General features: G+C 38.7%; 51 protein-coding genes and 2 other annotated features (2 of these 53 running past the window's edge). Of the genes, 34 read left to right on the top strand and 17 right to left on the bottom strand.

Features of this window, described 5'->3' with window-relative positions:
* The 10 genes from ltrA to ccpA all read left to right on the top strand — a co-directional run.
* Positions 1-1,063: the 3' portion of a group II intron reverse transcriptase/maturase gene (ltrA, locus tag BN997_RS21795; RefSeq protein WP_042535512.1), read on the top strand. It extends 266 nt beyond the left edge of the window; the window shows 1,063 of its 1,329 coding nt (coding positions 267-1,329); its start codon lies off the left edge, out of view; the stop codon is at positions 1,061-1,063.
* 424 nt (positions 1,064-1,487) lie between these two features.
* Positions 1,488-1,814, top strand: a complete 327-nt coding sequence (locus BN997_RS21790) for a thioredoxin family protein (protein ID WP_332093802.1) — start codon at positions 1,488-1,490, stop codon at positions 1,812-1,814.
* A gap of 16 nt (positions 1,815-1,830) precedes the next feature.
* Positions 1,831-2,646 carry a DUF1444 domain-containing protein gene (locus BN997_RS21785; protein ID WP_042535510.1) on the top strand — a complete coding sequence of 272 codons (816 nt, stop codon included), beginning with the start codon at positions 1,831-1,833 and terminating at the stop codon, positions 2,644-2,646.
* 5 nt (positions 2,647-2,651) lie between these two features.
* Positions 2,652-3,257, top strand: coding sequence for a YtpR family tRNA-binding protein (gene ytpR / locus BN997_RS21780; RefSeq protein ID WP_042535508.1), 606 nt, complete (start codon positions 2,652-2,654; stop codon positions 3,255-3,257).
* Between the two features lie 132 nt (positions 3,258-3,389).
* A complete protein-coding gene (locus BN997_RS21775) occupies positions 3,390-5,981 on the top strand; it encodes a DNA translocase FtsK (protein WP_244882409.1) in 2,592 nt (863 codons plus the stop codon).
* Between the two features lie 590 nt (positions 5,982-6,571).
* A complete protein-coding gene (murC, locus tag BN997_RS21770) occupies positions 6,572-7,867 on the top strand; it encodes a UDP-N-acetylmuramate--L-alanine ligase (protein WP_042535506.1) in 1,296 nt (431 codons plus the stop codon).
* 646 nt (positions 7,868-8,513) lie between these two features.
* Entirely contained in the window at positions 8,514-8,927 is a 414-nt protein-coding gene (locus BN997_RS21765) for a DUF948 domain-containing protein (protein WP_042535504.1), read from the top strand.
* 19 nt (positions 8,928-8,946) lie between these two features.
* Positions 8,947-9,543, top strand: a complete 597-nt coding sequence (locus BN997_RS21760) for a YtxH domain-containing protein (RefSeq protein ID WP_042535502.1) — start codon at positions 8,947-8,949, stop codon at positions 9,541-9,543.
* Between the two features lie 357 nt (positions 9,544-9,900).
* Entirely contained in the window at positions 9,901-10,977 is a 1,077-nt protein-coding gene (locus tag BN997_RS21755; protein ID WP_042535500.1) for a bifunctional 3-deoxy-7-phosphoheptulonate synthase/chorismate mutase, read from the top strand.
* Positions 10,978-11,523: 546 nt separating this feature from the next.
* The gene (gene ccpA / locus BN997_RS21750; protein WP_042535498.1) at positions 11,524-12,519 is read left to right on the top strand and encodes a catabolite control protein A; all 996 of its coding nucleotides are present in this window, start codon (positions 11,524-11,526) and stop codon (positions 12,517-12,519) included.
* A 112-nt stretch (positions 12,520-12,631) separates the two neighbouring features.
* Here the strand turns inward: ccpA and BN997_RS21745 are convergent, their stop codons facing one another.
* From BN997_RS21745 to BN997_RS21730, 4 genes are all read right to left on the bottom strand, one after another.
* Entirely contained in the window at positions 12,632-13,786 is a 1,155-nt protein-coding gene (locus tag BN997_RS21745; RefSeq protein ID WP_042535496.1) for an acetoin utilization protein AcuC, read from the bottom strand.
* A complete protein-coding gene (locus tag BN997_RS21740) occupies positions 13,783-14,430 on the bottom strand; it encodes an acetoin utilization AcuB family protein (RefSeq protein WP_042535495.1) in 648 nt (215 codons plus the stop codon). Before BN997_RS21740 ends, BN997_RS21745 begins: the two co-directional genes overlap by 4 nt.
* A 29-nt stretch (positions 14,431-14,459) precedes the next feature.
* Positions 14,460-15,092, bottom strand: coding sequence for a GNAT family N-acetyltransferase (locus BN997_RS21735; RefSeq protein ID WP_042535494.1), 633 nt, complete (start codon positions 15,090-15,092; stop codon positions 14,460-14,462).
* 184 nt (positions 15,093-15,276) lie between these two features.
* Complete coding sequence (locus tag BN997_RS21730; protein WP_052485099.1) at positions 15,277-17,793, bottom strand: transglycosylase domain-containing protein; 2,517 nt, start codon at positions 17,791-17,793, stop codon at positions 15,277-15,279.
* 126 nt (positions 17,794-17,919) lie between these two features.
* Positions 17,920-18,153, top strand: a binding site (T-box leader).
* Between the two features lie 112 nt (positions 18,154-18,265).
* Between BN997_RS21730 and tyrS the strand changes: the two genes are divergently transcribed.
* On the top strand, positions 18,266-19,543 hold the full coding sequence (gene tyrS, locus BN997_RS21725) for a tyrosine--tRNA ligase (RefSeq protein WP_042535493.1): 1,278 nt from the start codon (positions 18,266-18,268) through the stop codon (positions 19,541-19,543).
* A gap of 84 nt (positions 19,544-19,627) precedes the next feature.
* Here tyrS and BN997_RS21720 read toward each other — a convergent pair whose 3' ends face one another.
* Complete coding sequence (locus BN997_RS21720; protein WP_042535492.1) at positions 19,628-20,485, bottom strand: DegV family protein; 858 nt, start codon at positions 20,483-20,485, stop codon at positions 19,628-19,630.
* A 94-nt stretch (positions 20,486-20,579) separates the two neighbouring features.
* Here BN997_RS21720 and BN997_RS21715 point away from each other — a divergent pair, with 94 nt between their 5' ends.
* On the top strand, positions 20,580-21,422 hold the full coding sequence (locus tag BN997_RS21715) for a YitT family protein (RefSeq protein ID WP_042535490.1): 843 nt from the start codon (positions 20,580-20,582) through the stop codon (positions 21,420-21,422).
* 16 nt (positions 21,423-21,438) lie between these two features.
* Complete coding sequence (locus BN997_RS21710) at positions 21,439-21,858, top strand: hypothetical protein (protein WP_052485098.1); 420 nt, start codon at positions 21,439-21,441, stop codon at positions 21,856-21,858.
* 109 nt (positions 21,859-21,967) lie between these two features.
* On the opposite strand, the gene BN997_RS21705 is transcribed toward BN997_RS21710, so the two are convergent.
* Both BN997_RS21705 and BN997_RS21700 read right to left on the bottom strand, forming a co-directional pair.
* Positions 21,968-22,231 (bottom strand): NifU N-terminal domain-containing protein, encoded by a 264-nt coding sequence (locus BN997_RS21705; protein ID WP_042535487.1) that lies wholly within the window; start codon positions 22,229-22,231, stop codon positions 21,968-21,970.
* 114 nt (positions 22,232-22,345) lie between these two features.
* Positions 22,346-23,188, bottom strand: a complete 843-nt coding sequence (locus BN997_RS21700) for a Cof-type HAD-IIB family hydrolase (protein ID WP_042535485.1) — start codon at positions 23,186-23,188, stop codon at positions 22,346-22,348.
* Positions 23,189-23,341: 153 nt separating this feature from the next.
* On the opposite strand from BN997_RS21700, the gene yjfP reads away from it, so the two are divergent.
* The gene (gene yjfP / locus BN997_RS21695; protein ID WP_042535483.1) at positions 23,342-24,106 is read left to right on the top strand and encodes an esterase; all 765 of its coding nucleotides are present in this window, start codon (positions 23,342-23,344) and stop codon (positions 24,104-24,106) included.
* Between the two features lie 62 nt (positions 24,107-24,168).
* Positions 24,169-24,480 carry a metal-sulfur cluster assembly factor gene (locus tag BN997_RS21690; RefSeq protein WP_040979684.1) on the top strand — a complete coding sequence of 104 codons (312 nt, stop codon included), beginning with the start codon at positions 24,169-24,171 and terminating at the stop codon, positions 24,478-24,480.
* Positions 24,481-24,553: 73 nt separating this feature from the next.
* On the opposite strand, the gene BN997_RS21685 is transcribed toward BN997_RS21690, so the two are convergent.
* Complete coding sequence (locus BN997_RS21685) at positions 24,554-25,375, bottom strand: undecaprenyl-diphosphate phosphatase (RefSeq protein WP_042535481.1); 822 nt, start codon at positions 25,373-25,375, stop codon at positions 24,554-24,556.
* 218 nt (positions 25,376-25,593) lie between these two features.
* Complete coding sequence (locus tag BN997_RS22805; RefSeq protein ID WP_084613006.1) at positions 25,594-25,770, bottom strand: DUF2929 family protein; 177 nt, start codon at positions 25,768-25,770, stop codon at positions 25,594-25,596.
* A 145-nt stretch (positions 25,771-25,915) separates the two neighbouring features.
* Between BN997_RS22805 and BN997_RS21680 the strand changes: the two genes are divergently transcribed.
* The 5 genes from BN997_RS21680 to BN997_RS21655 all read left to right on the top strand — a co-directional run bounded on the left by BN997_RS21680 (position 25,916) and on the right by BN997_RS21655 (position 31,368).
* Complete coding sequence (locus BN997_RS21680; protein ID WP_042535479.1) at positions 25,916-26,521, top strand: hypothetical protein; 606 nt, start codon at positions 25,916-25,918, stop codon at positions 26,519-26,521.
* A gap of 18 nt (positions 26,522-26,539) precedes the next feature.
* Positions 26,540-27,496 (top strand): BMP family ABC transporter substrate-binding protein, encoded by a 957-nt coding sequence (locus BN997_RS21675; protein ID WP_042535477.1) that lies wholly within the window; start codon positions 26,540-26,542, stop codon positions 27,494-27,496.
* 169 nt (positions 27,497-27,665) lie between these two features.
* Positions 27,666-28,604, top strand: coding sequence for a beta-ketoacyl-ACP synthase III (locus tag BN997_RS21670; protein WP_042535475.1), 939 nt, complete (start codon positions 27,666-27,668; stop codon positions 28,602-28,604).
* A 27-nt stretch (positions 28,605-28,631) separates the two neighbouring features.
* Entirely contained in the window at positions 28,632-29,873 is a 1,242-nt protein-coding gene (fabF, locus tag BN997_RS21665; RefSeq protein ID WP_042535473.1) for a beta-ketoacyl-ACP synthase II, read from the top strand.
* A 733-nt stretch (positions 29,874-30,606) separates the two neighbouring features.
* Positions 30,607-31,368 (top strand): YjbA family protein, encoded by a 762-nt coding sequence (locus BN997_RS21655; RefSeq protein WP_042535469.1) that lies wholly within the window; start codon positions 30,607-30,609, stop codon positions 31,366-31,368.
* A gap of 45 nt (positions 31,369-31,413) precedes the next feature.
* Here the strand turns inward: BN997_RS21655 and trpS are convergent, their stop codons facing one another.
* Positions 31,414-32,403 (bottom strand): tryptophan--tRNA ligase, encoded by a 990-nt coding sequence (trpS, locus tag BN997_RS21650; protein WP_042535465.1) that lies wholly within the window; start codon positions 32,401-32,403, stop codon positions 31,414-31,416.
* Positions 32,404-32,522: 119 nt separating this feature from the next.
* Positions 32,523-32,696, bottom strand: a binding site (T-box leader).
* A 211-nt stretch (positions 32,697-32,907) separates the two neighbouring features.
* Here trpS and BN997_RS21645 point away from each other — a divergent pair.
* Positions 32,908-34,134, top strand: coding sequence for a putative glycoside hydrolase (locus BN997_RS21645; RefSeq protein ID WP_042535463.1), 1,227 nt, complete (start codon positions 32,908-32,910; stop codon positions 34,132-34,134).
* A gap of 737 nt (positions 34,135-34,871) precedes the next feature.
* Positions 34,872-36,218 (top strand): gluconate:H+ symporter, encoded by a 1,347-nt coding sequence (locus BN997_RS21640; protein ID WP_042535461.1) that lies wholly within the window; start codon positions 34,872-34,874, stop codon positions 36,216-36,218.
* Positions 36,219-36,472: 254 nt separating this feature from the next.
* Here BN997_RS21640 and BN997_RS21635 read toward each other — a convergent pair whose 3' ends face one another.
* Positions 36,473-37,846, bottom strand: a complete 1,374-nt coding sequence (locus tag BN997_RS21635; protein ID WP_042535459.1) for a GntP family permease — start codon at positions 37,844-37,846, stop codon at positions 36,473-36,475.
* A 952-nt stretch (positions 37,847-38,798) separates the two neighbouring features.
* Between BN997_RS21635 and BN997_RS21630 the strand changes: the two genes are divergently transcribed.
* The 6 genes from BN997_RS21630 (at position 38,799) to BN997_RS21605 (ending at position 46,653) form a co-directional block, all read left to right on the top strand.
* Positions 38,799-40,568, top strand: coding sequence for a sigma-54-dependent Fis family transcriptional regulator (locus BN997_RS21630; protein WP_042535457.1), 1,770 nt, complete (start codon positions 38,799-38,801; stop codon positions 40,566-40,568).
* 241 nt (positions 40,569-40,809) lie between these two features.
* Positions 40,810-42,132 (top strand): four-carbon acid sugar kinase family protein, encoded by a 1,323-nt coding sequence (locus tag BN997_RS21625; RefSeq protein ID WP_042535455.1) that lies wholly within the window; start codon positions 40,810-40,812, stop codon positions 42,130-42,132.
* 78 nt (positions 42,133-42,210) lie between these two features.
* Entirely contained in the window at positions 42,211-43,215 is a 1,005-nt protein-coding gene (gene pdxA, locus BN997_RS21620; RefSeq protein WP_042535453.1) for a 4-hydroxythreonine-4-phosphate dehydrogenase PdxA, read from the top strand.
* A 154-nt stretch (positions 43,216-43,369) separates the two neighbouring features.
* Entirely contained in the window at positions 43,370-44,620 is a 1,251-nt protein-coding gene (locus tag BN997_RS21615) for a nickel pincer cofactor-dependent isomerase, group 22 (RefSeq protein ID WP_042535451.1), read from the top strand.
* Between the two features lie 205 nt (positions 44,621-44,825).
* Positions 44,826-45,665, top strand: a complete 840-nt coding sequence (gene larE, locus BN997_RS21610; RefSeq protein ID WP_042535449.1) for an ATP-dependent sacrificial sulfur transferase LarE — start codon at positions 44,826-44,828, stop codon at positions 45,663-45,665.
* Positions 45,666-46,056: 391 nt separating this feature from the next.
* Positions 46,057-46,653: a GNAT family N-acetyltransferase gene (locus BN997_RS21605; protein ID WP_042535447.1), complete on the top strand. Its 597-nt coding sequence runs from the start codon at positions 46,057-46,059 to the stop codon at positions 46,651-46,653.
* Positions 46,654-46,736: 83 nt separating this feature from the next.
* Here BN997_RS21605 and BN997_RS21600 read toward each other — a convergent pair whose 3' ends face one another.
* Together BN997_RS21600 and BN997_RS21595 are read right to left on the bottom strand one after the other, a co-directional pair.
* Complete coding sequence (locus BN997_RS21600; RefSeq protein WP_042535445.1) at positions 46,737-48,104, bottom strand: ammonium transporter; 1,368 nt, start codon at positions 48,102-48,104, stop codon at positions 46,737-46,739.
* An 18-nt stretch (positions 48,105-48,122) separates the two neighbouring features.
* Positions 48,123-48,464, bottom strand: coding sequence for a P-II family nitrogen regulator (locus BN997_RS21595; protein WP_042535443.1), 342 nt, complete (start codon positions 48,462-48,464; stop codon positions 48,123-48,125).
* Positions 48,465-48,890: 426 nt separating this feature from the next.
* Between BN997_RS21595 and spxA the strand changes: the two genes are divergently transcribed.
* The 4 genes from spxA (at position 48,891) to pepF (ending at position 53,645) form a co-directional block, all read left to right on the top strand.
* The gene (gene spxA / locus BN997_RS21590) at positions 48,891-49,286 is read left to right on the top strand and encodes a transcriptional regulator SpxA (protein WP_040979700.1); all 396 of its coding nucleotides are present in this window, start codon (positions 48,891-48,893) and stop codon (positions 49,284-49,286) included.
* A 380-nt stretch (positions 49,287-49,666) separates the two neighbouring features.
* A complete protein-coding gene (gene mecA / locus BN997_RS21585) occupies positions 49,667-50,359 on the top strand; it encodes an adaptor protein MecA (protein ID WP_042535441.1) in 693 nt (230 codons plus the stop codon).
* 180 nt (positions 50,360-50,539) lie between these two features.
* Positions 50,540-51,736: a competence protein CoiA family protein gene (locus BN997_RS21580; RefSeq protein ID WP_052485097.1), complete on the top strand. Its 1,197-nt coding sequence runs from the start codon at positions 50,540-50,542 to the stop codon at positions 51,734-51,736.
* Between the two features lie 97 nt (positions 51,737-51,833).
* A complete protein-coding gene (pepF, locus tag BN997_RS21575; RefSeq protein WP_042535439.1) occupies positions 51,834-53,645 on the top strand; it encodes an oligoendopeptidase F in 1,812 nt (603 codons plus the stop codon).
* Positions 53,646-53,711: 66 nt separating this feature from the next.
* Here pepF and BN997_RS23020 read toward each other — a convergent pair whose 3' ends face one another.
* The 4 genes from BN997_RS23020 to BN997_RS21560 form a co-directional block, all read right to left on the bottom strand.
* Positions 53,712-53,891: a hypothetical protein gene (locus tag BN997_RS23020; RefSeq protein WP_139089162.1), complete on the bottom strand. Its 180-nt coding sequence runs from the start codon at positions 53,889-53,891 to the stop codon at positions 53,712-53,714.
* A gap of 646 nt (positions 53,892-54,537) precedes the next feature.
* Positions 54,538-55,401, bottom strand: a complete 864-nt coding sequence (locus BN997_RS21570) for a ClpXP adapter SpxH family protein (RefSeq protein WP_042535437.1) — start codon at positions 55,399-55,401, stop codon at positions 54,538-54,540.
* A 15-nt stretch (positions 55,402-55,416) separates the two neighbouring features.
* On the bottom strand, positions 55,417-55,806 hold the full coding sequence (locus BN997_RS21565) for a globin domain-containing protein (protein ID WP_042535435.1): 390 nt from the start codon (positions 55,804-55,806) through the stop codon (positions 55,417-55,419).
* A 143-nt stretch (positions 55,807-55,949) separates the two neighbouring features.
* Positions 55,950-56,519: a CYTH domain-containing protein gene (locus BN997_RS21560; RefSeq protein ID WP_042535433.1), complete on the bottom strand. Its 570-nt coding sequence runs from the start codon at positions 56,517-56,519 to the stop codon at positions 55,950-55,952.
* A 265-nt stretch (positions 56,520-56,784) separates the two neighbouring features.
* Between BN997_RS21560 and BN997_RS21555 the strand changes: the two genes are divergently transcribed.
* Entirely contained in the window at positions 56,785-57,393 is a 609-nt protein-coding gene (locus BN997_RS21555) for a GTP diphosphokinase (protein ID WP_042535431.1), read from the top strand.
* A 20-nt stretch (positions 57,394-57,413) separates the two neighbouring features.
* Positions 57,414-57,671, top strand: the 5' end (the start) of a protein-coding gene (locus BN997_RS21550) for an NAD kinase (RefSeq protein WP_042535429.1). 546 nt of this gene lie beyond the right edge of the window; only the first 258 of its 804 coding nucleotides appear in the window; it begins with the start codon at positions 57,414-57,416; the stop codon falls past the right edge of the window.

Below are 57,671 nucleotides of genomic sequence, written 5' to 3'. Positions count from 1 at the left end.
CACAAAGAAGAAAAGACCCTTAGGCATACCAGAACATGAAGACAAAATTGTTCAAAGAGGCATAGCCAAAATATTAAATGCCATCTACGAGAATGATTTTCTGGATAGTTCATTTGGGTTTCGTCCGAAAAGAAACTGTCACGACGCACTAAAGATATTAAATCTGTATATAGAAAAACGACATACAAATTATATCGTAGATGTGGATATTAGAGGATTTTTTGACAATATAGACCACAAATGGATGATGACATTTCTGGCGCATCGCATTAATGACCCAAGCTTACTTCGAATTATCGGCCGTTTTCTAAAAGGCGGTTACATGGAGGAAGGGAAATATTATCGGACAGAAGGCGGTACTCCTCAAGGTGGCATCATATCGCCAATTATTGGGAATATATACCTGCATTATGTACTTGACCTGTGGTTTGAGAAGAAAATTCGCAAAGAAAGTAGAGGGCAAGCTTACATGGTTCGATATGCGGACGATTTTGTGTGCTGTTTTCAATACAAGAGCGATGCACAAACCTTTTATCGTAGGCTTAAGGAGCGACTAAACAAGTTTCACTTGGAAATGGCAGAAGAGAAAACAAATATCCTTCCATTTGGTAGCTACGCCTGGAAAGACAACGAGTGTAAAAAGAAAGGGAAGCCACCTACTTTTGACTTTTTAGGATTTACACACTACTGCAGCAGAAGTCGAAACGGAAGGTTTCGAGTCAAGCGCAAAAGCAGCAGCAAGAAAGTCAAAGAAAAGTTAAAAAGTCAGAAGAAATGGCTTCAAATGCATCGGACGACGGATATTCGTTTAATCATGGAGCGCCTCAATCTAGCGCTTCAAGGCTATTACAATTACTATTGTATCACGGACAATGCATATGAAGTGAAGAACTTTTGGGATAAAGTGAAACAACTTTTATTCAAGTGGATGAATCGAAGAAGTCAAAAGAAATCATTCAGCTGGGAGAAGTTTCAACGGTTCTTACAAAAGTATCCACTCATTAGTCCAAGAATCAAAGTAAATATATATAGTCTTCGAAAGCATCTTAGCTATATTCTGTAAATATTGATAGGAGGAGCCGTGTGCGGTAATACCGCTCGCACGGTTCTGGGAGGAGTAGAGGAATTCAGCAAGCAATTATCGAACTGAATTCCCGCTTACTCGACTGGGAAAGCGCGTAGGGAAGACCCCGCAGAAAAAAGCGAACTTCTTTTTTTGAGGAGGCTGAGCTCAAGCCCACGGAAAGCGTAGTGTTTTTCTGCAGCGGCCGCATTAACCTGACAACATTGGTGATTACTCCCCCCGCCATAACCCGTCGCAGGGGGTATCACTCTGGCAAAAACACCGATATTTAAAGACCAAGTGATGTTATTGTTTTATCTTATTTGAAAAATGAACGATAAAAATCAAAATTCAAATAATATGGAAACAAGGTAACATAATTGAAAGAATATGTGTGGCAAGCTATGATAGGAGTAAAGAAAGGATGTATAAAATGAAAGAATTACAAAATACAGAGGAATTTAATACGTATATTCAAGAAGGCCCGGTTGTCTTTTTATTTACGGCAGGATGGTGCCCGGATTGCCGCGTGATTGAACCGATTTTGCCTGAAATAGAAGAGGCTTATTCACAATTTCAATTTGTAGAAGTAAATCGGGATAACTTTATCGAGCTCTGTCAGGAATATGATGTCTATGGTATTCCTAGCTTTCTGGCGTTTGAAAAAGGGGAAGAACTGGGCAGATTTGTAAGTAAAGACCGGAAAACACAAGAAGAAATCGAATCCTTTTTAGACGGGCTTGCTAAATAGGTAGGGAGGCATTTGTATGGCAAAAATGACAAGCATTAAGATGAAACGCCTGTTGGAGGATGAACTGAAGAACCCTGATTATCGAGTGACCTACAAGCGTGATGACGATGCTGTACGAATTGAATGGAAGGACTCGAACGAAGGCATGACGGTATCATTGCCTAATTTAATTGCTAAATATAATGACCGGGGGAAGGAAGCCCTTGATGAAATCGTGGAGCATGTTAATGAAGCGTTAAAAATTATGAATCAGACGCAGCATTTAAAAGGAATGGAAAAGCAGATTTTTCCTGTGCTCCGTTCCCCTTCCTTCCCGACAGAAACAAAGGCAAAGAAGAAGTTGATTTATAAAGATCATACTGCAGAAACCCGGGTTTTCTATGCACTTGATTTAGGAAAGTCTTACCGTTTGATTGATGAGGATTTATTGGAGGAAGAGGGCTGGTCTAAGGAAAGATTAGATGAAATAGCATCTTTCAATATCCGCTCTTTATCTTATCAGCCGAAAGCAGATCAGGTTGCAGGCAATGATTTTTATTTCTTGGCAACACAGGATGGTTATGATGCAAGCCGTATTCTGAACGAAGCCTTTTTAGAAGAGATGCGTGCCAATGCAAAAGGAGAATTAACTGTTGCTGTACCGCATCAGGATGTGCTTATTTTAGGAGATATCCAAAATAAATCTGGATATGATATTTTAGCGCAAATGACAATGAAATTTTTTGCGGATGGCAGAATACCGATTACTTCTTTGCCGTTTGTTTATGAAAATAAAAAATTAGAGCCGGTATTTATACTGGCAAAAAATCGACCTGAGAAAAATGAGGAGTGAAAGAAATGGATGTTTTTTATAACCGTCAAGGAATTGGAGATGTATTGATTCTTCCTATTAAGGAAGGGAACCGCTATGAATTAAAGCAAGAAACGAATGGGGATATCACTAAAATAACATCAGCTGATGGAGAAGTGCTTGGCTACAATATTTTTCATGCTTCCACCTACTTTCAATTAGATGAAAAAAACGGTGCGATTCCTCTAGAAGAAAGCTTATTAGCGGAAATTCGTACACTTTTCCAAAGAAAAGGAATAGATGACCCCCTTGAATTTGATTTGAGTCCGAAATTTGTAGTAGGATTTGTAAAGTCAAAACAGGCCCATGAAAATGCGGACAAATTAAGTGTATGTCAAATTGATGTTGGGGAAGAAACCTTGCAAATTGTTTGCGGCGCTCCAAATATCGATGAAGGTCAAAAGGTCGTTGTAGCGAAAGTAGGAGCAACGATGCCGTCCGGAATGAAAATTAAAGCATCTGAATTAAGAGGTGTACCTTCTCACGGAATGGTTTGTTCTCAAAAAGAACTGGGCTTGCCTGATGCGCCGAAGGAAAAAGGCATTTATGTACTGGATGATACGTATCAAATTGGCGAAGAATTTACATTTTAACTTTCAAATCCCTTGTGTGAGCAGGGGATTTTTTAACAGGAAAGGAAACCGAAAAAATTATCGCAGTAATCATGTAAATCCCCTTGAAAAACTGCTAAAATGAACAGTATGAACAATTAAGGAAATGAGTGAATGCATATGTGGTGGGAGCAATGGAAAGAACGGCTCAAAAACATATTTACAAAAGAAGTGGAAATAGAAGTAGAGGAATTTGTTGAGGTTGAACAGGAAGAATCTGATAAACAACCAAATATACAGACAAAAATGACATACCATTATCCTTCCGGGCGATCATTTAAGTTTCCGGTGATTCCAGATACTGTTGATCAAAAAAAAGAAACGAATGTTGACAAGCAACCTAGTTATAAAAGAAGAAATCAAGATATTGTACAAGAAAGAAGAGAGAGACGGACACACAGAGAAAATAATCAAAGAAAAGAAACAACTGCGGACAAAAAGCCGGACAATCATCGCCCGCTGCCGAACCGAAGCAGAAAAGAAGCTTCGTATCCTGCACGTAATGCGCGCAGTACTCCGCAAGCGGAAAATAACCCGGGAAGAAAAGTATATAAGAAAAATCCGGATGTTCCTTTTCAGCCGACAGAGGTGCCTTCTCCGATTTATGGCTTTCAGTCGAGAGAATCTAAGCTGATTCATGAAATACCAGCGTATCAGAGAAAGGAATCCAAACTTCAAAAAGAGGATGAAGCAGCGAGCAGCTTAGAAGATACGATGATGTCAACTGAATCATTGTTAAGGAAAAAGGAAGAATTGCCGACAATAGATACAGGACACCACTCGGATAGAAAAGAAGCTGATATCTTTGAAACAGCGGATCCGTCAGATAAGCAGCAAGATACTTTTTCAGAAGATATGATATTAGAACAAACGCATGAAGTTCAGCAGGAAGTCAGCAGTACGGCGGAGATGCTGGAGACGGAGGAAGATGAGGTTCAAGAAACACCTCCGGAGCCGGAAGAGCCTAAAACCGAAACTGAAAATGATGTTACTTCCCAAAAAAGAAACCCGATTCATACAACAAACCAGATGCCAAGCCAGAATAAGGAAAGGTCAAGTCAGGCTTCAACTGCTTTTAATGTAATGATGACTCCGCGGGATAAGAAAAATTTGCAGGAGCAGCGAAAACGGGAGGAAACTTTTCAGCGATTGCAGCAGGCACATGAAAGACGCGAGGACGAGCTGCGCAAGGCAGAGGAAAAATTAGCCGAAACCCATGCAACGAATCAAGATTCCGAAAGCATGGCTTCGACTGTGAATATAGTACCTGCACCTGTACCTTCACGGAGCGAACCTGAACCGAGAGAGGTTCCTTTGCACTTGTTAAACGATCCAGCAGCCAAATCAACCGAAGAGGATGAAGAATGGCTGATAGAACAGCAAGATTTACTGGAAGAGACATTGAAGCATTTTCAAGTCAAAGCAAAAGTTGTAAAGGCAACACAGGGGCCGTCTGTTACACGTTTTGAGGTGCATCCTGAGATGGGCGTCAAGGTAAGCAAGATTAAAAACTTAGCTGACGATTTAAAACTAAATATGTCAGCGAAGGATATTCGTATTGAGGCACCTATTCCAGGTAAAAATACAGTAGGCATCGAGGTTCCTAATCTTCACCCGGAAATGGTGGGGATCCAGCGGATAATTGAATCGGATGATTTTAAAGATAATAAGTCTCCTTTAAGTGTGGCGCTGGGACTGACTATTGAAGGAATGCCCAAAGTAATTGATATTAATAAAATGCCGCATGGTTTGATTGCCGGAGCTACCGGTTCGGGGAAAAGTGTCTGTATCAACACCATTCTTGTCAGCTTAATTTATAACGCCAGTCATGAGGATGTGCGGATTCTGTTAATCGATCCTAAAATGGTTGAACTTGCTCCATATAATGGTATCCCGCACCTTGTTTCTCCTGTCATCACAGATGTTAAAGCTGCTACACAGAGTCTGAAATGGGCTGTGGCAGAGATGGAGGATCGCTATGATCGTTTTGTAAATGAAGGGGTCCGGGATATAAGCAGGTATAATCAAAAAATGCTGCGAGAAGGAAAAGCAGATCAAAAGATGCCGTTTATCGTGATTGTTATTGATGAATTAGCTGATTTAATGATGATGTCTCCGCAGGATGTGGAGGATGCCATCAGCAGAATTGCGCAAAAAGCAAGAGCATGCGGTATTCATCTTCTGCTTGCAACGCAGCGTCCATCTGTGGATGTTATTACAGGTCTGATCAAAGCAAATATTCCTACAAGAATTGCTTTTAGTGTATCTTCCCAAGTGGATTCACGGACAATTATTGATTCCAGCGGTGCGGAAAAGTTACTTGGAAAAGGGGATATGCTCCTGATTGAGAACGGCGCCGGGAAAAGTGTTCGTTTACAAGGGCCATTTGTGTCTGATGAGGAAATTGAACGAGTAGCAAATTATGCAAAATCAATGGCTGAACCGAAATATCTGTTTGAACAGGAAGATTTATTAGAACAAGTACAGATAGATGAAGAGGAAGATGATCTCTTGGAAGATGCGATTGAATTTGTATTAAATCAAAATAGTGCAAGCACATCTTCCCTGCAAAGGCATTTTAAAATAGGATATAACCGTGCTGCGAGATTAATTGATTCTCTGGAGCAGCGGGGAATTATCTCAGGGCAAAATGGCAGCCGTGCGCGAGAGGTCTTGATTACAAAAGCGCAGAGAGACAGTATGTAAACTGTCTCTCATTTTTTGGCGGTGAAAATACGGTTACTTTATAATAAACTAGCTCACACTTTGTTTGTTAAGAAAGGCTTGCCCGATGCTGTTTCTCCGCATATCAAAAATAAGGACAACTAAAAAAGTTGCTATAATTCCGGAAAGTTACTAAAATATAAAAGAAGCTTTTCAAAAAAGAAAGAAAATATAAGGCAAAAGCACATATTATTCATTATCTGTATAGAATGAGATATAGGCTCTCTATCTGTACAGAAAATGGTGTTTCTTTTTTACGTGTTAAGAAAGGATAATAGGGACTTGAGATGATTCGTCCCCACCGGCCAGCATTTGCAAAAATGCAAAAGGAAGTACATTTTTATGTAAATAAATGGGCGGACAAACGCTTTCGTTTAAAAAAAATATGTTTAAAATGCTTGAATTTACTTTTAAAAGCTTTGAAATAATAAATTTTGCTTTAAAATAAGTTATTTATTTGTTATAATCCATTGAATGGGATTGCGGTTATATAATATCTTGACACAGAGCCGCTGATAACAAATAAAATGACATGAAAATGAATGGATGAAAAAACGTTGGAGGTTCGTTTTATGACAACTTACCATTTTATAGGTATTAAAGGAACAGGGATGAGTGCATTAGCACAAATTCTTCATGACTCAGGTGAGAAAGTACAGGGTTCAGATATTGACAGCCGTATTTTCACACAGCTGGCATTAGAAGAAAAACATATTCCTATTCTGTCTTTTTCAAAAGATAATATTCAATCAGATTATACGATTATAGCAGGAAATGCTTTTCCTGAAGACCATGTTGAAATAAAACAAGCGAGAGAGCTTGGTTGTAAATTTTATTGGTATCATGAGTTTTTAGGCGAATGGTTGAAGCAGTATACAAGTATTGCTGTTACAGGTGCACACGGGAAAACGACAACGACAGGATTATTATCACATGTTTTGGAAAGTGCTTATCCAATCTCTTATTTAATTGGAGACGGGACAGGGCGTGGGCATGTTGACAGTAAATATTTTGCTTTTGAAGCTTGTGAATATCGCAGACACTTTTTAAGCTATGAGCCGGACTATGCGATTATGACAAATATTGATTTTGATCATCCGGATTATTTTACAAGCTTAGATGATGTAGTGGATGCTTTTCAATCCATGTCTGATCGCGTGAAAAAAGGTATTGTTGCATGCGGTGATGATGAAGAACTTCAAGGCATTCATACGAAAGTGCCGATTATTTATTATGGTTTTAATGAGACAAATGATTTCCAAGCGAAAAATGTGGTAGAGACAGAGCAGGGAACAGAATTCGATGTATATGTTCGAAGCACCTATTATGAGCATTTCTTCATTCCTACATTTGGAAATCATACGATTTTAAATTCACTAGCAGTGATAGCGATTTGTCACTACGAAGGAATTCCAGTTGAATTTATGAAGGAATTAAGCTCTTTTAAAGGGGTTAAAAGACGCTTTACAGAAAAGACAATTGATTCTCAGGTAATTGTAGATGATTATGCACATCATCCTAAGGAGATTGCAGTAACAATTGAATCAGCTCGTAAAAAGTATCCAAATAAAGAAGTGGTTGCTATTTTTCAGCCGCATACCTTTACACGTACAAAAACATTTTTACAAGAATTTGCAGATAGTTTAAACCAAGCAGATAAAGTCTATTTATGTGATATTTTTGGGTCGGCTCGAGAGCAGTCAGGTCAATTAACTATTGAGGATTTGCAAAATTTGATTCCTGAAAGTGATATTTTAGATTTAGAGCATACCAATGTGCTACAAGAATATAAAGATAGTGTGTTGATTTTCATGGGTGCAGGAGATATTCAAAAATTCCAGAAATCCTATGAAGAGACACTAGCCTAAATGAAAAAGCAGTGAAGCGGTTCACTGCTTTTTTCTATTTGCCGTGGGTGTGCAGGCAATCTCTTTTATCCTGAGAGGCTAAAGAGCTGTCTATAGATTGCTTAGAGAATTTCCGGGGCTCACTGGCTCTCGTTGCTAAACAGCGACACAGGGGCAGATATAAGCCATTCTTGCAGTGCTATTGATGAAAGCAATGTATCTTAAATACAGTAAAGACAGCTGTTCGAAAATACCTGCTGAATGAAATTTCATTCGATGTAAGGGCGGTTAGCTGCAGCATTCTATACTGGATATAGATTGATGTTGTATTTTAACGGAAAAATAAGATACAATAAGTATATGGATTAAATCTTTTAAGGGAAAATGTAGTTTATTCTTTAGCTATGCAGGGTAAGAATAAATTATGGTGCCAGCTCTCCCGGTATGGAATGGGCTAAAAGTGATACGGATAAGTATGCCGTTTACTTCACCGCAGATGTTAAAGAGCCAAATAATCGTGTTTTCCTGCAGAAAGGATAAAGCAATGTTTTATCCAATACATTTTTACCGGGTTATTTGGACAACCTCTTTATGAAGTACATACTATCCCTTAAAACGTATTTAATCAATATGGATGAATCAAGAAATAAAGGAGTGATATAAGTTTATGGGAGTTATCCTCTATAGTGCACTGGCAATTGCCATAATAGCCTTGCTCATATTAATGATTTATGCGGTTATTTTAGTGTTCAACACAAAGAAAACAATGGAAGAAGTTCGGGAAACATTAGGGAAAATCAATCACCAGGTAAACGGAGTCACAGAAGATGCAAGAGAGGTTGTTCAGGATTCTAAAGGGCTGGTAGCTGATTTAACTCAAAAATCAACTCAGCTTGATGGTTTAATCCAGGGAGCAAAGGGAATAGGTGATACAGTAGAAGACTTTAATAAGTCATTACAGCAATTATCTAATATTATTTCAAAGCACTCAAAAGAGGACCAGGAAAAAGCTGCTCAAGCAGTAAAATGGGGTGCTTCCATTTTTGAGTATTGGAATAATCGGAAACACAAGTCTAATTAAATCTTAGGAGGTTATACGGATGGCAGACAATCAGATTAACACGAAGGATTTTATTATCGGAACACTTGTAGGAAGTTTTGTAGGAGCTGCGACAGCATTGTTGCTTGCACCAAAATCAGGTAAAGAACTGCGCAGTGATTTAAACGATAGTGCGGTTCAAGTGAAAAATCGTGCAACAGAATTAGCAGGAACAGCTCAGGAAAAAGGTGTGGAATGGAAAGATAAAGCTTATTCTACAACTTCCGATTTAACGAAGAAAGCAGTGGATGTAACTTCTGATTTGTCCAAGACAGTTGCAGATAAATCTCAGGAGCTTACAGAAAGCGTAAAACAAAAAACGGCTGATTTGAAGGATGTCGTAGAAGATAAACTGAATGATGCTCAGGATAAAGCAGAAGATGTAAAAGATTCTGCTGGTGAGAAGCTGGATGATGCAAAAGATAAGGCTTCGGATTTAAAAGATGAGGTATCAGATAAAATAGAAGATGTAAAAAAAGAAGCTGCTGATAAAAAAGCAGAGGCAGAAGAAACTGCTTCTAAAAAAACAGCAGAAGTAAAAAAAGAAACAAAACAAGCAGTTAATGAAGTAAAAAAAGAAGCAAATAAAAAATCATAATACTTAAAAACATTGATGAGCATTTTTACTCATCAATGTTTTTTTATAATTATATCTTGTCTGTCCCGGAGAACCGCCCGTAAAATTCCCGCTGAATGAAGTTTCGTTCTATATGATTGTAGAACGCCGCTGATTTTTAAATTGAAAATATATTGGATTTATAAAGGAGGACGGGAGGGCTTTTGGCCCTTCTTCCAAGATATATAATATAATTAATGGTTCCATTTTTCCGTATTTTCTCTAAGAATTAAAATTTTACATTAATTAGATGGTGACAAATAGAAGAATCTTAGCTATAATGGTCTCTAATTATTCTAAATGATTAAATAGATTAAGTGACTTGAGGAGTGTGTATTAATGAGTAATGAAATGGAACAGCTAAGAGAACAAATGGACAAGGTCAATCTGGAAATACTAGAATTGATTAACAAGAGAGCAGGCATTAATCAAGAGATTGGTGAATTAAAAACCAAGCAGAGCATTAAGCGATTTGATCCAGTGCGTGAGCGTGAGATGCTGGATAAAATTAAAAGTAACAATGATGGTCCATTTCAGGATTCAACACTTGAACATATTTTTAAAGAAATTTTCAAAGCAAGTCTTGAGCTTCAAAAAGAAGATAACAGCAAGGCACTTTTAGTATCGAGAAAGAAACAGCCTGAAAATACAGTCGTTGAGCTTAAAGGGGAAAAAGTCGGCGATGGCGGAATCAGCTATGTATTTGGTCCATGTGCAGTAGAAGGATATGAGCAGGTTGCTGCAGTAGCTGCGTCTGTAAAAGAAAAAGGATTGAAATTACTTCGCGGCGGGGCATTTAAGCCGAGAACATCTCCATATGATTTCCAAGGACTTGGAATCGAAGGATTAGAAATCCTGAAAAAAGTAGCGGATGAGTATGATTTAGCTGTTATCAGTGAAATTGTAAATCCTGCAGATTTAGAACAGGCAGTTGATTATATTGATGTCGTTCAAATCGGTGCAAGAAACATGCAGAACTTTGAACTGTTAAAGGCTGCTGGAGATGCTGGAAAGCCTGTCCTGTTAAAACGCGGACTATCTGCAACCATTCAGGAATTCATAAATGCAGCAGAGTACATCATGTCCAGAGGCAACAAAAATATTATGCTGTGTGAACGTGGAATTCGTACATACGAAAAAGCAACACGTAATACACTGGATATTTCTGCAGTACCTATTTTAAAACAAGAAACTCATTTACCTGTTTTTGTAGACGTAACACATTCTACAGGCAGAAGAGATTTACTGTTGCCTACAGCTAAAGCTGCTATCGCAGTCGGAGCAGACGGCGTAATGGCAGAGGTTCATCCGGATCCGGCAGTTGCTCTTTCTGACTCTGCTCAGCAAATGGATATCCCGACATTCGATCAGTTCTTTAAAGAAATCAAAGATGTTGAAAATCGTTTAGGAAAATAATAAAGACTGTCTCAAAAATTAGTGGTATAATTTTTGGGGCAGTTTTTTTGATAGAAAAATGCTATACAGGATCTGCGCTAAAATAAAACGTTGAAAATGTTTTCAAAGTTTCAAGTTTGGATATAATAAGATAAAGGTATATTATATTTATAGTGTGTTTATGAAAATTTTCATTTTGTTTTCATGAAAGTTTTGTAATTTTTTTCATGGTAGCGTATGATATATAAATAGATGCAGCATTAGTTCTTGTTTAAAGTGAAACATTATTCAGCAGGGCTGTATTTCCCGATTTTGACTATGCTTGAAACGGGAGTCTTGCAAAAGCTCTTCGATGGGACGAGTAATCCCGGCAATATTGACAGGTTAATGATTTTGATGAATTTTGATACAGATAGTAATAAAACTGTCTAGCGAAGGAAAAACACGAAGACTCCTATGGGAAAGCGTTGTGTTTTTCTCCAGCGGTCGCACTAACCTGACAACATTGGCAGTCCCGGTTTCAGCCAGATGCACTGCGATAAAATGAATTTTAGGAGGTAGATAAACATGACTGTTACAATTTATGATGTAGCAAGAGAAGCAAATGTTTCCATGGCGACCGTATCTCGTGTTGTCAATGGAAATCCAAATGTAAAACCAACCACACGAAAGAAAGTATTAGCAACGATTGAACAATTAGGATATCGTCCTAACGCAGTTGCACGCGGACTGGCAAGTAAGAAAACAACAACCATCGGTGCGATTATTCCGGATATATCGAATATCTTCTTTTCAGAGCTTGCCCGGGGAATTGAGGATATTGCGACAATGTACAAGTACAATATTATTTTAAGCAGCTCGGATCAAAACAAGGACAAGGAATTGGAATTGATCAATACAATGCTGGAAAAACAAGTAGACGGTATCCTGTTTATGGGCGGAAATATCACGGAGGACCATGTTCATCAGTTTCAGACAAGCTCTGTTCCAGTTGTACTGGCTTCTACGTATGATTCGACAGACACCATTCCTTCCGTCAATATTGACTATGAACTGGCTGCATATGAAGCAACAAAATCATTGATTGAGAAGACAAACAAACAGCCTGCTTTAGTAGGTAGTGAATCAGATACAAGCGTGAACATTTTAAAAACGAATGGCTATCTGCGTGCATTGAAAGAGGCTGATATAGAGCCTAAAGAAGATTATATATATAAGAGTTCTTATGCGTATTCAACAGGTATAGAAGCAATGGAGCACTTTTTAAAATTAGAGGAACGCCCAGCTTCTGTATTTGTGATGTATGATGAAATTGCTCTAGGTGTTATTCATGGCGCGCAGGATAATGGACTGCAAGTCCCTGAGGATATCGAGGTATTTGGTTTTGATAATATCCGGCTGGCAAGCATGGTACGTCCTAAACTGACTACCGTTGTCCAGCCTACCTACGATATTGGTGCAGTAGGTATGCGTCTTCTGACGAAATATATGAACGATGAGGAAGTAGACGAGAAAAATGTGGTATTGCCGCATCGTATGGAATTCAGAGATTCTACAAAATAACACACAACAAAAAAGACAAGGCAGTTTTGAATCATAAACTGCTTTGTCTTTTTCTATGGCTGATAAGAGACAGTACTGGTTTGAAAAAGAAGAAATCTAACCTCCATTACAATCAAATAATCGCAGTATACTTAAGCATATCTTCTAACAGTAATTTGTTTTTCTCTGTGATTTCAGCCCTTCTAGGAATTACCGGATAAGAATCGGCTGCATCCTGCCAATTTGCCGGAAGGGCTACGGGAGCTTCCTTTTGCCATTTTTTCAGCCACTTTTCAGGAAGGGGACCTTTACAGCAGCTTCCTGTTTTCATCACATTCCACACCTGTCCCCACGCACGTGGCACAACACGCCACATGTCGTATCCGCCGCCGCTGACAGCAAGCCATCTTCCATCACAATACGTATCTGCAATTTCAGCGGCAAGCAAAGGGATTCTCTCATATATCTTCATGGTGCCGCACAAATGTGTTAAAGGATCAAGAAAATGGCTGTCCGCTCCATTTTGTGTCACAATAATATCTGGTTTGAAGAACGCAGCAATTTTCCGTAAAGCTGTTTCATATAATTCTAAGAAAGAATCATCCTCTGTAAAAGCATCAATAGGTAAATTAAAACTATAGCCGTGTCCGCCTTTGATTCCTCTTTCATTTACGTTTCCCGTACCTGGAAAAAGGTAACGGCCTGTTTCATGTATAGAAAAGGTGCATACATTCGGATCATCATAAAAACCAGCCTGCACGCCGTCCCCGTGATGTGCGTCTGTATCTACATAAAGCACTTTCAAATCCTCCTGTTCCCGCAAGTATTTAATAGCAATCGCGCAATCATTATAAATACAGAACCCGGAGGCTTTACGTGGAAATCCATGATGAAGTCCGCCGCCAATATTGGTTATTTTTTTATAATCTCCGTTTAATATTTTATCAATAGCAGTGAGACTGCCTCCAACTAATGCAGAAGAAGCTTGATGCATATTTGGAAAAATAGGTGTATCTTCTGTTCCTATGCCATACTCCTGTGCCCGATCTGCTATTAAATCTCCGCTGCCGGCTCTTTTAACCGCTTCAATATAGGTTGTATCATGAAAAAGAGCAATCTCTTCATCTGATGCAACCCGAGGTACAATGAAATCCTCTGCTGTTAAGGTAGCCTGCTCTTCCAGCAGTTCCTTCGTCAGTAAGGTCCTCTTGTGATTAAAAGGGTGATCTTCTGAGAATTGATAGTTTAAAAAATTAGAAGTATAAATAAAACCTGCCTGCTTCGTCATTTCTTTGGCTCCATAATATTATTTGGCCAGAGCAGGGTATAGCCGGCATCTCGAAGGTCATTGATAATAGGCATCGGATTTAACGTTTTAACACGGAAGACAAGTATTTTATAGTCAGGATCCTTATAAGGATAAAGCAATACGGAAACAATATTTACATTATGGTTGACGAATACACTTGCCACCTTTGGCAGCTGTCCAGGCAGATCAGGTACTTTTACTTCAATAAGGGAGCTTTGTTCATGTGTTCCGGTCAATTGAATCAATTTATAGAGCATATCTTTTTCGGTTACGACACCAACCAGTTTGTTTTGGCTGACAACCGGTAAACAGGCAATCTCTTTGTCATAAAAAATATAAGCAATTTCTTCGACAAAATCCATGGGATGAATCGTTATCACCGGACTCGTCATAATGGTCTGAATCTCTTTGTTAAGAATATGAAAATCACTTGTATCCAAAAAAGTGGATGGGCTTGCATCTCTTACGTCGCGGTCAGAAACAATACCGAGCACCTGCATCGCTTCATCTACAATCGTGATATGTCTGATTTTATGCTTTTCTAACAGCTGCAATGCTTCATTGATTGTTGCTTTCGGTGGAAGCGTTATCATATTCCTGTTCATTAATTCTTCAACTAGCATAGTAGAATCCCCCTTCAGTTATATCTCTGTTAATAATGATTCGGACCTAAAAAACGCAATTTATCAAATCGTTCAATGGATTTTTGCGGCACATTACTTCCTATACGGACCATCAAACAGTTAGCCGGATGAGAGTTTATCTCCGGTTCATCTGTAGGAGCTGGAAGAAGCCCTCCCGCTGCCATCATCTTTTCCATCACTTTCCGATAATCCCAGATACTTAATTGACTGTAATCAAGATCCCAATGCCAATAATATTCTGTAGAAATGACAATATAATTTTCCATGTAAGGGTCCTTCATGGATTGCCGGAGCAGTGTAGACCCGACGCCTCCGCCCCGATATTTCCGGATAATCTCAATTGCGCCTAATTCAATTAAATCCTCCATATTGAACTTGGACCATCTTTCCAATGGATCAGGATGCAGGTAAGTCACATAGCCGATAATGGTATCTGTTGTACGTGCAATGATAATTCTGGACTCTTCCAGCTCTGCGATGTCTAAAAGTGCTTCAAATTGTTTGTCAGCTGGCCGGAATGCAGTTAATTCTTCATGAAAATGATATTGTTCTAACTGGGAGCGTGAAACAGGACCTTCGATTGTCAGCAGACCTGCCTCTGTTTCTAAAAGAATTGAATCAAATTCCTTTATGTGTTTCATCCATCCACCACCTTTATGAGATACAAAATGCTCTTACCATCCATTATACAGAAAATCGCAGCATTTTTTTAGTATTTTTTGATAATTGTTAGGAAGCTTATGGTATGTAATAAAAAACTTCACTCTATAAGCGGATATCCCTTGCTTGATAGAGTGAAGTTTTATTAAAAATATATATCATTTGTTAATCGTCATCATCACCGTCATCGTCTGAGCTGGATGAGGACATACTGACTGGTATGCCAATTCTCAGCCATTTATCTGTTTCTGTTCGAGGATAGAGCATGGAAAAGTCATCCATATCATCATAACCATTTTCTCTCAGCCAGTCAGGGTTGAACATAATCCCGTTGCTTCTGCTGAATGACCTGCCGTCGTCATCTGATTCTAAAACGCGTCTGCTGCCTCTGGTTAAGCTATTGTCCTCTTCTGTCGGCACATGACGGGAATCAAATAAGTCTGTTTTAACCAGACCTACATCTTCACATAAATCGGATGGAAGCATTCCTGAAACGGCGCAGTAGCTTCTTTCTACAATGCCGTCCGGACGTTCAAACGTTGATTCCGGTGTTACCAGGACAGGGTCTACCTGCGCGGCGGCATTAATAACCTCCGCCCACAACTTCATATTCCGCTGACTGTATGTCAGATGATACTCATGATTGATGGGAGCAGGCGTTTCATAGCCAATCCAAGTTCCAAAGGTAATATTTGGATTAGTTGCTACAAACCAGGCGTCATGATAATCCTGAGATGTTCCTGTTTTTCCAGCCCAGTCGACATTTGTGTTTTGAAGCTGGGAATTCACGAAATTACCTGTCCCGTTATCAATCACATCCCGCATCATATCGACTGTCAGGTAAGCTGTTTCAGGTGAAAATACTTCTACTGGATCCGTTTCATGCTCATAAATCACATCGCCTTCAGCGTTTGTGATTCTATCAATCATATAAGCATCTGCAAACTTCCCGTTATTGCCAAAGGTGGAGAAAGCATTGACGTTTTCTTCTACTGATATACCATGGTCCATTCCGCCAATAGAAAGAGATGGGTGAACATGATCACCAGGCGTTAATGAAGTGATGCCCATCTTTTCCAAATATTCAGCAGCAGGGTCATTATTGATTATTTCCATATACACGGCGGCAGCAGGAATATTATAGGAATTGGCCAGCGCTGTACGGGCAGAGACAAGGCCATAATTTCCTCCTCCATAGTTACGCGGAGGCCATCCACCAGCAAATGTCCTAGGATAGTCTGCAATCGGTGTTCCCGGCTGAATAACGCCTTCTTCCATCGCCGGCGCATAATCAAGCAAAGGCTTGATGGTACTGCCGATAGAGCGTCTTGTATCCGTAGCGAAATTTACCTGGTGATCTTCATCAAAACCGCGTCCGCCGATAAATGAAATTATTTTGCCGGTGTTATTTTCAACCATTATCGCACCAGTCTGGATTTCCTGTGTTACTTCATATTCTTCCCCATCACTGTTTGTAGCGGTAAACGTTCTGGCATATCCATAGTCTGAATAATTGTCTGCTGCTTCTTCCATGGCGTCGTACATTTCTTTATTAATCGTCGTATGGATTTGATAGCCGCCGTCACGTAATTCTCTTTCTGTACGCTCCGCATATTCAGCTCGTAAATCGTCATCTTCTGCCAAATCTTTCTCAGTCACGCCGTCTTCTTCCATTAATAAACCTTGAATAATATCCTTGGTTCTTTTCTCTACTTCATAAGTGACATATGGATATTCGTCTGTAGAAGAAGGGATCGCATCAATAAAATCGCTGGCAATATCATAATTGGCAGCTTCTTCGAGTTCTTCATCTGAAATAAAATTCATATCATGCATGCGATTTAAAACTGTTCTCATCCGGCTGATTCCAGCTTGCAATTCTTCTTCAGACTTTCGTGCACCTTCCGCTGTAAATGGTGTGTAGGAAGAAGGAGCTTGCGGAAGGCCGGCCAGATATGCAGCCTGCGGAAGTGTTAATTCAGATGCCTCTACACCGAAAATACCTTTAGATGCTGTCTGTATACCTGCAATATTACGGCCGGATGAATTTCTGCCATAAGGAATAATATTTAAATAAGCTTCGATGATTTCATCTTTTGTAAAATAATTTTCCAGCCGCATTGCTAATAATATTTCTTTGGCTTTCCGGTCAAAGGACACTTCGTCTGTTAGAATTTGATTCTTAATCAGCTGCTGTGTCAGTGTGCTTCCTCCTGTTTGGACAGAGGAATTTAGAAATTCCTGTGCCGTCGCTCTTAAGATCGCTTTTGGCACCACACCGTTATGCTCGTGAAAATACTCGTCCTCTGTTGCGATAACCGCATCAATCAATGTAGGTGAGATATCGTCAAGTGCTACTTCTTCCCGATATAAATCACTTCGGATATCTCCCAGGTAGACATCGTTAGCGAAATAAATACTGGATGTCTCAGAATAATTGTAAATATCATCTGCCATAGATGCTTCACTTCGTAATGGTTCGTCATAAACCAGGGAGGCAAAGTACCCAAGTCCGATTCCGCCGGCAAAAATCCCGCCGATGCCGATAGTCACAATGACAAATAATACAATATTCCAAACAACGTCGTATGTAACTCGTGATGTCTGCTGGAGGATACCTTTTTTCCACCAGTCTTTAACAGTATTAAAAAAACGTTGCAGTTTTTCTTTCATAATAGACATTAGACCTCCTATTTCAACATTTATTATAACATAGTGAAAATACAGTTTGGTAGTAAGACGGAAAAAGGCTTGCATAGAAGAACTATTTATGCTATGAATAGTATCATATGAATTTAATTTTTTATGAAAGAAACATGGAAGGATCGAAGTAGCAACGTGAATCCCTGTCTTAGAGAACTGACGGATGGTGCGAGTCAGTATATATTCACTTGCGAATTACAATCTGGAGTTTTTCTTTTTATTATTCGCGTCATGGAGGCGGATAATAAGAAGAACGGTGACAACCATCGTTAACAAACCTTAAGCGGCTATTTTATAATAGCAACAAGGGTGGTACCGCGAATCCAACTCGTCCCTTTCTTACCAGAAAGGAGGCGGGTTTTTTTATTTACCTTAAAAAGGATGTCCCAAAAGCGGGGAGCAGCTGGCATTGTCAGTAAAAAGAAAATACAAATAAGCAGGAGGAAATAATATGAATATTTTACAGGATTTAGAAAACAGAGGGTTGGTAAATCAAGTAACAGATCGGGATGGATTAGAAAAGCATCTTGAAAATAATCAGGTAACCTTATACTGCGGCTTTGACCCGACAGCGGACAGCTTGCATATCGGACATTTAGTCCCTTTAACGATGCTGCGCCGGTTTCAGCGGGCTGGTCATAAACCGATTGCCTTAGTCGGAGGGGGAACCGGGATGATTGGCGATCCAAGCGGCCGTTCAAGTGAACGCAGCTTGAATACCGAAGAGGTTGTTTTTGGTTTTACGGAAAGCATTCAAAAGCAAATTGCCAAAATTGTAGATATGGATGATACCTCCAGCGATAATCAAGTTGTCTCCCGCAACAACCACGATTGGCTGGGAAATATGACAATCATTGATTTCCTTCGCGGAGCAGGAAAGCATTTTGGGATTAATTACATGCTGTCTAAGGATTCGGTTGCTGCAAGACTTGCACAAGGAATTACCTTTACCGAATTCAGTTACATGATTCTGCAATCACTAGACTTTTTACGGTTATACGAAGAAGAAAATTGTACATTGCAAATTGGCGGAAGTGATCAGTGGGGGAATATCACAGCAGGGTTAGAGCTTATCCGCCGTTCCAGAGAGAACCAAGGGGAAACTGCTGAAGCATTTGGCTTAACTGTTCCTTTAATCACAACGGCAGATGGAACAAAATTCGGAAAAACCGCCGGGAACGCCGTGTGGTTAGATGCTGAAAAAACATCTCCATATGAATTTTACCAGTTTTGGATCAATGCTGATGATCGTGATGTGATTCGTTTTATCAAATACTTTACTTTCCTGTCAGATGAGGAAATTGCAGAGCTGGAAAAAGAAGTAGAAACACAGCCGGAAAAACGGGTGGCACAGCGCCGTCTGGCAGAAGAAATGACACGCAGCATCCATGACCAGGCTGCTTTGGATCAGGCGCAGCGAATTTCTGCAGCATTATTCAGCGGAGATATCAAACAATTAAAAGCAGATGAAGTAGAACAAGCGTTTAAGGATGTTCCCAATCATGATACGGGGAAAGAACCTTCCAGCTTAATCGATTTATTAGTGGATGCTTCTATCTCTTCATCGAAGCGGCAGGCAAGAGAAGATGTGAAAAATGGAGCTATCTACATTAACGGAGAACGTGTTCAGGATTTGGATTACGTGGTAGATGAAGCGGACCGTTTAGGGGATGCTTTCACGGTTATCCGCAGAGGAAAGAAAAAATATTTCTTGATTCGTTTTCAATAAAAAGAAGAAAAAATAGATTTGACGCTGTGATAACGTCAAATCTATTTTTTCCTCCAATACAGTATATACAGCGAAGTATATATTTTATTTGTTGTAGAAGAATAAAGCCAACGTGCCGGGACCTGAATGCGCGCCAATCACGGAACCAACCATTTCAATAATAATATTTTCTTCTTTGACATGAAACGTATCCTGAATCATTCTGGAAAGCTCCTGTGCACGAGGTAAATCATCACCATGGCTGATTCCAATGGTTTGATTTTGGAAATTGCTGCCCCGCTTTTCCATGACCTCTATCATGCGCTTCAGCACTTTCTTCGTTCCGCGAATTTTTTCTAAAGGAATAAGCTTTCCTCCGTCGACATGCAGAAGAGGTTTGATATTCAATAAGCCGCCGACAAAGGCAGCGGTTTTACTGACACGGCCGCCGCGATATAAATATTCTAAATTGTCCACAGTAAATATATGCTCCATCTGTGCGGCGTTTTTGGCGGTTTGCTGAATGATTTCATCAAAAGAGATATCCTTTTGAGCCATTTTAGCTGCTTCCAGTACGACTAGACCGAGGCCCAGTGAAGCACATTTGGAATCAATAATGTGCAGCTTTGCTTCAGGATATTTCTCTTTAATTTCTTGTTCAACCATTTTTGCAGCTTGGCAGGTTCCGGATAATTCCGATGAAAAAGCGATATAGAGTAGAGGCTTGCCTGCTTCCGCATAAGAAGTGAAGATTTCTTTAAATTGGTTTGCTGATGCCTGCGATGTTTTTGGTGTCTGTCCTTCCCGCATCGCATCATAGATTGTCTTCGGTTTAATATCGACACTGTCCCGATAATCTTTTGATTCAAGATGAACAGTTAAAGGTATCATTTCAATACTATATTCGTTATAATAATGTTCGGATAAATCACATGCGCTGTCTGCCAGAATGGTGATTGCCATTTTAATCACATCCGTTTCTATTTAAATAAGATTTAATTATAAGTTTACGTTTAATTGAATATTTAGTCAAAAATTTAATAAAGGAGGCTGTTTTGTGTTTTATATTGAAGCTAAGAGGATAAGTATAGTAATACTTGGAGCATTATTAAATGCTGCATCTTTAAACTTCTTTCTTATCGGTGCAAATGTCTATGCCAGTGGATTTACGGGAGCGGCTCAGCTATTATCCAGTATTTTTAATGATTTCTTAGGAATCGGCCTATCCACAGGTATTTTATTAGCTCTTTTAAATATTCCAGTTTTGATTTTAGGATGGTTAAAGGTAGGAAAGGGATTTACTGTTTATAGTGTGATATCTGTATTTTTCTCTACGTTATTTTTAGAGATATTACCGCTTATTTCTATTTCGAATGATATTATTTTAAATGCGGTATTTGGCGGTGTTATCGCTGGAGTCGGTGTAGGTATTACATTAAAAGCAGGTGCCTCTACAGGCGGTATGGATATTGTGGCAATGATATTATCCCGTCTGAAAGATAAACCCATTGGCAACTACTTTTTAATTATGAATTCCATGATTATTGTTATTGCAGGTGTTTTGTATGAACCTGAAAATGCTTTATACACTATGCTGACGCTTTATGTGACAACCCGTGTGATCGACACCATTCATACACGCTATGAAAAGGTTACCGCGTTTATTGTTACTAAGAAAACGGACGAGCTGCAGAAAGCCATCCATGATACGATGGTTCGCGGGATTACGATTTTGCCTGCAAAGGGAGCGTATACGAAAACAGATAAAAGTCTCATGTATCTTGTTGTGACAAGATATGAATTATATGATTTAGAAAGAATTATCAATGAAGTAGATCCAGAAGCATTTACAAATATTGTAGAAACTGCTGGAGTATATGGGTTCTTTAGAAAAGATTAAAAAGGTGTGTATATGTATGAAACGTTGGTATGCTGTTATTGCTGTGCTCGTACTATTGGCAGGCTGTGGGAATAGAGATGGGGAAGTCATTGAGCCGAGCGCTCCGGAGGAAAATAATGAAACGACAGGCACCGTAATGTTCCAGGAAATTGACATTACAGCAGATGGAGAACAATTCCATATCGTTGGTCAGGTAAGAACAGAAGGAAATGCTTTTTTCTATCGAATTGAACAGGATGGAGAAACCATTCAAGAGGAAACAACGGTAGACTTGGAAGAAGCAGATGCAGGTTCTTTTCAAAGCTTTCAAATCATGGAGACATTCTCCGAAGATACGCTTAGTCATGAGGAGCCTCCATTCGTCGTGATGTATGGAAAAGATGAAGATGATAATGAGATTAACGCAAATTATGTACCGATAGATACAGAAGAATAAGCTGTTTTTTGCCAGTATTATTTAAAATCCCCGGATTCGCTAGACCATAAGCGGTTCCGGGGATTTATAAGATAACAAGAAAGAGGCCGGGGAGCTCCCGGCCTCTTTCTTAATAGCCGAATTTAACAAATATTTCTTCCACCTTGGGATTAATATTCTCCCAGTCAGCGTCAAAATGTTTGTTGACCGTAATAAAATTTTGATAGCCAAATACGTTATCAACATCTTCCAGTTTCATTAATTCATTTAAAATTTCATGCTCGCTAACATCACCGGGCATAACAGAAATACTGTTTGTCCCAGAAAAAATAACACTATCTGATGTGTATTTCATTGCATTTGGATTTGGTGTCGGGGAAATATGTACTGCCATATGAGTACCTCCTCATTTAATTGTTCGTAAGTTTATATTAACAGAAAATCGAAAAGAGATAAAGAAAAGGAAGGCTGCATATGTTTTATCTGCAGACTCCCTTCTTAATAACCATTACACAAGGCTGTTATTCTTATTAAGATTTAAATATTCTTCTAAAAATATGCTGATACCGTCTTCTTCATTCGTTAAGGTCTGATGTTTGGATACAGAGACAAGGTCGTCAATCGCATTTCCCATAGAAACACCGACACCGGCATAATCAATCATTTCTAAATCATTGTCCTCGTCGCCAAAAGCAATAATATTTTCACGGGCAATGTGATATTCGTCAGCAATGGCTTTTAGCCCGACTGCTTTATTCATTCCTTTTTTGATAATTTCAATGATATTCCATGGAGCACCCCATTTACGATGTTCAATGACTTCCGCATGATAATCATTTAAATGATTTCGCAGCTCCTCTACCTGCGAAACGTTAGGATGAATAAGAACAGAAGTCGGATCATATTTTAATTTAGATTTAATGTCGCCGATAATATATGGCGATTGCTCGGGGAAATCTTGAAAGATAGTCATAATATCTTCACTGTATTGATCTAAATAAACCTGGTCTTGCACTTCAGCTAATATATTTTTTACTTCGACTTCGTTGGAAACATCAATAATCCGATGTGCGGTAGTCAGAGGCATTGGCGTGTGAATACCTTTCCAGCTGGTATCCAGAGGATGGTGTACAAGTGCTCCATTGAAGTTTACCATCGGTGTTTTTAATTGGAGTTCCTGATAGTATTGAATACTGGCACGGCCGGGTCTTCCGGTGGCAATAACAACCACGTGGCCATCTTCTATTGCTTGAGATATCGCCTGTTTATTTCGAATACTGATTTTCTTATCATCTGTCAATAACGTACCATCTAAATCCAATGCGATTAAGTGCCTGTTTTTATTTTCCATTCTGTCACCTCTCATTTGATTTTTATGTTACCATGATTTGAAAATATGTAAAGTAAAGAAAAATTAAACAAAAGCTGCATTGTTTGCGAAAGATATTACAAAAACTTTACAATAGAGATAGTACGTTGATAAGTGAAAGGAAGCGTGTCAGAAATGATAGGAATATATCAGGAACCAATCGAGGGAATACCTTGCTTGCATGTTGTCGATCAAAAGTATGCTGGCGGGGAACGGCCGACGGTTATTTATTACCATGGTTTTACAAGCGCGAAGGAGCAAAATTTGCCGATAGCCTACATGCTTGCTGAGAAAGGATTTCGGGTGCTTCTACCGGAAGCGCTGCACCATGGGGAAAGAAACAGCGGTTTATCAGATGATAAACGGCAGCTCGCTTTTTTTGAAATCGTGTTAAAAAATATTCGTGAATTGGATATTATCCGGAAATACTTATTAGAAAATAAGCTTTTAAAAGAAAATGCATTAGGTGTAGCTGGAACCAGCATGGGAGGAATTACAACAAGTGCTGCGCTTGTCAAATATTCCTGGGTCAATGCAGCGGCTGTTATGATGGGCACCCCTAAACTGCAAGCATATGCGCACCAACTACTGCAGTATGCTGAAAAGAATGGGAAGACACCATTTACACAAGAAGATTTGGATGATTTGTTTGAACAGCTGGCTGAATTAGATTTGTCTGCCCACGTGGAATCACTTCACGAACGTCCGTTAATGTTCTGGCATGGGGAAAATGATAAAGTAGTTCCTTATGAACAATCGCACTCCTTTTACCAAACAGTCAAGCAGGCTTATAAAAAGAAAGACCATCTGCAATTTATTGGCGAAAAAGGCAGGGAGCATAAAGTTAGTGTGCCGGCAATGCATCACGCTGCAGAGTGGTTTGAGCGGCATCTGTTGTAAAATGATTTAATTACATGTTAAAGTATGATTTAATAGAAACAAGGGAAAGGAGGATGACACGTATGGATGAAGCGATGAAAGAGAATCTAATGGGTGCATTAGAAAACGTTATTGATCCGGAACTAGGTATTGATATTGTCAATCTTGGTTTAATATATGATGTAGATTTGGATGATGATGGCTTGTGTGTAGTTACGATGACATTGACTGCAATGGGATGTCCTTTATCTGCGCATATTGAGGCAGATATCAAGCATGCTTTATCAGATATTCCAGAAGTAAAAGAAACAAAAACAAATATTGTTTGGGATCCGCCTTGGGGTAAAGATAAGATGTCCCGCTATGCGAAAATTGCCTTAGGTATTCCAGATTGATAAAAGAGAGCAGAATATAAACAAAGGCATCCGTCTAAAAAGAATGGATGCCTTTGTTTATATTTGGAGATTATTATAAGAAAATCAATACAAGAATACCGACGATGACACAGTAGTATGCGAAATACTCCAGTTTTCCGTGCCGCATCACGTTCATAAACCATTTAAGTGCAAAATAGCTGGCAATGAAGGACGTAATGAATGCTACCAGATAAGGTGCCCATAGATAACTCATTGCCGGGTCACTGGCGATTTCAGGTATTTCAAGAATACCTGTACCAAGACTTACCGGAATATAGAGCAGGAAAGAAAATCGTAAAGCTGTTTCCTTCTTCATGCCGACAAGCATCGAAGCAACGATAGTTGCACCGGATCTGCTGATTCCCGGCGTGACAGCAATCGATTGAACCAGGCCGACAATGATAGCATCTTTTGTTGATAAATCTCCATCCTGTTTGCGTCCTCTGAGATTACGGATAATCCAAAGAGCAAGAGCGGTGATTAATAAAGTTATCCCGACTACATTCGTTCCGCTCAACGTTTCGCCAAGTGCATCTCCGAATAACACGCCGATAATCCCGACAGGAATGGTTGCGATGACGAGATAAACAACAAACATAAAGTCACTTTTGACCGTTTTATCTCCTTTGAATAAGAACTTCCATGTACTGACGATTAAACGTATAATATCTTTGCGGTAAATCAGCATTACAGCCAGTAGAGAAGCGAAGTTAACAAAGATTTCAAAAGAAAGCCCTCTTGCTTCAATATTAAACAGCTCTCTGACAATGATTAAGTGTCCGCTGGAGGATACCGGTATTGGTTCGGTAACTCCTTGTACGATACCAAGAACAAAATACTGGATCAGTGTCCATAAATTACTTAAAGCGTCCATGTTTTTATACCTTCCTTTATTTTTTCTTCTCTGATTGTACAGTTATTTCTTAAAATGAACAAAGCAGAACTACAATCAATTTTGTCCATTCCAATTTATTAGCCTGTCCTTATATGTAAATATGCTAAAAATGATAAGCATAGAACGTTTTCTTTAATAAAAGGCATTTTAGAAATATAGAAACCCCTTGCCGCATAGAATAAGACAAGGGGTTTTACCTACTTAGTGTCTTCTTTCAAAACCAGACCAGCTAAAGCAAAAACGAATATAGAAAAAATACCCGCTACAATCAGTGCATCACGAACAATAAATGGTGCTGCGCCCATGCTTGTCAATACATAAGAGACTGCTAAAGAAATAGCTACAGCCCAAAAAATAGTTGCTATAAAACGCATAAGTCCACCTCACTTTACTACCTTATCTAAGCATATCATAAATACTATTTTAACATGAAAAGCTTTTTGTTGCTGTAAAGAATTTAAAAAAATCATGAAAATTAGTGGTTCTTTACCTGAATATGACTATAAAGGAGTGTTTTCCTTGCGAGTATTCGTTACTCCCCACAATCATTGGATTGGCTACCATATAGTAACAGAGTTATTAGATGCGGGCTGCCAAGTCGATGGAAAGCGGGATAATCAAATCGATTCTGGACTGGAAGATTTTTTTGGAAGGAACAGTCATTTTCAAGAAACGGGTCAAGTGATAAGTCCATATGATTTGGCAATTGTCATTAATCATCATTCCGATATAACGGATTTGCCGCAGTATACTAAAAAGATATTGCATATATATACCGATGCAAACGGACATAAGATATCAAATTATGCAGACACAACAGTGATTTCCGCTCCCTATCTTATTGGGGAAGGAATGGAAATGAACGAAAATGGATTGATTGCAGACGGCAGACTGCTTTCTTTTGCAGATAAAGAATGGCAAAACAAAGCGATTTATATCAAAGATTTTTTAAATGTATTGATGCAATGGATAAAAATGACCCATTTGCCAAAATTAATAGAGATTATCTCTGTTAACGATAACTTAACAAACACAAAAGTTGAAAAAAAGCAGGTTCTGCTGGAAAATAGAGATATAGATGAAGTAATAAAAACAATACAAACATTTAATAAGCGACTTCGGTAATGAAATGGGTGTGCTAAGTTGAAATATATCTACTATCCAACAATCCTTCTGTTTTTGATTTGTACATTGTCTGCTTGCTCTTATTTTGAGACGGGTCAAATACAAAATGTCGGGTTTATAACGGATTCAGAAATAGATAATAACCCTTGGACAGAGCAAGGATATCAGGCCATGGAGGAGATTGGTGAAAAATATGATGTAGATGTTTATTATAAAGAAAATATACAAACGATGCATGATATGCAGGAAGCTGTTGACCAATTTGTTCAAGATGGTGTGAATTTGATTTACGGGCACAGTAATATTTATGGAGAATATTTTATGTCATTGGCAGAAAGTTATCCAGATGTTCATTTTGTTTACGTGAATGGAGGAGAGTCCGAAGAAAATGTAACCTCTCTTAATTTTAATGGGCATGCCATGGGATTTTTTGCTGGTATGGTTGCTGGAAATATGACAGAAAGCCAGCAGATAGGGATTATTGCGGCAAATGCTTGGCAGCCGGAAATTGAAGGATTCTTTGAAGGGGTCAATTATGTAAACAATGAGGCAGAGATAAAATTCAATTATACAAATGATTGGAATAACGTGGAACTGGCGTTGAAAAATTATAATGCCATGCAGCAAGAAGGTGCAGATGTTGTGTATCCGATTGGAGATGCTTTCAGTGAAGCTGTCTTGAAAGAGGCAGAAGAGGATAATCTTTATGGAATCGGATATATGATGGATCAAATGGAAGTTGCGCCGGATGCCGTATTAACAAGCACGATTCAACATGTTGGAGAGTTATATCAAGCAGCAGCAGACGAATTTAACCAGCAGGAGCTGGAAGGAAAAATTTATACCTATGATTTTAAAGATGGTTTTATATCACTTGGTGAATTTCAATCCGCTGTCCCCGATGAGGTAAGACTTCAAGTAGAGGAAGACATCGAAGCGTACATTGAAACAGGTTTATTGCCAAATGAATATTGAGCGGCGAAGCAGTAATCAAAAAATATAATAAATCAAAAAAGAAATTGGATAGCCTGGTTATGAAGAAGGGGTAAAATTGTAACTTGCTATCCAATTCATTTTATCTTAAAATTAGTACCAAGTCATAATGTTTGATATTAATGTTATTATAGAAGGGGAGCGCGGTTAAATGAGTATCGGTATTTTAGGGACCGGCCATTATTTGCCTACAAATGTAGTTACCAACCATGATTTGGAGAAAATCGTTGATACAAACGATGAATGGATTCGAACCAGGACCGGAATTCATGAAAGAAGGCTGGCTACAGACGATATTGATACTTCAGATATGGCATATCATGCATCCATAGAAGCGCTGAAAGATGCAAATGTGAAAGCGGAAGATATTGATTTAATTCTGGTAGCGACAGTAACACCGGATACAGCTTTTCCATCCATTGCCTGCCTGATCCAGGATAGATTAGGTGCTGTAAATGCCGCAGCAATGGATGTTGGAGCAGCCTGTGCCGGATTTATGTATGGTGTGATTACAGCAAATCAATTCATTGCAGCAGGTACGTATAAAAATGTACTCGTTGTCGGGAGTGAAAAACTGTCTAAAATTACAGACTGGACCGACCGTTCGACCTGTGTTTTATTTGGCGACGGTGCTGGAGCAGCGGTCATTGGTGAAGTATCTGAAGGGAAAGGTATCCTGTCCTTTGAACTCGGTGCAAATGGCGCTGGAGGGAAGGAACTCTATTTAAATAAAGAAGATCATATCATCATGAACGGTAGAGAGGTTTTTAAATTTGCTGTGAGGCAAATGCCGGAGTCTACCATCCATGTTGTTGAAAAAATTGGATTATCTCGTGAAGATGTGGACTATCTTGTTCCGCATCAGGCAAATATCCGGATTATGGAAGCGGCAAGAGAGCGATTAGGTATTTCCGAGGATAAAATGGCGAAATCGATTGAGCGTTTTGGAAATAATTCTTCTGCTTCGATTCCTATGGCTTTGTCTGAAGCAGTAAAAGAAGGTAAAATAAAAGATAATGATTTAATCGTATTAGTAGGATTCGGAGGAGGTTTAACCTGGGGAGCGGTTGCAATGCGCTGGGGCAGGTAAGCTTTATCTAATTAAAGGAGGATTACTATCGTGGAAAAAAGAGTTGTAATAACAGGACTAGGAGCTGTAACTCCCGTTGGTAATGATGTTTCTACGATGTGGGAAAGCATTATTAATGGGAAATCAGGTGTTGATTTTGTTACGAAAGTAGATAAAGAACAATTCACAGCGAAAGTAGCTGCCGAGATAAAAGATTTTGATCCGGCTGCTTATATGGAGAAAAAGGATGCCCGCAAAATGGATCCTTTTACACAATATGCTGTGGCAGCTGCAAAAATGGCTGTAGAGGATGCAAAATTAGAAATTACAGATGAGAATGCTGACCGTGTCGGTGTCTGGATTGGTTCTGGAATCGGGGGAATGAAAACATGGGAGGACCAGCATTCAAAGTTTTTAGAGAAAGGTGCGAAACGTGTCAGCCCGTTTTTTGTGCCAATGATGATTCCGGATATGGCTGCAGGACAAGTGTCTATTCAATTAGGAGCCAAAGGTATTAATGCTTGTACAGTAACAGCCTGCTCTTCTGGTGCAAACTCTATTGGAGATGCATTCAAAGCAATCCAACGCGGTGATGCAGATGCAATGATTACCGGCGGTACAGAAGCGCCAATCAGCAATATGGCATTTGCTGGATTTACGTCAGCAAAAGCATTAAGTACAACCGATGATCCGAAGAAAGCAAGCCGCCCATTTGATAAAGAAAGAAATGGTTTTGTTATGGGTGAAGGTTCGGGTATCCTGATTTTAGAATCACTGGAATCCGCAAAAGAACGCGGCGCACAAATTTATGCAGAAATTGTCGGTTATGGAGCAACAGGCGATGCATACCACATTACAGCGCCTGCTGATAATGGGGAGGGCGCTGCCCGGGCGATGCAGCATGCAATTGCTGACGCAAAGCTGGATTCCAATGATATTGATTATGTGAATGCGCACGGGACAAGTACAGACTTGAATGATAAGTATGAGACAGAGGCGATTAAAACGGTCTTTGGTGAAAAAGCGTCCAGTTTAGCTATTTCCTCAACGAAATCAATGACTGGTCACTTATTAGGAGCTGCAGGGGCGATTGAAGCAATTATTTCCATTAAAGCAATCATTGATGGAATTGTCCCTCCAACTATTAATTATGAACATCCGGATCCGGAATGTGATTTAGATTATGTGCCAAATGAAGCCAGAAAGCAGGAAGTGAATGCAGTAGTAAGTAATTCATTAGGTTTTGGCGGACATAATGTAGCGCTAGTGTTTAAAAAATATGAAGCATAGTTAAAAAAAGCTTATCCCTTTTTTAGGGATAGGCTTTTTTCTTAAAGAATAAGAAAGTATAAAAAAATACTGAATATATCCGCTCCAACGGGTTTCATGGGGTGAGTAATCGCAACCCCAGAAATACACTCCGCTTTCCGTGGGCTTGAGCTCAGCCTCCTTTAAAGAAAACTTGCCAATCAGCAAGTCTTCTTTAAAGGAGGCTAAGCCGTTGCCCGCGGAAAGCGACTTCCCGTAGCGGACATCTCTTCGGCAAGAACACCGATGTTTTAAAGACCAAGCGGTATTCTTGGTTTTTCTAACATCCTGTAAAAACCTTGTATTTTCCGTGGGACAAGCACATAGAATAATATAAACGGACAAGCAGGTGAGGCGATACAATGGGCTCTTTCTTTATATTTCTAGTCGGATTTGGAATGACAGTTACAGGAAGTGTTACTATCATAGCATATTTCAATTTTCTCCCCGCCGGGTTAAGCTGGGCTGACTATTTTACATTTATAGCAGGGCGGTTAGAATGTTATTTTCTTCCTTTAGGTTTATTGCTGATCCTTATTTCCCTCCGTCATTTTAGTGTAGAAAAATAAGTGATTTCGCATAAAAATATGAGAGATGGTCATAATGTATTTTAACCTTCAAGTTCAAAAGATATAGAACGTAACAAGAATATAACGCATCAAATTTTTCTTTTGAACTAAAAGATAATAAATGGCAGATAAGGTGGGGTTAGGAAATGTTATATTTACATGACGCTTGGGTAAATTGGTTTGAAGGGGAAGAGAACGGATATAATGTATGCCCCTTCCACGAATGGCGAAAATCTGATTCTGTTGAATTATTAGATCAAGTACCGCTGCTGTACATATCGAGCGAACTATTCGAATACATTGAAAATGATATTCGTGAGCTTCCAAAAGATTTACTCGATAGTATCTATAAAAGAGCAACGATACGAAAAGGACAAAAAAGAACGGTATTGGAATATGCAGCTGTAGTCACAGATGGCATGGAAATACTTGCTTTTGATACAGCGGGGTATTATATTCCAGTTAGAAAAAGCAGGCTGATACCCAGACAGGAACAATTAGTGTACAGCATGATTGAAAAAGCAGAACAAAAAAACTACGGCTTTAAAAAGGAAAGCTATCAAAAGGAATACCATATGCTATCTATGCCGCCATCTTTTATTCATGGACTGACAAGGAAAGAACGTCAGCTTAAACAGCTGTTAATGATTGGATTAGATCAGTTAAAAACAACAAATAATAAACAAGAATTAAGGTATTGGCTTACAGAATGGAATCCTAAAAAATATCCTTCTATTAAATATATGAATGAAGAGGAGGTTTGGGAGGCGCTTTATAACGGCTTAAAAGACGGCTGGAGTCGAGCGCATGAAGAACTTTGCAGGAAACTGATACGTGGGCAGGCTTTCCTGGAACGAATGTGGGAAGCTGAAATGGAGCCCGAAGAAAATACATCGAAACAAAATTAAAAAAACAAGGAAACGGTAAAAAATCGTTTCCTTGTTTTTTTAGCATTATTTTCTGACTCTGCCTAATCCCACCGCTTTTTTTGCTTTTTTTAATGTCTTTCCAGCAGTGATAGAAGCTTTTTCGGATCCTTTATCCAGAATAAGATCCAGCTCTTCTGAGTCGATTAATTCTTTATATTTTTCTTGGATTGGTTCTAATACACTGATGACTGCATTAGCTACACCCTGTTTAAAATCTCCGTAGCCTTTATCAGCATATTTTTTCTCCAGAGCTTCAATAGATTCTCCAGTACAAACAGAATAGATGGTTAATAAATTGGAGACGCCAGGTTTATTTTCTTTATCAAATTTCACGATGCCTTCTGAATCGGTAACCGCACTTTTGATTTTCTTTTCTATTTGTTTTGGTTCATCCAGCATAGAAATGTATCCCTTTTGGTTCGTATCTGATTTGCTCATCTTTTTCGTCGGATCCTGTAAAGACATAATCCGTGCACCAACTTTTGGAATACGAATTTCTGGAATTGTAAAAATATCGTTGAAACGGTGATTAAAGCGTTGTGCTAAATTACGGGTCAGTTCCAGATGCTGCTTCTGATCATCCCCAACAGGAACGACATTTGTATTATACAGTAAAATATCGGCTGCCATAAGTGTAGGGTAAGTTAATAAAGCAGAAGAAACAGCTTCCTGTCCTTTTGATTTATCCTTATATTGTGTCATTCTTTCCAGTTCGCCAATATAGTTGATGGACTGCAAAATCCATGCCAGCTGCGTGTGGGCCGGAACTTCAGATTGGACAAACAGGGTTACCTTATTCGAGTCGATTCCTGATGCCAGATAAAGTGCAGCTAATGATTTAATATTTTTTCTTAACGCTAATCTATCTTGTGGAACAGTGATTGCATGCTCATCAACAATACAGAAATAACAATCGTATTCATCCTGTAATTCGACGAATTGTTGAAGTGCACCTAAATAATTTCCTAGGGTCAATGTGCCGCTAGGCTGAATTCCTGAAAAAATAGTTTGCAATGTCTTCACCTCATTTATTTATTTCCAAGCAGAAAAGATATCCGCTGTGTGAGCTTGAGGAATCAGGATTAAATGTTGAATTATTTCCCAGGCAATAAAAAAAGCCCACTCATTCCCAAAATAGGGACGAATGAACCGCGTTGCCACCCTGATTATTCTATAAATAGAATCACTTCATTAGTAAAATAAAGCTCCAAAGCCCAATTCCACCTTCCCATGATACTTGTTTTCAGCACCACAAGCTCTCTTAAATCAGCGGGAAAGATGTACTATATCTTCTTCAATGCTTTTGCTATTAAATTAAGTTTATTATAAGTTTATTTTTAACAAATTGCAAGTAACCTATACATAAGAAAATCGACAAAATAGCCAGCGATATTTTTTTGGATGTATATTTACCTACAAAATAAAACTTTTTTCCACTTTTTACGAGTTTTCCTTTTAAAAACTTCCTTCCTTCATTTATACTAGTAATAAAATATATTCAAATGGGAGATTGATTGGATGAAAAAATGGAGGAATCTGGTAACGGCTTTTGTTGTTGCTGGTGCAGCATTGGTCGGTCTGGGGCAAGCAAATGAAGTTCATGCAGAGGATGGCGCGGATGTAGTAGCAAAATCGCATAAAGAGCGGTCTACGAGCTTAGAAGAAATAGATACTTCCCAACGGTTTAGCCGCTTTGTTATTACGTCTGATTATAATTTTACATATCCGGATGCAGTACGGGGAATCTATGTTACTGGTAATTCAGCCGGCGGAGAAAAAATGGAAAGTTTAATAGATTTAGTATCTTCCACAGATTTAAATTCAATGGTAATCGATGTGAAAGAGGATTACGGACATATCACATTTGCCCCTGAGGAAGGATCAGTGTATGAAGAAATAGGCACAACATTTATTTCTGACCCCGATGCAATGATGGAACGATTAGAGCAAGAAGAAATTTATCCAATTGCGCGTATTGTTGTTTTTAAAGATAATATTTTAGCTGAAGCCCGTCCTGATCTATCTTTTAAAGAAAATGGAGAAGTTTGGACAAACGGCAGCGGTCATGCATTTGTGAATCCTTTTGAAAAAGAAGTATGGGAATACAATGTAGAAATAGCTAAAATGGCCGCAGAAATGGGCTTTAAAGAAATACAATTTGACTATGTTCGATATCCGGAGGGCTTTGAAAATAGAGATGAGGATTTAGAATATTCCATGGGGGATTATGCAGATTTAGATATGGATAATGTTCAAAAGCGTGTCGAAGCAGTGACTGATTTTGTTGCTTATGCCCGTGAAGAACTAAGCGATTATGATGTTGATGTATCCGTAGATATTTTCGGGTATGCAGCAACGATAGAGGAAACACCGGGAATTGGCCAAAACTTCTCAAAAATCTCTGAGAATGTAGATATTATTTCATCTATGATTTATCCAAGCCATTGGGGTTCTTATTTTGGACTTTCTAATCCAGATGAAGAACCATATGCTCTTGTCGATGAATATTCCCAAGTAGAAAATGAAGTTTTGGGTGCTTTGGATGAACCGCCTGTATCTCGTCCATGGTTGCAGGATTTTAGTGCGCCATGGTTATACAGCGGACCGACATTTGAATATGGCAAAGAAGAAGTAGAAGCACAAATACAAGCATTATATGAAAATGATATTAATGAATTCCTGTTGTGGAATGCAGGTAATACCTATACGGAAAATGTAGATTATTTAATTGGAAAAGAAGACTGATGGAAAAGCTCCAGGATGAATGAAAACTGCTCGACCGAGTAAATAAGAAAAAAATCAAAAATCAAATGATATTGGAACAGCCTGACACCGGAATTTTGAACAGTGTCGGGCTGTTTTTATTTCTTCGATGAATATTCTTGCTGACTCCATTCTTTTATCTAAATCTGTGCACTGCTTCGATCTCATCACACTTTAATCACGGAGAACCGTCCGTAAAACTCCTAATGAGTGAAATTCGTTTTATGTATCCGCCACACCTGCTTATTTTCTTACACACGAAACTTGAAACTTAATCTAACAAAAAATAGAAACTGTCGCAAAAACCAACATAATAATAGTGTTTGTTCTCTTGACAATAATATACACAAAGTATAGAATGTTTTTTGTTGCCAAAAACAACAATTAAAGTAATATCTAAACTATTTCAGGCAGTGAAAAAGAAAAGTGTTGTGAATTTATATCTTTGACATCAGAAGGGGAAGGTTTCTGATTCATTCTATATTCCGGCGGTATGTGATTTTCAAATGAGGAACATAGATTAAAATAAATGGACTTTCCATTTTAATCTATTTCGTTTGTAAGCACTCTCATTCAAGGAGAAAAAACAAATTTGTATTTTTGTTGAAAGCGTATACCGCAGAAGCTTATCATGATGTCATTTATAGAGAATTAAAAATTACAACATCTTTATCATAAACAAATAGAACTGCTAAAACTTACATCAGGGGGACAGACAGATGCCATTATTAATTGTTGCACTAGGGGTACTTTTATTACTTATTTTTATTATGAAATTTAAATTAAATACATTTGTTTCATTGGTTATTGTTTCATTTATAGTAGCTTTAGCACTTGGAATGCCTATGGGAGAAGTTGTTGAATCGATTGAGAACGGATTAGGAGGAACGCTTGGCCACATCGGGTTAATCTTTGGGATGGGCGCTATGCTTGGAAGACTTATTGCTGATTCCGGCGGGGCTAATCGAATTGCGATAACGTTGATTGACAAATTTGGTGAGAAAAGAATTCAATGGGCAGTTCTATTTGCTTCATTTATCGTTGGAATCGCCTTATTCCTGGAAGTAGCCATCGTATTACTTGTTCCAATTATATTCTCGATAGCAAAAGAGTTAAAAATTTCTATCGTGAAATTAGGATTGCCGATGGTTACAGCTGCGCTGGCAACACATGCTTTCTTGCCTCCGCATCCTGGTCCGACAGCGGTAGCTTCAGAATATGGCGCAAATATTGGGTTGGTTTTAATTTATGGAATTATTGTTGCTATTCCGACCGTAATTATTGCAGGAATTTTATATCCAAAGCTTGCGCAAAAAATTGTGCCTACTGCATTTACCAGAGAAGGCAGCGAATCGTTTGGTGTCCAGAAAACGTTCAAATTAGAGGAAACGCCTGGTTTTGGAATTAGCTTATTTACAGCATTGTTTCCTGTAATATTAATGGCTTTAGGTGCGATTGTTGATATGATTCAGCCAGCTTTGGGCATTTCTGATAATTTATTTATGAATGTGATTCGTTTCATTGGTAATTCTTCAACAGCTATGACACTTTCTTTATTACTGGCAATTTATACGATGGGAATAAGAAGAAATATTCCTGTTAAAAAATTAATGGATTCCTGCTCTTCAGCGATTAACGCATTAGGAATGCTGCTGCTGATCATCGGTGGCGGCGGAGCGTTAAAGCAGGTGCTTATTGATGGAGGTGTCGGAGATTACGTTGCTGATATCTTTGCAGGTTCCATGATGTCTCCCGTCTTTTTTGCGTGGATGATTGCAGCGATTTTACGTATTTGTTTAGGTTCCGGGACAGTTGCAACATTAACTACTGCAGGGTTAGTTATTCCATCACTTGCCGGAATCCCGGACGTTAACTTGGAACTCGTTACACTTGCAACCGGTGCAGGCAGTGCCATTGCCTCTCATGTAAACGATGCTGGCTTCTGGATGGTTAAAGAATCTCTGGGGATGTCCTTAAAAGAAGCATTTGGAACATATACGGTACTTTCAACCATTGTAGCTGTATCTGGTCTAGTATGTACTTTATTATTGGATATCATCATTTAAAGAGGCAGAACTAGTCCGATAAAAGTGATGCGGAGAAGTGTGGCAGTACTGTGAAAGGTGCAGGCGACGTATGCAGCTGAATTTGGTTCTTACATTCTTCTATTTAAATTTAACACAAAAAACCAACCATTTATTGATTCTATAAATGGTTGGTTTTTTGCACTTTACGATGCCAGCAGGCAGAAAAAAATCGGGATAAGTTTGTTGAAGGGGGAGGGAAAAAATCACTTCTCCTTCCCTTCATTTTGTTATAGTTAAAGAATCATGTTGGCAATCAGAAGACAAATAAATCCTATAAACCACATGATTGTAGTTGGTACGGACCAAACCATGATTTGTTCTTTCACGTTCTTGATTCCTAACATACGGTTCACAACCCAGTAGAAACTGTCGTTAAAGTAAGAGAAAATTAAAGATCCGAGTGCTGCAGCAGACGCAGCTAGTGCCATATTAACATCCATCTGTGCCAAAATCGGTGCTGAAATGGATGCTGCTGTAATCATAGCAACTGTTCCGCTTCCTTGAACCAGACGGACCATTGTCGAAACGAAGAACGGAATCAGAATAGCTGGCAGCGGCAGTTCAGCAATTTGCTGTGCAATATAATCTCCTGTTCCACTTGTACGTAATACGTTTCCAAGCGCACCGCCGGCACCGGTAACAAGCAGAATTATACCCGCATCCTGAATTCCTCTTTCCATTTCCTCCAATGTATTTAGCCGGCCGCGGTTACCCGCCAGCGCATAGATTGCAACGATAAGACCTAGTGCAACGGCTATAATCGGCTGACCTAAGAAGATGAAAATTCCATAAACACCTTCTGTTAGCTCTAAAGCATCCAGCGTTGTGTTCAAGAAAATCAGAATAATAGGAATTAAAATGGGCAAGAATGAACGTCCAAAAGATGGAAGATCCTTTGCTCTTTCGTTAATGACTTCAACCATTTCTGGATAACCCATATGCTGATCTGGTCTAGTGAAGCCTGCTTCGGAATCATCAGGCAGCTGGTAAATTCTTTTTCCTAGCCATTTTGCATAAAGAACACCTGCAATCATAAGCGGAATCGCCAGCGTAAGGCCTAATGCAATCATAATGCCGATATCTACTCCGAAAATGCCAGCTACTCCTAACGGTCCTGGCGTAGGAGGAACTAATGTATGAGTGAGTACGAGACCAACGGCTAAGGCAACACCGATGGAGATAACAGATTTTCCTGTTTTTCTAGAAAGCGTTTTAACTAAAGGATTTAAAATAACGAAAGCAGAGTCAACAAATATTGGAATTGAAATGATATATCCTGCAATCGCCATTGCCCATTCTTCTTTTTTCTTTCCGACAAATTTAATTAATGAATAAGCGAGTGTTTCAGCAGCACCGGTAATTTCAAGGATGCGTCCCATCATGACGCCCAGGCCAATGACAATCCCGATAGATGCAAGCGTACTGCCAAAACCTTCTGAGATAGCAGCAGCAACATCGCCTGGGACCATCCCCCCAACAAGGCCTGCGATGGAAGCAGCAATGATTAGTGCTAGAAATGCGTGAATCTTTGTCTTTAAAACTAATAAAATTAGTACAATTACCCCAAGTATTAACCCGGAAACCATTTGGATACCTGATGGTTCCATAATATTTCTCCCCCTTTGTAAATGTTTACATTTGAAACAAAAATAAAAACGATGGATACCATTTCTCATAAAAGCACATTTGATTCTAGAATGTAGCAACTTTTATTCAGCATTTGTTATTTATGCAAAAAGAATGCGATTTCAATTTAAAAAAATATAATTAGAATGTGCATCACCCCTTTTGCGGACGATTGTAAGTGCTTAAATAAAACTTAAAAATAAAAGTTCATACACCTCTCCGCGTATATAAGTGAACAGCAGGATTTCTAATATATATTGAATTACCAAAATTGCAACACTTTTTTTAATTAAATAATTAAATCTTTAAAAAATAATGAGAAATGTTATTTATCGCATCACATTGTGCTGTAATGAATTCTATATTCTTCAACAGAACTTGTCAAGTAGATATTTTATATTAATTTTGTTACTTTTTTCAACATGAATATGTATGCCTTGTTTTCTGATTGGGCATTTATCACGGAGAATCGCTCGTAAAACTCCTCTGAATGAAATTTCGTGCTTTCGGTGAAAATGCAAATGAAACTGTTGAAATATGTTTTAATTGGTAGTAGCCAGAAACAATAGTTTGGCAGTGGAATCAAGAAGCTAAATCTCCGTTTAACTGGACATTTAGCGGGAGTTCGATGCAAAATAAACCAAAGGGGTTACATAAGGAACGATTGCGTGATAAAAAATTAAATAAGAAATGTGTATGAAAGGGCAGGTACGTCTATTCAAATGGATGAAAACAAGGAAATTATCTTGTCATTTATTTTTATCACGGAGAACCGCCCGTAAAACCCCCGCTGAATGAAGTTTTGTTTTATAGAGAACAAGAATTCAGATTACTTACCCGAATTTTTCTTGATACAATGGAACAAAATAAGCTCTTTTCTTAAAAAAATAAAGAAATCGATAACTTGATTTTTTCGACAGAAGGTGAAGTTGAATGATAAAAGTATTAGTAATTGTCCCGTATGAGGGACTGCTTGAAATGATGAAAGAAGTTAGCCAAGAAGTAGAGGATATTGAATTACAAGTGGAATTAGGTAACCTGTCAGAAGGTGTGGCTATTGCAAAGAATGCTGAAAATGAAGGGTACCATGTTATCGTCAGCCGCGGGGGTACAGCTTCCATGATCCAAGAGGCCGTATCGATACCGGTAATAGATATCCAAGTTTCCGGCTATGATGTGCTGCGAATTTTAACACTTGTGAAAGGATTTTCCGGTAAAGCTGCTATTGTGGGATTTTCAAATATTACCCAAGGTGCTGCTACCATATCTGAACTGCTGGATTTAGATATTAAAACATTAACAATTACGAGAGACAGCGAAGTAAAAGAAAAACTACTGGAATTAAGTAAGGATGGTTACGAGGTTGTAATTGGGGACGTTGTCACTGTGCAGACGGCTAAACAATTAGGAATGACCGGAGTATTGATTACATCGGGAAAAGAGGCAGTGATAGACGCTCTGGAAGAGACACGAAGATCCTACCGCTTATTTTCAAGATTGCAACAGAATATCGCATTTATGGAAACCATTCTTGACAGTGAAGAGCAGGCTATCGGTGTTTTTAATCAGGACAATGAAGTGATTTATGGGAATGAGCAATTTTATCATGAGTTTCATTGGTTAAAGTTAGACAATACTGATGTTAAGAAGCTTATACAGGAAACAACCTTAGCGAATGAGAAGCAAGTAAAAACGCTTTCCATCAATAATAAATTATGGGAAATAACGACATGCCCGATTCAAGACGCAACCATCTTATTTTTTAAAAATGCACATTCGCCCCAAACGATTACGAAAAGTGAACATATAGATTCCAATGTTATTGAATTACACACCTTTGTTGCCCGTACTCCAATTTTAGGGAAAAGTGATGTTATTCATCATGTAATGGATCAAATCGAGCATTTCGGAGAACTTGACGGCCCGGTCTGGGTTTCGGGAGAGCAGGGAAATGGCAAAGAACTGGTTGTCCACTCTATTTATTTGAAAAGGCAAACAGCAGATAAACCGCTGATTACCTTGCACTGTGATGTGATAACTGCAGAACAATGGAAAGACCTGATGAAGGAAAGCTTTTTTCAAAAATATGCTAACAGTATATTCTTCTTGAAAAATATTGATAAATTGAAACCTTACATGCAGAAGGAGTTATTGCAATTTCTTCAGAATGAAAATAACCGGAATCCGCAATGGCTTATTTCTTCTGGGGATAATATGGAAAAAATAATTAAAAATGGCACCTTCCATCGCGAGTTGTTTCAATTGTTAGCTCAATCTCATATTCATATACCTCCGCTGCGGGAACGCAGAGAGGATATTGAGTATTTAGTTCATGTGTTTATTTCTGATCTGCATCCGAAATATGGCAATGAAGTTGTCGGAATCCGCAACGATGCACTGGAGCAGCTGATTGATTATGATTGGCCCGGAAATGTTGGGCAATTAAAATATGTCATTGAACAATTGTTTTTAGAATCTCAATCTTATTATATTGAGAAAACAGAAGTGGATACTGTGTTTAAGCGGGTAGAACAACAAGCAAAGCAGAATGATGTGTTATCGTATGTGGATATGAGCGGTACATTAGAAGAAATTGAGAAACAAGTCATCATAAAGGTTCTTGAAGAAGAAGGAATGAATCAATCCAGAGCAGCAAAACGCTTGGGAATCAATCGTTCTACCTTATGGCGCAAGCTGAAATAACAGCTTGCGTTTTATTTTTGACAATAAAATTACAATATGATGCTAAATACAACATGTTATTAAAAAGGAAATAAAACAAATAAAATATATTGCAAAATACAACGGATTGGTTTATCATTATGAATGAAAACGTTATTAGTGTATAAGCAACCTCCTTATAATTAAAGTAAGATAAATATCATACAAGAAAAGTTAAACAATAAAAGAAAAACGGAGATTGTTCAGAAGGGGGTAAATAGAGTTGGAACTGGCAGTGATTGCAGATGACTTAACTGGTGCAAATGATACAGGTGTTCAATTTGCAAACAGAGGGTTAAGTACGACCGTACTTTTTTCAGACACCGAATTACAATCATCGCATTTAAGTGAAGATGTCATCGTTTTAAATTCAGATAGCCGTGCACTCGATTTTCAAAAAGCATATGATATTGTTTTTAAGCTATCTACAGAATTGAACAGATTAGGGGTAACAAACGTTTTTAAGAAAATCGATTCTACAATGAGAGGGAACATCGGTCAGGAAATCGATGCAGTAATGGACGTCTTTCAATTCAAAACCTCTTTTGTAGTACCGGCCTTTCCGAAAAGCAAACGGACAACGGTGGAAGGAAAACACTATGTGAATGGGGTGCTGTTAGCAGACTCGGAAATGTCCAATGATCCTTCCTGTCCTGTAAAGCAGAGCTACCTTCCAGAATTATTGGAGGAACAGAGTAAACGGGATATCCAATTGATTTCCATTTCGGATGTGCAAAAAGGAAAAGATCATATACTGGAAAAAATGTTGAAGTTGACTGCTGCAAACTCATCTCAAATTATTGTCATTGACGCAACAACAGATGAAGAATTGAAGGCGATTGTTGAAGCGGCCGAAGCATTGAAAGAAAAATTTCTCTGGGTCGGATCGGCGGGGGTAGCCTCTCATCTTTCCAGTACAGGCGGTAACCGGAAAGAGGTATTGCAGAGCAACCAATCAGATGAACGTCCGCCAGTACTGGTTGTAGCAGGCAGTGTGAACATGATTACCGATCAGCAGATTCATGATTTGAAAAAAGGGAATAATGTAGAAGAGATTGTTATTTCTCCTGAAGCGTTCTTTGACAACGACAAACGAAAGTATGAAATAGATCGTATCGTTCAGTCTGGCCAGGCGTTATTGGCAAAAGGGGATTTAGTAATAACAACGGATCGCGGACAAGAAGCGAGAAATCGAGTAAAGCAGCTGAAGCAGGAGCTTGATTTATCAAACTTTGATGTAGGTTATACAATTGCTGAATCCATGGGAATGATTGCTTGTCAGTTGATTGAAGCGAATGATATTAGTGGTGCAGTCTTAACCGGCGGCGACATTTCAGGTGCAACCTGTAAAGCATTAAAAGGAGAAGGAATTCGGGTGATTGGAGAAGTGGAGCCCGGTATCCCTTATGGGCAGCTTTTCGGCGGATTATTCGATGGACTTCCTGTTGTAACCAAAGCAGGCGCATTTGGAACGGAACAAGCGCTATCCAAGGCCCTTGAAACAATTACAAAAGTGCAGGGACCTGTGATGAACAATAAAAAGTAACATATAACGCCAGGTGTATGGTTGGTAATTACAATATGCTTGGCAAAAAAAGATTAGGATAATTAGGAGGAATTTATTATGGCTGCGAAACAACCAACGATTGCGATTACAATGGGTGACCCTTCAGGAGTGGGGCCGGAGATTATTGTCAAATCTTTAAATGATAAACATATTTATGAAACAAGCCATCCATTTGTAGTTGGTGATGCAAAAATATTAAAAAGGGCACTGGAAGTAACAAATGTAGAGCTTAAAGTAAACAGCATTACTAAACCAGAGGAAGCAGTATATGAATATGGCATAATTGATATTATTGATTTAGATTTGGTTTCTGAAGATTTGCCATGGGGGCAGGTTTCCCCTGAAGCGGGAAATGCTGCATTCCGCTACTTGGAAAAGGCAATCAGCTATGCAAATGAAGGGGCAATTCAAGGAATTTGTACAGCTCCTTTAAACAAAGAAGCACTTCATAAAGCTGGTCATGTTTATCCTGGTCATACAGAAATTTTAGCAGAACTGACAAATACAAAAGATTTCGCAATGATGCTCTCTGCGCCAGGTTTAAGAGTGATTCACGCAACCACTCATGTTGGACTGATGGATGCCATTAAGAAAAATAATGCAGAGCGTCAATATACAGTGATCAGGCTTGCGCATGAAACATTACAAAAAGCAGGCATTGAATCTCCTCGCATCGCAGTTTGCGGCATCAATCCGCATGCTGGAGAAAACGGACTTTTCGGTAACGGGGAAGAAGAAGAAAAAATCATTCCGGCCATTGAAAAAGCGCAGGCTGAAGGAATCAATGTGCAAGGGCCGCTTCCGGCAGATACACTGTTCTTTAGAGCGAAACGCGGTGATTTTGATATCGTTGTGGCGCAGTATCATGACCAGGGACATGGCCCGATTAAAGTATTAGGTCTGGAAGCTGGCGTGAATATTACAGTTGGACTTCCAACTATCCGTACGAGTGTTGACCATGGGACGGCATTTGATATTGCCGGCAAAAATATTGCTGACGAGCTGTCATTAAAAGAAGCGCTGCGTATGGCAGTTGAATTAGCTCCAGAAAATGAATCCTAAAAAATTGAGCAAGAGGTTGTGATCAGCCTCTTGCTTCTTGGCATGAAAAGCTGGCAAGTATGAGACTGGGGGTTACGGAAGAATAAATTCCTCATTAAGACAGGGAATATTTCATCGATTTTAGATAAACGTAATTTGAAAGGAGCTGTAAACAATGTCTTTACCGAAAATGGCAAAAATTAGACAAAAATTTGAAGTGGAAAGTCTGGACGATATTACAGGAACTGTTTCAGAGCAATTCAACCATGTGAATGCGGATAAGAAAATCAAACCCGGCATGGAAATTGCAATTACTGTCGGAAGCCGCGGGATTGCTAATATTCCGCTTATTGTCAAGGGTGTAGCGGATGAAATTAAAAAAAGAGGTGCAACACCATTTATTATCCCGGCGATGGGAAGTCATGGCGGAGCTACTGCGGAAGGTCAAATCGAAGTACTTGATGGACTTGGGGTAACAGAGGTGTCAACCGGCTGCGAAATTCGTTCATCCATGGAAGTTGTAGAAGTAGGCAAAACATCAGCTGGTATTCCTGTTTATGTTGATAGGCATGCATATGAAGCGGATGGTATTATCGTGATGGGGCGTGTGAAGCCGCATACCGATTTTAAAAAGGATATTGAAAGTGGTATCTTGAAAATGGCATCGATTGGTATGGGAAAACATAAGCAGGCGTTAGCGCTTCATACACATGGCATCAGAGGAATTCGTGATATGATGCCTGAGGTTGGCAAGGTTGCGATCAGTCATTCAAATACACTGTTTGGTATAGCGATTGTAGAAAATGCGCATGAAGAAACCGCGATTATTGAAGCGATTGATCCTAATCAAATTGAAGAACGTGAAAGAGAATTATTAAAACGTGCATTTGCTTTAATGCCTAGTCTTCCGGTTGATGAGATGGATATATTAGTTGTTGATGAAATAGGCAAAAATCATAGTGGAACAGGCATGGATACAAACATTATTGGCCGTATACGGGTGCTGGGAGTAGAGGAACCTGAAAAGCCTAGTGTCAAATACGTGATTGCTTCTAAATTAAGTGAGGCCAGCCATGGGAATGCATTAGGGATTGGTCTGGCGGATTTGACAACAAAACGTTTATTTGAAGTAATTGATTTAAAAGCCATGAATGAAAACGTTGTAACAAGTACATTTTTAGACAGAGCTAAAATTCCAATCGTCCTTGATAGTGATCGGGAAGCATTAGAAGCAGCACTCCGCGCCAATTGGGGCGTCCCGTCGGAAGAGGCAAGAATCGTGCGGATTCCAAACACGCTTCATATCGGAGAGTTATTTGTATCAGAAGTGATTTTCAATGAATTGAAAGAGAATGAAAACATTGAGGTATTAGAGGATTTGCATCAAATGGAATTTGATGCAGAGGGCTATTTTCCTCCAATGTAAATAGAAAGGCAAGTTAGGTTACTTCATTTATTTTAATCATTGTGAATGGACGAGTTGGCTATGTTAAAATGAAAGTGGAAAAGAAGAAGAAATTATTTGTCGCCTATAATCAAAAAGAAGTTTATTTAAAACATTTTAATAGAAGTTTAAGATGCTGAGATGGAATCAGTAACAATAAATTGCTTGTTGGGGAGTGTATGTAAAAATGAATAATCTGCAAGAAAAAAATAAACACTTAGGCAATATTTTGAAGGGTATGGGCCGCGTAATGGTTGCCTTTTCTGGCGGAGTAGATAGTGCAGTTGTATTGAAGCGGGCGCAGGAAGAGCTTGGGGACAATGTATTAGCCGTGGTTGTAAACTCTGAGCTTTTTCGCGACTCTGAATTTGAAGCCAGTGTACAATTAGCTGAAAATCTGGGGGTCCGTGTGCATCAAACAGAAATGAAAGAACTGGAAAATCCAGATATTATAGCAAATAATCCGGAGAGCTGGTATTTCAGTAAAAAACTGCTTTACACACATCTGAATAAACTGGCTGAAGAAATGGGTTATTCGTACGTTTTAGATGGCATGATTATGGATGATGAAGCGGATTTTCGTCCGGGATTAAAAGCAAGAACAGAGGAAGGTATCCGCAGTGTGCTGCAGGAAGCAGACTTTTATAAAACAGAAGTTCGCGCACTTGCGAAGGAATTGAAGCTTCCTGTTTGGGATAAAGTGGCATCCTGCAGCCTGGCTTCTCGTTTTCCTTATGGTACGAAGCTAAACAAACAAATCGTTCAGCAAGTCGATCAAGCTGAATTGTATTTAAAAGGGCTTGGTTTTGAAGAGGTGCGTGTGCGCTATCATGATAATGTAGCGCGTATCGAAGTAGCTGGAGACAAAATATTGGAATTACTTGATGAAAAGGAAGAAATCCAAAATAAGCTGGTCAGCTTTGGGTTTGATTATGTATCCGTCGATTTGCTTGGCTACCGTACAGGAAGCATGAATGAAGTTATCGAGCAGGATCAATGGGAAACAAAACTGTCAGCGCACGCTTAAACCATCGAAATCAATCAGGAAGCAGTTTTCATCTGGAAGAGGGAACTTAAAAAAGCAGGTAAAAATCACGCAGTCCAAAAGAAAGTTATTGGACGGCTTGTTTTTACCGGGCTTTTTTCAGCGGCCTGTGAAAGATTGAAGGCTGCTCTTTTTTTATCGCGGAGAACCGCCTGTAAAACTCCCGCTGAATGAAGTTTCATTTTATAGCAATCTGAAATTAGTATGAAAAGAAGGAACCATAAACAGAGAAGTGCTTTATTTTGATTGCTTTTCTAAAATCAGCAAAACCTTGTCGTGTTAAGAAAGGAAATTATGGATTCCTGCTATCATTTCACAATTAAAATGAAATCGGTTATAATGAAACGATAATAATCGAAAAGGAGCAACCTGAATGAATTGGTATGAAAAGCTGAACGATTATTTTCCGGTAGAAGAGATGAAATCTAAAAAGCATATGGAGCTTTTACTGGCGGAAAAGGGCGATGTCTATTTTAAAGATGAGAGTCCAAAACATGTATTGATGTATGCGGAATTCGATACATTTCTTTTTATTGATTATCTCTGGGTATCATCGAATACTAGAGGGCAGGGGATTGGTCATCAGCTGATAGACAAGCTGAAAGAAAAAAATAAGGCGATTATTCTGGAAGTAGAACCGATTAATTATGATGATACCGACTCGGAAAAAAGATTAAAGTTTTATTCCCGTGAAGGTTTTCGTCATGCAAGAGCGATTGGATATAACCGCAAATCACTGGCAACGGATGAAGAAACACCGATGGAAATCTTATATTGGTCTCCTCAGGGTGATTCAGAGGAAGTTATTTATAGTCAGATGAAAAAAATGTATGAAGATATTCATACATACAAGGACAAAGAGATTTATGGAAAAAAATATCAGCCTTCAGATGAAGTATTGCGTTATAATGAAGATGAAAAATCGGATAACCTTTTAGAAGGTATGCAAAAACGGAAAGAATCGAATTAAAGGCGATTCTTTAATGAAAGCTTAAAAACACTGCAGGAGTGAAGTATTTCCTCTGCAGTGTTTTTAAGTTTAGAAAAGGATTATTAAGATTTTGTCGGGTTTTCAACAGGTGTTTTTTGGTTTAAACGTTCTGCCAGACCAATTGGTGCCTTCGGGCTTGAAGTTCCTTCTAAATAACTGTCTTTAAAATGATAGGCGCTGGAACCATGTTCTGAGAAGTCCAGTCCGGCTTTTTCTTCTGCAGCAGATACGCGAATGGGTGAGATTTTATTTAATACATAAGTGAATCCTCCAATTGTGGCAGAAACCCAAATGATTACTGCTGAAACGCCGATTGCTTGAATTCCTAACTGACTGAAACCATTTCCGTAAAATAATCCGGTATCAATCGAGAAGAATCCAATAGCTAATGTACCCCAAATTCCGCAGATGCCATGAACTGCAATTGCTCCTACAGGGTCGTCTAACCGCAGTTTTGTATCGATAAAGCGGATGGCTTCTACTAGTAAAATACCGGAAACCAGCCCGACGAGAATAGAGCCGCCTAAGGAAATTTCTGCTGCGCCGGCAGTTATACCTACTAAACCGCCTAAAACCCCATTCATGGATAAGGATGCATCCATTTTTTTAAATCGTAATTTTGTGTAGAAGGAGGAAGATACTAACGCAGCAGAGGTGGATAGCAAGGTTGTTCCGATAACATAGGGGACAAGCGATGGATCAGCCGCTAGTGTACTGCCGCCGTTGAAACCAAACCATCCTAACCATAAGATAAACACGCCGAGTGCTCCGAGAGGTAAATTATGTCCAGGGATAACATTAACTTTCTTGCCATTGTATTTTCCGATCCTTGGACCAAGAATGGAAATAACCATAAGTGCTCCAGAAGCTCCGGTTAAGTGAACAACTGTAGATCCGGCGAAATCACTAAAGCCAAGAGCTGTTAACCAGCCATCTCCCTGCCAGATCCAGTGTCCGACTACAGGGTAAATAAAAGTGGTCATGGCAATAACAATAAGGATATAGCTCCCTAATTTAATTCGTTCTGCTACTGCTCCTGACATAATTGTTGCGCATGTTGCGACAAACATAGCCTGAAATACGAAGAAACCAATATCTTCCACATCAGTTAGAAAGAAACCATTTGTTCCAATAATAGTTCCTGCGGAAGAACCGAACATAATCCCGTACCCGGCTGCGAAAAATAGAATAGCGGCAATACAGATGGTTAAAAAATTTTTCATTAAGATATTTAATGTATTTTTTGAACGGGTAAAGCCGGATTCCACCATAGCGAACCCTGCGTGCATAAAGAAAACTAAAAAGGCGCCAAGCATCACCCATACAAGATTGATGGAAAGCTCTAATGATTCTACAGTCGGTGTTTGAGCGTATGCGGGTGTTGTTATTAAAAATAATACGATAGCTAATGTAAATGATTTCTTAAACATATGATTTCCTCCTGTCTGTTAATAAATTGCTTTTGTCCCGCTTTCTCCTGTTCTTATGCGGATTACCTGCTCGATTGGGGAGATGAAAATCTTCCCGTCTCCAATTTGTCCGGTTTTACAAGCGTCGATAATATGGCCGACTATATCATCGACTCGTTCTTCGGAAACAACTAATTCCACCTTTAACTTAGATAGTAAGGTGACTTCGAACTCTGTAGAGCGATATACACCAATTTTGCCTTTTTGCTTGCCGGTCCCGGCTACTTCTGTCACGGTCAGGCCGTCAAAACCGATTGCTGACAGTTTTTCTCGTAAATCCTGAAACTTCTCTGGGCGTATAATTGCTTCCACCTTTTTCAATGAGGATTCCTCCTTTTAAAGTTATGTTAGGAAATATAACATATAAAGTTATGTTTAATATCATATTATGTATTTATTAAAATAGCAAGCTTTTTTTAGAACATTTTGACTAAAACGCTTTCAGGAAAAAAGACGTTTATCCCGTCATAATAAGTGGAATAATTTATAGTGCAGGCAGAATTATAAATTTTATATCGGGTAAATAAAATTTATGTGGTTTAAAGGTTTATTATCAATTAGATGAGGGAATCTTAAAACTATGTGAGAAGCGGTAAGAGAATTTAAATAAATGATTTTATCGCACCCCCTACCTTTTATTAGATATTTGGTGTATAATAAGTACATATGAACAGATTATACTTATTATTATTTAATAAAGTTTAGGTGGATGTTGAAAATATAAATTAGATTGAGGAGTGAAGTTTTATGGTAACACTTTATACCTCACCAAGCTGTACTTCATGTAGAAAAGCAAAAGCATGGCTGGAAGAGCATAATATTCCTTTTACAGAACGTAATATCTTTTCTGAACCTTTATCTCTTGATGAGATTAAAGAAATATTGCGTATGACTGAGGATGGAACAGATGAGATTATTTCTACAAGATCGAAGGTTTTTCAAAAGCTGAATGTTAATATTGACCAGCTGCCGATGAAAGATTTATTTAATTTAATACAGGATAATCCTGGTTTATTGCGTCGCCCTATAATTTTAGATGAAAAACGACTGCAGGTTGGTTATAACGAAGATGAGATTCGCCGTTTCTTACCGCGGACCGTTAGAACCTTCCAATTACGTGAAGCACAACGAATGGTTAATTAATAATAAATAAGTCAGTTAAGGTGCAGATGATGTCTGCGCCTTTCTTTATGGGTAAAAATGGTGAAAATCAAATAAGCTCTGATAAATGACAAAACACGTGAAATACGTTAAAATAACTAACTAAATAAAATGTATAGCTATATTCGTATTTAATAGGGATGCTCATCTGTTTTTTCAGAAAAGTGACAGGAACTGGGCGTATTCATTTCTTGTGGATTGCATTTTTGCATACAATGTGATAAATAAGGATTATGATTAGGATTACATTGATTTGGGTACATCTATTATAGAGACGTTAATTATATGCTGTCGGCTCAGGTATCCGTTTAGAATAAAGGTGCAGGAGATGATTCTATCTTAATGAGAAGGGGGAGCTTACTGTGGAGATAGAAAGAATTAATGAAAATACGATTAAATTTTATATTTCTTATGTTGATATAGAGGAATTAGGTTTTGAAAAAGAAGAAATCTGGTACAATCGGGAAAGAAGTGAGCAATTGTTCTGGCAGATGATGGATGAAGTCAACTATCGTGAGGATTTCAATCCGGAAGGACCGCTTTGGATACAAGTTCAAGCGATGGAAAAAGGTCTTGAAATTGTTGTTACGAAAGCGAAGGTCTCTAAAAATGGTGAACATTTAGAGCTGGAAACCGAGGATGGGAATATTGATTTACCAGTAGATGATCAGCTGGACAATATTTTAGAAGAGAAGTTTGGAGACAATAAAAAAGAAGACGAAGATGAAAAGAATGACGAACTGATGGAAGAGAATTTGTGGATTATTGTTGAATTTGATGAGTTTGAGAATCTGATTCAGCTTAGTCACCAGCTGCAGGATGTAAGTGATTTTGGAGAAGAGACGTTATATTCCTATAAAGATAACTACTATTTATATATGGAATTTTCTTATGATGTATTAGATGAACATCGTCAGGAAGACGTCATCAGCCAAGTGCTGGAATACGCATCAGATTCATCCCTTTCTATTCATCTTTTGGAAGAATACGGTAAGAGGTTGATGGAAAACAATGCATTTGAGCAGGTTCGTACCTATTTTCCAAAGGATGTCTGATATAAAACCTACAAGAAATCATTTGCTGCGATTTGTTGTAGGTTTTTTTGATGTTTTTTTTGCCGTTACAATGGAGCGGTGTTCAAATTCAGTCATTTGTTTGAAAAAATGCAGCAGCAGAAAAAAGCAGGAAAAGCAGAAACGCTGTCGAAATAATATATGTATAGGAGGTGATAAAGCTTGCAGCGAGCAATGAGTAAAACGGGAGAGTCTATTCTGCTATTTCGTCATTCGCAAAGAGAGATTGCTGTTTGGAAAGAGAACAAAAATATCTTTTATTGTCCTGTCTGTGAAGAAAGAGTGATTATCCGGTCGGGAGAAAGGGTGGTGCCCCATTTTTCCCATTTACCTCAGACAGCATGTCTTTTTTCGGGAGGAGAAGGAGCTTATCATGCAAGAGGGAAGCTGCAATTATTTCAGTGGCTGACACGATTTAATATGCGAGCAGATTTAGAAGTATATTTTCCTGAAATTTCTCAAAGCGCTGATATTTTTATTTGTATTGGCCAAAAGAAAATAGCAGTTGAGTTTCAATGTTCAAGAATCTCGCGGAAAGAAATCTTAAGCAGGATTCAGGGCTACAAATCAATCGGAATCGAATCCATGTGGATTCTCGGAGCGAAATATTTAAAACGGAAAGGAGCCTGCACTTTTCAAACAAATCATTTTTTAGATACGTTTATTCATTCTTCTCCGCAAAAGGATTATCCGCAATTGTTTTTTTACGACCCGTTTCTATCAGAAATGGCTGTTCTTCATCATTTACATCCTCTACAAACCTCTAAGCTTTTTGCTAAACAGTTTATCTACCCGCTTCATAAGCTGCATTTTAAACATCTCTTTCACAAAGAAAAGAATCCCGGCAAGTTTCCGGAGGTCTGGTTAAAAGAAGTACAACGTCTCCGTATAAAAGTGGAGGGAGCTTATGGATCTGTCTATCAGCTGCGGAGGTGGCTATACAGTAAAGGATACCTGTTTCAGCATCTTCCAAGTATCTGTTTTATACCGATTCCTTATTACGCTGCTGTGCCTGTTCCGTTTTATAAGTGGCAAACAGAGCTGTATGTCACTTGGTTAGCTGATTTAAAAGCAGGGGAGCGGACAGATATCGGCCGGGTAAAGAAAATACTTTATTCCTTCTACGGCAAAGGCACCTTCGATTTTTCCAATGCATTGAGTTATTACCTTCAGTTAATCCAACGTGCCGGATATATAGACATACAATCCTCCTCCATTCTGCGGACTAAGAAAGAAATTATTTGTTATTCTTCGCTGGAGCAGGCAGCTCAGGGAGATCAGTCCTTTTTTTATCCATTTTTTACAGAAAAAAAAGCAAAATACGAGCATGATTCGCCCTTATTTCGTTATACTAAATAAGAAGAATAAAAACAGTATGGCTTTAATACATTTACATCGGAAGAGTTGTTGGAAACAGAAAGTACTGTTGAATTGTAAAAAGGGAGGCAATAATCGTATGGCAAAAGCAGCAAAACAATTACCAAAGCGTGATGAAATACCAGAAGAGTCTACGTGGCGTTTAGAAGATATTTTTGAGACGGATGAACAATGGAAAGAAGAATTTCAAAGCTTAAAAAATGATATTTCAAAATTGGCAGCGTATAAAGGGAAATTAGGGACTTCCGCAGATACGTTATTAGAAGCATTACAGGTTCAGGATGAACTGTCAGAGCGTCTAGGTAAGTTGTATGTTTATGGTCATTTACGCACGGACCAGGATACGACGAATTCCTTTTACCAAGGGTTAAATGCGCAGGCAGAAAATCTGCTGACGACTGCATCCAGCCAATTTAGCTTTCTTGTACCGGAGATTTTAGAAATACCGGAAGAAAAGCTCAAGCAGTTTATAGAAGAGAACAAAGAACTTCAGGTTTATAAAAAAGTATTAGATGATATAAATCACAGCCGTCCGCATATATTAAGCGAGAAGGAAGAGATATTGCTTGCAGAGGCAGATGAACCGATCGGAGCCATTTCACAAACATTCGGTATGCTGAATAATGCCGATTTAACCTTCCCGTCCATCACAAATGCGGATGGGGAAGAAGTTGAGCTGACGCACGGCAGATACTCTACATTTATGGAATCATCGGACCGGAATGTGCGCGAACAAGCTTTTAATGCGATGTATGACACGTACGGTTCATTTAAAAATACATTTGCCTCTACATTAAGCGGAGAGGTGAAATCACATAATTTTAATGCGAAAGTCCGGAATTATGAAAGTGCACGTCAGGCTGCTCTAGATAATAACCATATACCTGAGGAGGTATATGATAATTTAGTTGAGGCAGTGAATGAAAAATTACCTTTATTGCATCGCTATGCCAAATTAAGAAAGAAAATTCTCGGTGTCGATGAACTGCATATGTACGATTTATATACACCGCTCGTAAAAGATGTGAAAATGCCTGTTACGTATGAAGAAGCTAAAAAATACGTCCTGGAAGGCTTAAAGCCATTAGGGAAAGAATACGCCGGTATTCTAGAGGAAGCCTTTAGCGAGCGCTGGATCGATGTAGAAGAAAATAAAGGAAAAAGAAGCGGCGCCTACTCGTCAGGGACATATGGAACAAATCCATATATTCTTTTGAACTGGCAGGATGATGTGAATAATACTTTTACGCTGGCTCATGAATTGGGACATTCTGTGCACAGCTATTATTCGAGAAAATATCAGCCGTTCCGTTATGGAAACTATTCCATCTTTGTAGCAGAAGTGGCGTCGACTACAAATGAAGCACTATTAAACGATTATTTATTAGAGCATCTGGATGACGAAAAGGAAAAGCTTTATATATTAAACCACTTTTTAGAAGGTTTCCGCGGAACCGTATTCCGCCAAACCATGTTTGCTGAATTCGAGCATGATATTCATGTGCTGGCTCAAAATGGAGAGGCGTTAACTGCTGATAAGCTGACAGAGGTGTATTATGATTTAAATAAAAAGTATTATGGAGAAGACGTTGTAAGTGATGAAAAAATTGGCTTAGAATGGGCGCGAATTCCTCACTTTTATATGAATTATTATGTATATCAATATGCTACAGGCTATTCTGCAGCAACGGCGCTGTCAAAGCAGATTTTAGATGGGGAAGAAGGCGCTGTCGACCGCTATTTAGGCTTCCTGCAATCCGGCAGCAGCGAGGACCCTATTGATGTATTGAAAAAAGCTGGCGTGGATATGACGCAGAAACAAGCTATTTTAGATGCACTGGATGTTTTTGAAGAAAAATTGACAGAGATGGAAGCATTGCTGGAAAAATAAAATGAATCATAAAAACGGTCAGGAAGCTCGGTTTCCTGACCGTTTTAGATATAATAGATGCTATTTTCAGCGCCGGTATCCTCTTGTTTTCTGATAGGCAATGGAAGACAGCATACAATAAATGGATGCGAGTAATAAGGGGAGCGTTATATACATAGGTATCATGTTCATAAAGCCTAATAAATTAAAGAAAAAGGCGATAATCACTAAAAGTATGAATAAGAAAGGAAAATAATTACGCCGCATATGATTGGACTCCTCCTTTGATGGGGAATTGGTTTGTACTGCATTATATGTCCGAGTTATTTCTTCTAGAAGAAGAAGTTCAAAAAGTCCAATAAAAATGACACGGCGAATTTCTGCGTTGACGAGATTTTTCCGCTACTCACGTATTTTAAAGCATACGCTCCGTTCGGAAAAATCTCGTCGCCTTGAACTTATTGGTCATTTTTATCAGACTTTTTAAACATTTGTTATTATAGGAAGTTCAAAAAGTCCAACAAAAATGACACAATGACTGCCGGAAAAGAACAGAAGTGAATATTTTGTGAAAAGATGCACATAATTATTGAAAACTGAAAAGGAACTTGCTAGAATATAATTGTAAGTTGATTACAAACAAATACCCCTTTTGTTTGATCATGAAACTTTCTCCCATCCCCCCTTTGTAATTATACAAAGACGGAAAAAAAGATACACGCTGCCCCGTGTATCTTTTTTATTATCAAAAAAACCTGATCCGGTCTTTTTTTGATCGGATCAGGTTCAAAATAAAATAAATTGATAACCATGCTCAAAATAAGTGTATTTCCTAATTTGTATTAACGCATCGGTCGTTTGGCTGCCGGGAAGCCTTAACTTCTAGGAAGCTCAGACATTAATCATGATAGATTCAAAGCGTGCCGAGGTATTTCCAGCAGGATTCATTTTTTTCCGGCACTCTCTCAACGATTTGCTGAAACTGCAGCTTTTTAAGCTCTTTTTCTGTCTTATCAATGGACCAGTCATAAATAACAGATAGTTCCTTTGTGCATACTGTTTTCTGTAATTGCAGATAGTCAATTAATGATGGTTTTACAGACGGAATCGGTGTGCGCTGTAAAATTTCTTTTAACACAAATTCATAAATATCATACGGATGAAGTCCAGAAAGCTTTACACCTTCATCTTCAACTTCCTGGTTAAATAAAACAATGGTAGGTGTATAATCTACTTCCATCTCATAAGCAAGGTGTAAATCACATTGCAGTGCACGCTTAGAAGTATTTGAGAATAAATCCTTTTGAAATTCTTCGATATCTAAAGCTGCATCGGAGGCACATCTTAATAAGACATCCTCATTACAGATATTCTGTTTATCAAAAAACAGTGTCTCCTGTATTTTGCGAATAAATTGTTTAGAGGCCTTTTTGCCTTGCAGTTCCGCTGCTTTAATTGCGAGAGCTGGAACCCAAGGGTAATCAATCTCTTTATGATTGCTTGGGAAATGAGTGAAACTGGATTGTTTTGTTTGTTTGTTTTTATTTAAACCATTTGAATTTAATGCGGTCAGCTGTCCGCTGATTACATGCTTTATCGTAAAAAAACGGCCATATTCAACATATAACTTTTTTAGATAAGGCTCTAATGCCCAGCATTCAGAACATAATGGATCAATAAAAACATACATTTCAATCGGTTTTTGAACATATTTCATGTAGTTAAAAGCAGGGTCCATTTGATTAGAAGATGACAGTTCTTGTTGATTTCCATTCATTTTGAATGCTCCTTTCTAAGATTCAGGGGTATTCATCATATGATTTGCAGTCAAGGTCATTCGTTCCATCATTTCCGTATAATAAGGTTCTTCTACCTCGTGTTCTACTAGTGCAAGATTCATACAGGCCAGCCAAGCATCTCGGGCACTTGGTGTTATCGGAAACGGAAGATGCCTTCTTCTTAACATCGGATGTCCGCGTTCTTCTTCATACAATCTCGGACCGCCGAAAAACTGTGTGAGAAATAACTTCTGTTTATGAGCTGTTTCGGTTAAATCATCCGGAAAAAGCGGTATTAAGACAGGATTTTCTTTTACATATCCATAGAATGTTTCCACAATCTGCTCCATCTTTTCATAACCGCCAATTCCGCTATATACCGTTTTTATATTATTTTGTTTCATATCATTTGCTCCTTGTACTAGTATTGTAGCAATATAGATTCACTTCATCAAATAATCTGTACCGTAACAGAAGGCTAATCTCCTATTTGTTATTACAAATGGAGAATAACAATTTGTAATACAACTGCTTTTTACAGGGGGTTTCACTGTTTTTGATTAAAAAAACGTGCTATTTTAGCGGGCGTTTCCCGGAAAGGTATTTCATAGTTTCCAAGTAAGCTTTTAAATACTTTTTCTCCATGGTCCCTTGAAGCTGCTTCTAATTCCAGCTCAGCGTCCACCGCATCTAAATACATACTTTTATCTAAAACAATGAGTGTATCCTGATAAGGTCTCTCTTTTCGTAAGGTGGTCATTTTTCCTAAATAAGTCAGCGATGACACGTCGACAGACATTTCCTGCAGCTGTTTTAATACATTTGGAGCTTCTGTCGGCGAGCCGGAAGTCCATGATAGAAATGCTTCCTCTGACAGCTTGTCATGCGTCTCCAATAATCCATCCGGATGCGGTTCTTTTAATGTTAAAGTATATGTTTCGTTCTTTTTCCGTATTCGTAATGCAGAATGGTTTCCTTTTAAATCAAAGGAGGGCGTTTCAAAGTAATAATTTGTCTGCTCTATTGTCTCTGCCTGTGAAAATAAAGCTTCTGCCAGTTGATTATATTCCTGTGTGGTCAGCAGGTTTTTAAATTCAATTTCTACTTCTTGGCTCATACATAAATCTCCAGTTCTAAAATTAGATTATCTCTATTATGGCTTGTATGAAGAAGCATTGCAAAAAATAACTATGCGGGCAGATGGCTTTCGAAAAAACCCGATACTTTGGCGTGGAGATTCCTGACAGCAGGTTGTTTAAGAGCATCCTATTTAAGGCCCGGTTTGCCGAGTTTTCCTTAAAAGTCCCTCTTTCCTTTGTACTAATGCTACTCTGTGATAAAATAAAAATAATAATATTAGTTTACATATAGGGTGATGTTCGATGGACTGGGGAAAAACGTTAGCGCCATATAAACAGGCAGTGGAAGAATTAAAAGTAAAGCTAAAAGGGATTCGTGCTGAGTATGAGAGAGAATCCAGCAATTCACCGATTGAGTTTGTCACAGGAAGAGTAAAACCAATACCAAGTATTATCGAAAAGGCGCGTGAACGGCAAATTCCTCTTGAGAATTTAGACACCTTACAGGATATCGCAGGGATAAGAGTTGTTTGTCAATTTGTTGATGATATTTATCCCATCGTCGAAATGCTCAGGAAACGCAATGATTTTCAAATTATTGAAGAAAAAGATTATGTTTTTCATAAAAAAGATAGCGGGTACAGATCTTATCATATGATTATTGAATACCCCGTGGAGACGGTGACGGGAAGAATAATTGTTATAGCTGAAGTTCAAATACGTACACTTGCGATGAATTTTTGGGCGACCAATGAACATTCTTTAAATTATAAATATGAAGGGAATTTACCTTCAGAGGTTAAACTGCGTCTGCAGAAGGCTGCCGAGGCTGCATTTAAACTGGATGAAGAAATGTCTAAAATCAGAAGTGAAATCCATGAAGCTCAGCGTGTTTTTCATCGTAAATCATAGGCAAAGGATGGGAAAATGTAATGAAGTTTAAAATTGTTTCTAGAGGAGACAAGCGGTCAAATAAAATAAAGAACATGATGCGGCAATATTTGGAGTCTTTTGGACTGGAATATCACAAGGAGGAGCCTGATTTGGCTATTTCAGTTGGCGGCGACGGTACCTTTTTAGAAGCTTTTCATCGCTATAATCACCGTCTGAAAGAAACAGCGTTTATCGGGATTCACACCGGTCATTTAGGTTTTTACACGGATTGGACGCAGGAGGAAGTGGATAAGCTC

This window comes from Oceanobacillus oncorhynchi, from assembly GCF_000821065.1.
GTDB lineage: Bacteria > Bacillota > Bacilli > Bacillales > Amphibacillaceae > Oceanobacillus > Oceanobacillus oncorhynchi.
Note: the sequence above shows the minus strand (reverse complement) of the source record. Positions and strands in the feature narration are given on the sequence as shown.

Coding starts and splice junctions, on each gene's coding strand:
- BN997_RS21790 (WP_332093802.1), top strand. CDS start 1,488: ATGTATAAAATGAAAGAATTACAAAATACAGAGGAATTTAATACGTAT.
- BN997_RS21785 (WP_042535510.1), top strand. CDS start 1,831: ATGGCAAAAATGACAAGCATTAAGATGAAACGCCTGTTGGAGGATGAA.
- ytpR (WP_042535508.1), top strand. CDS start 2,652: ATGGATGTTTTTTATAACCGTCAAGGAATTGGAGATGTATTGATTCTT.
- BN997_RS21775 (WP_244882409.1), top strand. CDS start 3,390: ATGCATATGTGGTGGGAGCAATGGAAAGAACGGCTCAAAAACATATTT.
- murC (WP_042535506.1), top strand. CDS start 6,572: ATGACAACTTACCATTTTATAGGTATTAAAGGAACAGGGATGAGTGCA.
- BN997_RS21765 (WP_042535504.1), top strand. CDS start 8,514: ATGGGAGTTATCCTCTATAGTGCACTGGCAATTGCCATAATAGCCTTG.
- BN997_RS21760 (WP_042535502.1), top strand. CDS start 8,947: ATGGCAGACAATCAGATTAACACGAAGGATTTTATTATCGGAACACTT.
- BN997_RS21755 (WP_042535500.1), top strand. CDS start 9,901: ATGAGTAATGAAATGGAACAGCTAAGAGAACAAATGGACAAGGTCAAT.
- ccpA (WP_042535498.1), top strand. CDS start 11,524: ATGACTGTTACAATTTATGATGTAGCAAGAGAAGCAAATGTTTCCATG.
- BN997_RS21745 (WP_042535496.1), bottom strand. CDS start 13,786: ATGACGAAGCAGGCAGGTTTTATTTATACTTCTAATTTTTTAAACTAT.
- BN997_RS21740 (WP_042535495.1), bottom strand. CDS start 14,430: ATGCTAGTTGAAGAATTAATGAACAGGAATATGATAACGCTTCCACCG.
- BN997_RS21735 (WP_042535494.1), bottom strand. CDS start 15,092: ATGAAACACATAAAGGAATTTGATTCAATTCTTTTAGAAACAGAGGCA.
- BN997_RS21730 (WP_052485099.1), bottom strand. CDS start 17,793: ATGTCTATTATGAAAGAAAAACTGCAACGTTTTTTTAATACTGTTAAA.
- tyrS (WP_042535493.1), top strand. CDS start 18,266: ATGAATATTTTACAGGATTTAGAAAACAGAGGGTTGGTAAATCAAGTA.
- BN997_RS21720 (WP_042535492.1), bottom strand. CDS start 20,485: ATGGCAATCACCATTCTGGCAGACAGCGCATGTGATTTATCCGAACAT.
- BN997_RS21710 (WP_052485098.1), top strand. CDS start 21,439: ATGAAACGTTGGTATGCTGTTATTGCTGTGCTCGTACTATTGGCAGGC.
- BN997_RS21705 (WP_042535487.1), bottom strand. CDS start 22,231: ATGGCAGTACATATTTCCCCGACACCAAATCCAAATGCAATGAAATAC.
- BN997_RS21700 (WP_042535485.1), bottom strand. CDS start 23,188: ATGGAAAATAAAAACAGGCACTTAATCGCATTGGATTTAGATGGTACG.
- yjfP (WP_042535483.1), top strand. CDS start 23,342: ATGATAGGAATATATCAGGAACCAATCGAGGGAATACCTTGCTTGCAT.
- BN997_RS21690 (WP_040979684.1), top strand. CDS start 24,169: ATGGATGAAGCGATGAAAGAGAATCTAATGGGTGCATTAGAAAACGTT.
- BN997_RS21685 (WP_042535481.1), bottom strand. CDS start 25,375: ATGGACGCTTTAAGTAATTTATGGACACTGATCCAGTATTTTGTTCTT.
- BN997_RS22805 (WP_084613006.1), bottom strand. CDS start 25,770: ATGCGTTTTATAGCAACTATTTTTTGGGCTGTAGCTATTTCTTTAGCA.
- BN997_RS21670 (WP_042535475.1), top strand. CDS start 27,666: ATGAGTATCGGTATTTTAGGGACCGGCCATTATTTGCCTACAAATGTA.
- BN997_RS21655 (WP_042535469.1), top strand. CDS start 30,607: ATGTTATATTTACATGACGCTTGGGTAAATTGGTTTGAAGGGGAAGAG.
- BN997_RS21645 (WP_042535463.1), top strand. CDS start 32,908: ATGAAAAAATGGAGGAATCTGGTAACGGCTTTTGTTGTTGCTGGTGCA.
- BN997_RS21640 (WP_042535461.1), top strand. CDS start 34,872: ATGCCATTATTAATTGTTGCACTAGGGGTACTTTTATTACTTATTTTT.
- BN997_RS21635 (WP_042535459.1), bottom strand. CDS start 37,846: ATGGAACCATCAGGTATCCAAATGGTTTCCGGGTTAATACTTGGGGTA.
- BN997_RS21630 (WP_042535457.1), top strand. CDS start 38,799: ATGATAAAAGTATTAGTAATTGTCCCGTATGAGGGACTGCTTGAAATG.
- pdxA (WP_042535453.1), top strand. CDS start 42,211: ATGGCTGCGAAACAACCAACGATTGCGATTACAATGGGTGACCCTTCA.
- BN997_RS21615 (WP_042535451.1), top strand. CDS start 43,370: ATGTCTTTACCGAAAATGGCAAAAATTAGACAAAAATTTGAAGTGGAA.
- larE (WP_042535449.1), top strand. CDS start 44,826: ATGAATAATCTGCAAGAAAAAAATAAACACTTAGGCAATATTTTGAAG.
- BN997_RS21605 (WP_042535447.1), top strand. CDS start 46,057: ATGAATTGGTATGAAAAGCTGAACGATTATTTTCCGGTAGAAGAGATG.
- BN997_RS21600 (WP_042535445.1), bottom strand. CDS start 48,104: ATGTTTAAGAAATCATTTACATTAGCTATCGTATTATTTTTAATAACA.
- spxA (WP_040979700.1), top strand. CDS start 48,891: ATGGTAACACTTTATACCTCACCAAGCTGTACTTCATGTAGAAAAGCA.
- pepF (WP_042535439.1), top strand. CDS start 51,834: ATGGCAAAAGCAGCAAAACAATTACCAAAGCGTGATGAAATACCAGAA.
- BN997_RS23020 (WP_139089162.1), bottom strand. CDS start 53,891: ATGCGGCGTAATTATTTTCCTTTCTTATTCATACTTTTAGTGATTATC.
- BN997_RS21570 (WP_042535437.1), bottom strand. CDS start 55,401: ATGAATGGAAATCAACAAGAACTGTCATCTTCTAATCAAATGGACCCT.
- BN997_RS21565 (WP_042535435.1), bottom strand. CDS start 55,806: ATGAAACAAAATAATATAAAAACGGTATATAGCGGAATTGGCGGTTAT.
- BN997_RS21560 (WP_042535433.1), bottom strand. CDS start 56,519: ATGAGCCAAGAAGTAGAAATTGAATTTAAAAACCTGCTGACCACACAG.
- BN997_RS21555 (WP_042535431.1), top strand. CDS start 56,785: ATGGACTGGGGAAAAACGTTAGCGCCATATAAACAGGCAGTGGAAGAA.